Source organism: Photobacterium minamisatsumaniensis (assembly GCF_050336695.1).
Lineage (GTDB): Bacteria > Pseudomonadota > Gammaproteobacteria > Enterobacterales > Vibrionaceae > Photobacterium > Photobacterium minamisatsumaniensis.
This window is the reverse complement of record NZ_JAKJSI010000022.1, coordinates 57,672-115,342: the sequence shown is the minus strand read 5'-3', so window position 1 is coordinate 115,342 and position 57,671 is coordinate 57,672. Positions and strand designations below refer to the sequence as shown.

The window sequence follows — 57,671 nt, the reverse complement described above, 5'->3', positions numbered from 1 at the left end:
ACACTTGAGGAAACCATGCGGTAAATAACTCAGGAGATTGCTCTACCGATTGCATTAAGTCGCCACTCGGCCACCAGCGATATGACATCACTTCTTCTGGGTTAGGATCAATGACGAGCTCACTCACCTGATGCACTAAGATATGATCTAGCTCGTGCTCAACCAAGTGATTATCTAACTCAGCACGGTAGAGGAAGCTGGCTATATCATCAAGTTGGTTAATACCAACAACGCCCATTTCTTCCTGCAAACGACGAATACCAGCCTGCTCCATAGTTTCGCCCTTGCGCGGGTGAGAGCAGCAAGAATTGGTCCACAGGCCACCGCTATGGTACTTCCCCAACGCCCGTTGTTGCATCAAGTATTCTCGTTGACCCGCATTTTGCCGATAGATCAGTACAGAGAACGCTAAATGTAAATCACCATCCCGGTGCGCTTGCATTTTTTCTTTTTCGCCCAGCTCCTTGCCTTGCGGGTCGACTAAAATAACTTGTTCGTTAATCATTCTTTTATTTCTACACAAATAAAAAGGACACGCTAATGCATGTCCTTATACACTTTTCCAACCGTAATGCGAGCATCACATCACGGTCAATTTTATAATTCTAGCTCGCCGAACGCTGCGCTGCTTCTTCATTAAGCTCATGAAGCTTGTTTTCCATCACAGTACGAGACTGTTTTGAAAGCTCACGCACATCTTCTTTGGTCAATCCTTTCGTTGAAATAGGCGCTAAGATATCAACAATGACCACACCGTTATCCCATCGATTCAGGTTTACATGTTCAGTGGTACTGCACACAATCGGTACAATAGGCACTTCAGCACCAATGGCGGCATGAAATGCCCCTGTTTTAAAAGGTAACAAACCTCGCCCACGAGAGCGAGTGCCTTCAGGGAACATCCAAATCGAGACCTTGCGCTGTTTAATCTTTTCTACAACCTGACCAATTGTGCCAGCTGCTTTACTACGGTTTGCACGGTCAATCAAAATGTTACCGGTTAACCAGTAAAGCTGACCAAACAAAGGCATCCATAGAAGGCTTTTCTTACCAACGGTTACTGTTCGCGGCATTATCGCACCAGAGACCGTAAATAAATCATAATTATTTTGGTGATTCGCAATATATACACTCGGCCCATATTCTTCTGGGTTCTCAGGAAAGCGAATATCTAATTTTATGCCAAAGATCCGCGCCATCTTAGAAAAGTGACGGCCAACAGTATGAACATTTTTAGGGTTACGCGGGCTTAGTAAACAGTAACCACAACCAAAAATAAACATGACAACAGCAAACGCTGCTACAGCGATCATGCGTAGTACAAATAACATTAGATTTCCCTCAGCGTACAAGTGTTCGCTAGTATACTTAGGCTGGAAGAAAAAACACCTTTTATGTGTAGAAATTAGACTACCAACACCCCTTCGCTTCGCGCCTTTTTATGCACTGATTATCGCAATCTCTAAATGCTTGCCGCTCAAAAAAGCCCTCCTATTGGAGGGCTTCATTCGGTGAAAAACCGTTATTCACTCACGGCACTATCTGGAATATCAATTTCCATCCGTGTGACTCGCTGTAAGCCTCGAGGCAACATGCTCCCCCTACGCCCACGCTCGCCTCGGAAGTGCTCAAGATCTGAAGGTTTCAAACCCAGTTTCCGCTTACCAGCATGCAACGTTAACGTGCTGCCATGCGGTAACACCACTAACTGAGACAAGAACTCCTCACGCGCTTTAGAGCGAGCAGCAGGAATGTTGATGATCTTGTTCCCCTTACCTTTGCCTAACTGAGGCAAGTCTTTAATCGGGAACAGCAACATACGCCCTTCATTCGTAATCGCCAGGATATCATCATTATTGATATCCAAGATTGGTTGTGGCGGCATGACTTCAGAACTCTCAGGCACCGTCAGTAACGCTTTACCATTCTTGTTCTTAGAAACCATATCTGAGCCTTTACAGATAAAGCCATAACCGGCATCAGAACCCATCAACCAAAGTTGCTCGTCTTCAGACATCATGACCTGACGCATTTGAGTACCAGGAGTTAAGTTCAAGCGACCTGTAATCGGCTCTCCTTGGCTTCGAGCTGAAGGCAAGGTATGTGATTCAAGCGCATAACTACGCCCGTCACTGCCAAGGAAGATTGCAGGCTGATTACTCTTGCCTCGTGCATGAGCCAAGAAACTATCACCCGATTTGTAGTTTAGCGTACTAGGATCGACCTCATGCCCTTTAGCATGTCGGATCCAACCTTTCTCCGATAGCACAACGGTGATCGCTTCACTTGGGATCAAGTCACGCTCTGTTAATGCTTTCGCTTCTTCACGCTCAACCAATGGTGAACGACGATCATCACCATACTTCTCGGCATCAGCCAAAATTTCTTTCTTAATCAAGGTATTCAGACGACGCTCTGACCCTAATAATTTTGCAAGGTAATCACGTTCTTTCGATAGCTCATCTTGCTCACCACGGATCTTAAACTCTTCCAATTTAGCTAACTGGCGCAGCTTAATTTCAAGAATGGCATCGGCCTGAATAACACTTAAGTCAAAGCGTGACATTAACTCGGCTTTAGGATCATCCTCTGTACGAATGATTTCAATCACTTCATCAATATTGAGGTAAGCTGCTAACAAGCCTTCAAGAATATGAAGGCGTGCATCAACTTTATCTAAACGGTACTGAAGACGACGACGAACTGTCGTGCGGCGGAATTCAAGCCATTCAGAGATGATTTGAACCAAACCCTTCACTTGTGGACGATTATCAAGCCCCAACATGTTCAGGTTTACGCGGAAACTCTTTTCCAAATCCGTCGATGCGAACAAGTGATTCATCAACTGTTCGCAGTCAATGCGATTTGAACGCGGTACGATCACGATACGGGTTGGGTTTTCGTGATCAGACTCGTCACGTAAATCCTCGACCATCGGCAATTTTTTCGCACGCATCTGATTGGCGATTTGCTCAAGCAACTTCGAGCCAGACACCTGATGCGGCAATGCGGTGATCACGATATCACTGCTTTCTTTATGCCAAATTGCACGCATTCTAATGCTGCCACGGCCCGTTCGATATACCTTTTTCAGGTCATCTTTCGAAGTAATGATTTCCGCTTCTGTCGGATAATCAGGGCCTTTGACAAACCCCATCACATCATCGAGATCCGCTTTCGGGTTATCAATCATATGAACGGCTGCATGGGCGACTTCACGGGCATTATGCGGTGGAATGTCTGTTGCCATACCAACGGCAATACCCGTTATCCCATTCAATAGGATATGCGGCAAACGGGCTGGTAACATTTTCGGCTCTTTCATTGTGCCGTCAAAGTTATCCCCCCAATCCACGGTCCCTTGGCCAAGCTCATGCAGTAGCACCTCAGAAAAACGAGATAAGCGCGACTCGGTATAACGCATCGCTGCAAATGATTTCGGGTCATCGGGTGCACCCCAGTTTCCCTGACCATCAACCAGCGGATAGCGGTATGAAAAAGGCTGAGCCATTAAGACCATGGCTTCGTAACAAGCAGAATCACCATGCGGGTGGTATTTACCCAGCACATCACCCACAGTACGGGCTGATTTTTTGTATTTAGCTGTCGCCGACAAACCCAGCTCAGACATCGCATAAATAATACGTCGCTGTACCGGCTTAAGGCCATCACCAATAAACGGCAAGGCACGGTCCATGATTACGTACATGGAATAATTCAGATAAGCGTCTTCGGTAAACTTCCTAAGGGGAAGCTGCTCTACGCCATCTATTGAGACATCAGTCATCGTCGGGTATTCCGTTAAGTCTTTTCGCAACAGGCTGACACCTTGCCAACCTGCTCATTAAATCGTTATGGGTGCACCGCGAGGCGGTATTAAATGGCGTTATACTTCCGCCATATCACCTTTCTCTTGCAGCCAATGGCGACGATCTTCTGCGCGTTTTTTGCCCAGAAGCATATCCATCATTTCATTGGTCTGCTCATCGTCATCAATGGTTAACTGCACCAAGCGACGAGTGTTGGGATCCATGGTGGTTTCGCGCAACTGCAGTGGGTTCATTTCACCCAGACCTTTAAATCGCTGCACGTTAACCTTGCCACGTTTACCACTTAGACGATCCAAAATGCCATCTTTTTCCGCATCATCAAGTGCATAGAAAACTTCTTTTCCTAAATCGATACGGTATAGAGGCGGCATCGCAATATAAACATGCCCAGCGCGTACTAACGATTCGAAATGTTTAACGAAAAGCGCACAAAGCAAGGTCGCAATATGAAGACCATCGGAGTCAGCATCGGCAAGCACACAGATTTTACCGTAGCGTAGGCCACTTAAATCATCGCTATCAGGATCGATACCGAGAGCGACAGAAATATCGTGGACCTCTTGAGAAGCAAGCACTTGATCTGCCGACACTTCCCACGTATTCAAGATTTTACCTCGTAGCGGCATGATCGCTTGGAATACGCGATCACGAGCCTGCTTGGCAGAACCACCCGCCGAGTCACCTTCCACTAAGAACAGTTCGGTACGAGAAAGGTCTTGTTGCGAACAGTCAGCTAATTTACCCGGAAGTGCTGGGCCTGATGCGATTTTCTTACGTACCACTTTTTTACTGGCACGCATACGACGGTGCGCATTCGCAATACACACTTCAGCAAGTTGCTCAGCAAGTTGTGGACGCTCATTCAGCCACAAGCTGAAGGCATCTTTGACGACACCAGAGACAAATGCCGCACATTGACGTGATGACAGGCGTTCTTTGGTCTGACCCGCAAACTGAGGATCTTGCATTTTCACAGAGAGTACGTAGGCACAGCGCTCCCAAATATCATCAGCGGTTAGCTTTACACCACGCGGTAGTAAGTTACGGAACTCACAGAATTCACGCATGGCATCCAGTAAACCTTGGCGTAAACCATTAACGTGCGTACCACCCTGAGCCGTAGGGATCAGGTTAACATAGCTTTCAGTGACTAACTCACCGCCTTCTGGCAACCAGAGTAGCGCCCAGTCAGCCGCTTCTGTTTGACCACTAAAGACCCCTGTAAACGGTTCTTCCGGCAGTAGGGTATACCCCTTAACGCCTTCTGCTAGGTAGTCTTTTAAACCATCTTCATAGCACCAGCGTACTGTTTCATCTGTGCCTTTGTCAGTAAAAATGATTTCCAGACCAGGACACAGCACCGCTTTGGCTTTAAGGTTGCTTTTAAGCCGAGTAACAGAGAACTTAGGGCTATCGAAATACGAAACATCAGGCCAAAAGTGAACACTCGTTCCTTTAGCACGGCGTCCACACGTGCCAATCACTTCAAGCTCAGAGACCTTATCGCCATTCTCGAAGGCGATTTGATACACTTGGCCATCACGCTTAACCGTGACTTCAACACGCTTAGACAGGGCATTTACAACGGAAATACCCACCCCGTGCAAACCACCAGAAAACTGATAGTTTTTGCCCGAGAATTTACCACCGGCATGAAGCTTACAAAGGATCAGCTCGACACCAGACACCCCTTCTTCAGGGTGAATATCGACGGGCATGCCTCGACCATCATCGATAACTTCTAGCGATTGATCGGCATGGAGAATGACTTCAACTTTTCGGGCATGGCCAGCCAAAGCTTCATCGACACTGTTATCGATAACTTCCTGACCAAGGTGATTGGGCCTAGCCGTATCGGTATACATACCCGGACGGCGGCGGACTGGCTCAAGGCCATTTAGAACCTCAATGGCTCCAGCGTTATAGCTTTGCTCTGTCATAGTTACGGAAATTTACGGAAATTTTTGCCACAATAGTCAGTAACCCCAGCTCAGTTGTCAAGCAGGGGCCGATGATGAGACCCACAATTGTGAGTCGAGTTTGATCAATGTTAAGGCTTACAGCCCTAAGAATTTAATGATGTCAGCAGGGTAACGTTCAAATCCAACAAAACTGTGGTCGCCTTCTGGCTCAACGGTTTGTCGGCAGGCTGCATACTTATCGACGGCCTGTCGGTAATCGAGCACTTCGTCACCTTCTTGTTGCAGTAACCAAAATTGCTCTGGACGGGGAATAGATGCGACATCAATTTGTCGAAGCTCATCTATGTGCTTTGGCTCTAACCAATAGCGTTCACCAGTGTATGGATTTTGCTGTTCACCAAGGTAATCTTGCAACAACTCATACGGCTTTACTGCAGGATTGACCAATACCGCCGGAAGCTGAAACCGCTCATTGAGCCAAGTAGAAATATAGCCGCCTAGCGAACTTCCTACCAGCCCTATTTGATACTCCCCTACAAACTGCTGTACATACGCCTCTATAAAAGCGACCGCTTCTGCAGGATAATTTGGCATCTGGGGGATTTCAACCCGAATATCTGCTCGCTCATGGCGGCAATATTCAGCCATGAGCTGCGCTTTAAGTGAATTTGGCGAGCTATTGAAACCATGAATGTACAACAGTAAAGGTTTCATTTAATAACCTGATGAGTCGAATTTGGGAATAAAATCATTGCCGTCAATGCGATAAACCTGCGTATTCAGTTGGCCGTCTGCCGTTAGCTCCAGCATTCGCCACCCTGGGTTTTGGCGATCTAACGCAAAATCATGAGAGTCTGGCTGGAATTGAATGCACGTTGAAGGGGTTGCCAACACTCGTACACCATGAAACGTCCGATCAAGCTCTTGGTGGATATGTCCACATAACACCGCCTGAACTTGCGGGTATTTATCGACAATTTGCCAAAATGCTTCAGCATTGTGCAACTGATGCTGATCAAGCCAAGTGCTACCCGCAGGTAGAGGATGGTGATGCAATAGAATTAATGCGTGACGCTCAGGGTAAGCTGACAATGCCTGATCGAGCATCTCCAACTGCTGCATACTAAGTTCACCATGCGGCACCCCTTTAACCTGGCTATCTAGCAAAATAACTTGCCAATGCTCACCCGCCAATACTTGATGACAAGGTTTGATCTGCTGGGAAGGTAGTACGGCCTGCATGCTTGGTTGATAATCATGGTTGCCTGGCAACCAGAAGCAAGGCTGTGGCCAACGCGCAATACCATCACAAAAACGCTGATAAGAAGCTTCTGTATGATCTTGAGAGATATCACCCGTTGCCACAATGGCATCAAACGGGCGCACAGAAGCATCTACCGCATCTAATACGGCATTAAAGCTGTCTTTTGTCGCGACCCCCAACAAGCTACCGCATTCATCGGCAAATAAGTGGGTGTCGGTAATTTGAAGTAAAACCACGCTATCGGGGTTCGCCTGTGGCAGAGTGTAGTTCTGCAAAACGTCAAAAACCTTGTCTATCTATACTGTTAACAAACCGACTGTCTACTGATCCCATTTCTCAAGCAATATGCCAACCAGTCACCTAAAAAGCGATTTACTTGGTGCTTTTCGTCTTTCTGGTGCATTCGCAAATTCGGGTAATCATACCTTGGCTTAAGCCGTGAAATCTGCTGAGCTGAGCACACTTCTGCGACCCTAGCATCATGATAAAGCCTTACTTTTAAACGGGGTACCATATAATTTGGCAGTGCGTCATCCCCCATTAAACACAGCTCGATCACTGTGGTATAGCGGGTCGACTCAATCACAGTCAAATGGTATTCATAGTCAAAGACACAATAAACACACCTATCTCCCACCTGATCGTTTTTTGGCAGTAATGGGAGCAGCTTCGCATAGTTCGTCTCATAAAGACGCATGATACCAGCAAAATCAACGGAGTATCGTCTATTCAATCGGCATCCTTTATCAGTGGGCAATTTTATTCAGCTTCAGCCTGTAGCCGTATATAGTTTAGTTGCAACCATTGTAGCGCAATGATTGAAGCCGCATTTTCAATTTTACCAGATTCTACCCACTGATAAGCGACCATTCTTGGTACAACGTGTACACGGATATCTTCACCTTCTTCCGGCAAGCCATGAATGCCCTGGGCTAACGTACTATCAACACGGCCAATAAAGATATCCAATGTCTCCGAGCAACCGCCAGAGCTTGATAAGTAACTTGTGATTTTTTCAACTTGAGTAACCGTTACCCCAGCTTCCTCAACCACTTCTCGGCATACCACATCTTGAGAGCTTTCACCTTCTTCAATGATCCCAGCGACAATTTCTAACTGCCAAGGCGTGCAATCTGCAGCTAACGCACCAACACGAAACTGTTCGACAACAACAACACAATCAGTGACGGGATCATAAGGCAGCAAGGCCGCAGCATGACCGCGTTCAAATAGCTCACGTTCAATGGGCTGGCTCCACCCACCAGCAAATAAACGATGGCGAAAACGGTATTTCACCATGCTAAAATAACCTTGATAGAGCGGTTCGGTGGACAGCACTTCGATGTCATTGCGAGTAAATGACGTTAATTCACCGTCCTTCGAGGAGTGATTTTTCATTCCAACTTCCCTTTGAATTACTATTGCTTACCTAGTGACTGAAAACTCAATAAGCTACACATTGTATTTTTTCATTCATAATGCCCACCATCAATGATTTAATTCAACATTTATGACAAAAATTGTGATTTTATTTAAGTCCTTTTTTTAACTTGAATAGATTACAATCACATATAAAGCAGTAAACCGCGTAAAATAAAGTAAAACTGAAAAATGATCAGTTTCAGGCAAGTAAACATCAGGTACACTGATATCTTGCTCGTTTTTTGTCAGGACCAGGAAAGGCATTCATGAAAAAATTGCTTCCGCTTATTGTTAGCGTTGCGCTTGGCGGCTTCAGCCAGTTAGCACTGGCTGATGATTTAGCCGAAATATACCAACAAGCCAAACAAAATGACCCGCAGCTATTGCGCTCAGCTGCTGATAAAGATGCCGCTTTTGAATCGATTAACTCGACTCGAAGTGCATTGCTACCACAAATAAACCTAACCGCAGGTTACAACACGGCTTTCCTTGATGGAAAAGACAGTGATGATGGCTTTAACGGTGGCCTGACGCTGGACCAGTCGATTTATAATCGCTCAAGCTGGATTAGCCTAGATATCAGTGAAAAACAAGCTCGCCAAAGTGATGCAGCTTATGCGGCAACGCAGCAAGCACTGATTTTACGCGTGTCTGATGCCTACTTTGCCGTGCTACGTGCAATGGACAGTCTTGAATTCGTACGTGCAGAAAAAGCCGCAGTTGGCCGCCAGCTAGAGCAAACTAAGCAACGTTTCGAAGTGGGTCTATCCGCCATTACTGATGTGCATGATGCACAAGCTCAGTACGATAGCGTATTGGCCGATGAGATCCTTGCTGAGAACTCATTAATCAATAGCTACGAAGGCCTGCGTGAAATCACCGGTCAAGAGCATACTAACCTTCACATCCTTGACACGAACCGCTTTGCTGCCAGTGCACCAAGAGCCCGTGTACTGGATTTAGTGAAAGATGCCGAAAGTGAAAACTTAAGCTTGCTGACATCGCGTATTTCTCAAGATATTGCTCGTGATCAAATCACGCTGGCAGAATCTGGTCATTTACCAACGTTGTCATTCAACGCGGGTTATAACTATGACGAGAGAAACATTAATAGTCGTGATGACGGTACGCTAAACGCAGGCATAAACCTTGCGTTACCAGTTTATACCGGTGGCCGTACAACATCTGAAGTAAAACAAGCACAATTCTCGTATGTTTCTGCAAGTGAAGACTTGGAAGGCTCATACCGCAGTGTTGTAAAAGATGTACGTGCGTTCTACAACAACATTAACGCCTCTATTGGTGCACTACGCGCTTACCAACAATCGGTGGTTTCAGCGCAATCAGCACTTGAAGCTACTGAAGCTGGCTTCGATGTAGGTACGCGTACCATTGTTGATGTATTGGATGCAACACGCCGTCTGTATGATGCCAACCGTCAGCTAGCAAATGCGCGCTACGATTACATCATTAGCCAACTACAGCTTAAGCAAGCTGTCGGCTCGTTGAATGAACAAGATGTCATTGACGTAAATGCTGGTCTACGACAAGCGAAATAATCACATCGCTTTGCTATAAAAAAAACCCATAAAAAAAGCGCCATCGAGATGGCGCTTTTTTGTATCCGCTTTTCACGCTATGGCAAATTGGGAGACTACCCTCGGCCACCTCTGATCGCATCAATAATTTCAGTGGTGGAGCAACCGTCTTCAAAGTTGAGAACACGTACTTCACCACCAGCAGCAACGACTTCTTGACCACCAGCGATCTCTTCAGGCTTGTAATCACCACCTTTTACCAACAGCGTCGGTAATATTTCACTGATCAAGCGCTGTGGCGTTTCTTCCGTAAATGGCACAACCCAATCAACGGCACCCAAACCAGCTAAGACAGCCATTCGGCGATCTTCCGGGTTTACCGGACGACCAGGGCCCTTCAAGGCCTGCACCGAACTGTCAGAATTCACTGCGACAATCAAACGATCACCCAACTTGGCAGCTTCGTTCAAATACGCGACATGACCTGCATGCAAAATATCGAAGCAACCATTGGTCATAACCACTTTCTCGCCACGCGCACGCGCCGACTTTACCGCTTGCTTAAGCTGCGCTTCGCCAATCACCCCATAGCCACTGTCTTGGCTACCGTGAATTGCATCAGTCAACTCAATGGTGGAAAGCGTCGATGTACCCAGCTTACCGACGACAACACCCGCCGCTGCATTAGCTAACTTGCAAGCATCGGCCAATGATTTGCCTGCAGCAAAAGATGCCGCTAATACAGATATTACGGTGTCACCAGCACCGGTAACATCGTACACCTCTTTCGCTAATGTCGGCATGTGCAGAGGGGGCTGGCCTTTTTGCAGTAAGGTCATACCATGCTCACTTCGCGTCACCAACAAGGCTTCAAAATCACACCGTTCAATAAGGGCTAAGCCTTTCTCAACCAACTCTTCATCAGAGTTGCTCTTACCGACAACGGCTTCAAACTCTGACAGGTTTGGCGTTAATAACGTCGCACCACGGTAACGCTCAAAGTCTGTCCCTTTAGGGTCAACCATCACTGGCATGCCAGCTTTGCGAGCCAATTGGATCATTGCTTGAACATGCTCAAGTGCACCTTTACCATAATCAGATAAGATAACGGCTTTCGCTTGGCTAATAGACTGTTCAATGCGAGGCAGAATTAAATCGGCATCAACATCGTGAAAACCTTCTTCAAAATCCAAACGGATCAATTGCTGTCCACGGCTCATTACACGCAATTTAGTTATGGTTGGATAATTAGCTAAAGACACAAAATCACAGCGAACATCTAACGAGCTGAGTTTTTCGGTTAAGGCTTTGGCTGGCTCATCCATTCCAGTTAAACCAATCAAGCGCGCATGCCCACCTAATGCTGCAATGTTCATTGCAACGTTGGCAGCACCACCAGGGCGCTCTTCAATCTGATCGACCTTTACCACTGGTACCGGAGCTTCAGGTGAAATACGACCTGTAGGTCCATACCAATAGCGATCTAACATAACATCGCCAACCACCAGCACACCTGCTTGATCATAATCAGGAAGCGTCAGTTTCATTTTTTTCTCCGGGGTTGTGATAACTGCCAAATATTAACATAAAGCCAACTCACCATGCATTAATCGCAATGGAAATACTCACCCTATCAATCGGTCAATTTCGTTCGCTGGATGGATTGTTTGAAGCTTCAAATAAATGCTGCCAGATGGCCTTCACGGCTTCTCGCTCTTCAACAAACAGTGACTCAGCAACATACGCTGAGTGCCCTAGCAAATTCAAGCGATGGATTTCATTTCGCATGGCGCAATAAGATTGCTTCAGCATAGTCGCTTGTTGCTGCTCGAGGATGTGATATTCAGCCATGCAATCAAACAAACGCACATTATCAGACCAGCGGGTTAGCGCTGGTTCACCTGTGGCATGATGCAATACTAGATACTGAGCAAGAAATTCAATATCGGTAATTCCCCCTTTATCTTGCTTCAAACCAAACATACCTGTTTTTTTACTGCCTAGGTGCTCGCGCATTTTATGCCGCATCTCGACAACATCGACTTTCAGCTTTTCCGGATCCCTCGGTAGCATCAATATGTGTTGACGTATTTGGGAAAAAGCCTGCTGCAACGGTTGATCGCCATAGATCATCCGTGCCCTAACTAAAGCTTGATGCTCCCAAGTCCACGCTTCTTTTTGCTGATAATCTGCAAATGCTTCTACTGTACTGACTAATAAGCCAGAAGCACCAGAAGGACGAAGACGAATATCAACCTCATACAGTACACCTGATGCCGTCCGCGTTGAAAACAAGTGGACGATGCGCTGTGCTAGACGCAAATAAAACTGCCGCCCATCAATTTCTTTTCGACCATTGGTATTAATATTGTCAGGGCAGTCATGAAGAAAAACCAAGTCTAAATCTGAACCATACCCCAACTCCCAGCCCCCTACCTTGCCATAGCCAAGCACGCCAAAGCCTTTGCTTCCTCGTTCGAGTAAATGCGCTGGCTCGCCGAACTTCTCGACCATTTGCAGCCACGCCTGATTCACCACCGCCGCCACAATGGCTTCCGAGAGATAAGTCAGATGATCACTCACTGCCATTAATGGCAAAGCACCCGCAATATCAGCCGCTGCAATACGCAATAGCTGCGTTTGCTTAAACTGGCGAATAGCTTCCATTTGCTGTTCCATGTCTTCTTCTGGAATACGCGCGAGAAACTCTCTCAGTTCATCCCCATAGTTTTGTAAAGGAGTTGGGTTATAAAGGTGCTGAGGATCAAGTAGCTCATCAAGCAAAATGGGATACTGTGCAAGCTGCGCTGCAACCATTGGGCTTGCCGCACACAGGCGGATCAGCTGCTCTAGGGCGGCAGGGTGCTCGCTTAATAGTTCAAGGTAGGTCGTACGCGTTGCGATTTTAACAATTAACTTACTGACGCGTTCAAGCACTAGGGCTGCGTCTTCACGGGGAACAATCAACGCGAGTACTTCCGGCATCAGCTTGGCTAAGACTTCGCGTCCCCGAGGACCAAGCGTCCGTTTTAATAATTCAGCCTTCATGTTGCCCAGTAATTCAACTTGCCGCTCGGCATCTTCAGCCGCTAATTCTTGTAGCACTGCCAGCACGACATCTGGATCTTTTACCATTGCCCAAATTTCATGATACTGGGGAGCCACCTCGCTCGATTGCTCATCTTCCTCAACCCCAATAATGTCATCAAACACGGCATGAATTGCTGCCATTTGTTCAGTGGTTGCAGCCAGTAATCCCCCCCAGCTTCCATACCCCATAGCCGAGGCTAAGCGGCATTGATCTAATGGCTTATCAGGTAATGTTTGGGTTTGTTTATCATCAATAGCCTGAAGTAAGTTCTCCAGCCGACGCAAGAAGCAGTATCCTTGCTCTAATGCATCAACTTGATGACAAGGAAGTAGACTTTGCTCTCTAATAGCCTCTAGGGTCTCTAAAAGCCCTCGCCCTCTTAGATTCGGAGTACGCCCACCACGGATCAGCTGGAAAGACTGGGCAATAAACTCAACTTCACGGATCCCGCCAGGGCCTAACTTGATGTTATTCGTCAACCCTCGGCGTCGTACCTCACTGCTGATCATCGATTTCATTCGCCGCAATGCCTGAACCGCACTGAAATCAATATAACGACGAAAAACAAACGGTCGCAACATTTGGCGAAGCTCTTGGTACTGGGTGAAACTTTCGCGCCCCATAACCCGCGCTTTGATCATCGCGTAGCGTTCCCAGTCTCGCCCTTGCTCTTGGTAGTAATCCTCCAGCGCCGCATAGCTCATGACTAATGGTCCACTATCACCAAAGGGGCGCAACCGCATATCGACTCGATAGCAAAAACCATCGAAGGTCTGCTGATCCAGCGCTTTAATCAAGCGCTGCCCTAGCCGTGTGAAAAACTGCGCATTCGCCAAGCTGCGTCGCCCGCCTTGCGTTTCGCCGTTCTCGGGGTAAGTGAAGATAAGATCGATATCAGAAGAAAAATTCAGCTCGCCGCCGCCCAGTTTTCCCATACCAAGAATCAGCATCGGTTGTGGCACACCCTCAGCATTTGTGGGCGTCCCCCACTCTTTGCAGCTTTGGGCATACAACCAGTTATAGGTTTCCATAATCATGGCTTCAGCCAGCATTGATAGGTGCTCAAGGCTTTCAGCTAAAGGAAACTGTGCAGAAAAATCACGCCAAGCGATCCATACCATTTCACGGTGACGAAACCGCCGTAAGATCCGCATCAAGCTATTCTCATCGGTCGCTGCCGATAGTGATTCGGCCAATGACTCACGATAAGCTTCGCAACGAGACCCATCACTCAAATGTTCAGCCAACCAAGGAAGTAAAGATGCATCACGCACAATAGCGGTGGTGATAAAGTCGCTGTGGCCTAATGCTTGTTTGAGTGCTTCCTGCTGATGACTTGGCCACTCAGCACATGCCTCTGGGTGGGCTTGAACCACTTTTTCAAATGCTTTATCAGCGGCAGATTGCAGGATGTATTGCTGGGTCATAGTGCTTCCTTTTACAGTTTCCTATCAGGCTAAAGCCTGCCTATGAGTGCTCCCCAAGATACCACAACGCCCGCGAATTGCGGGCGTTGTGGATGGGTTTTGTTAGCTTGACGCGAATGCCGATCAGATAAATGTCAGATCGCCGTATTACACGCGAGCATTATCAAACGGTAGCATTTAAATTTATACGGTAAAGGCTTGGATTTTATCTTCCAGTTCCGTCGCATGCCCTTGCATAATATCTGACGTTTCAGATAACTCGGTTACCACAACAACGGAAGCTTCAACCAACTCACGTACATTTGTGAGGTTTTGATTCATTTCATCGGCTACCGCACTTTGCTGCTCTGCCGCCGACGCTATTTGGAAATTCATGTCATTGATCAACTTAACTTGATCAACAATCTTATCCAGCTCTCCGCCAGCGCTGGTCACCAACTCAACCCCTTCAGCCGCTTCAACGACACTCTGCTCCATCAAGCCAACAGCTTGATTGGCACTATTTTGCAGTTGAGAGATCATTTCTTGGATTTCAACCGTCGCAGTTTGTGTACGCTGGGCTAAATTTCGAACCTCATCGGCAACAACGGCAAAGCCTCGTCCAGCATCCCCAGCTCGTGCTGCTTCTATCGCGGCATTCAACGCCAATAAATTGGTTTGCTCTGAAATACTTTGAATCGTGACAATCACACTGCCGATCTGCTCAACACGTTCTTCAACCTGATTAACAGCATTGGCTGACTGGCTGATATCTTGTGATAGCTGGTTAATCGTACCAATCGTCCGCGAAACGAATTGCTGCCCTTGAACCGCTTGCTCTGATGTACCCTCTGTTGCGCTTGAGGCTTCGCGAGCATGACCCGCAACCGTTTGCACCGTCGAACTCATTTCGCTCATCGCCGAGGCAAGCTGATCGATTTCATTAAATTCTTCTTTTGCCGACTCTTTAGTCTCAACCATGCTAATTGACATCACTTCCGCCAAGCCTGAAAGCTCACCTGAAGCATCACGCTGGTTACAAATTACATCACGTAACTGAAGACGGGTTTTCTCTAACTCTCGCGCCAAATCACCATACTCATCGCGGCAATTCATTTCTATCGGTTGAGACAAGTCCCGTGCAGCAAGGCGTTGGATATTGTCAGCTAAGTAACGCGTTTGGCGTAACATGACACTGGATCCACCGAGCAAAATAACCACAAAGGCCACAATCATCAGCACGGTTTGCCAAGCAACCTGCATTAAATAATTTTGATAATACACCTCAGCTTCAGCCGCTGATTGGGAGGCCACGACGACCCAATTCCACTCAGCAAGCGTAACGGCGTATTCAAAACGGCTTTGATTATCGATAATGAGGCTATCGCTGCCAGAAAATTGCTGTAGGACTCGGCCAAGTTCTGCTTGTCCGTCAACACTGCCTGTTAGCATATTCAATGAAGAGGCCGTTGGGTGACCAAAGATGTTACCGCTGTCACGTTCAACCAAATAAATATACGACCCTGAGTTCATCGTCGCAGCCTGCGCTGTAATCACCGCTTCAGCCTCAGCCACTGATTCACGGCTCGACATCAACTCTGCCAACATAGCGGCATTTGATTGCGCTTGCTCTTGTGCTCTATCTTTCTGAATATCGACAACAGACAGGTAAAAAGTATTCGCATCCCATAATTGTTTACCAATTAGCAAGGCTGTACTGAACACCATCAATAATACCAATTTAGGTATCAGGCGAATGTTTGTTAGTCCTTGCTCCCATGGTTTAAAAACCATTTTGGTCATGTAGAATCTCCATATATTCTATGATGGCCAATTACCATCAACTTAAAGCAGATGAGATGGCAGTGGCAAAAGAGGGGGTCAGCACGCTATGTTTGACTCACTTACTTGAAACGCGATTTATTTTGCACCCCGAAACAACTTAATCCATTGTATATATCGGCAGGGAATTTCAAAGATTTAATGATGAAAAAGATCGACGTCGTCAAACATGAACTTAACCCAATGAGCTTAATGGCACTTGTTTTGTCGTTTCTATCACTGACAATTGTCACATGTATGATTTTCATACCTAAAAGCAATAACGCTTACACCCTACTTCTGGGTATTGATACCTTTATCTGCCTGATCTTTTGGTGCCAATTACTGACCGATTTTTTCCGAAGCAAAGAAAAAACACTCTATCTGAAACACCATTGGCCTGACTTTCTCGCCAGCCTCCCGGTTATTGAACAGTTACGTTTTGCTCGCTTAATTCAGGTGTTTCGAGTTGTTCGATTGATCCGTTCGAGCCACCACATCATTGATCAACTCCATCGCAACCGACGCGAGGCAACCGTAGCCTCCATTTTTTTGCTATTAACCGTATTAGTCTCCGTCGGCTCTGCCATGATGTTAATCATCGAAGGCAATGTACCTGAATCGAACATCAAAGACCCTGTTGATGCGCTGTGGTGGGTCTTCGTTACGATTTCGACCGTCGGCTATGGGGATCACTACCCAGTAACCTTGTTGGGGAAAGCGTTAGCTGCGGTGATCATCATTTGCGGTGTGGGTCTTTTTGGTATGGTGGCAGGCCTAGTAAGCAATATCATCTCCGACCCTGGACATGAGAAAGAAAAAGCTGATGAGCAACGCAACCAAGAGTGGAAAGTAATGCTTAACAATCAGCAGCGCTTGCTAGATAGGCTCGATAGCCTAGAAAGGCAACTGGCAAGACAGCATAGGAAAAGAGAGCCTTAGGGGAAATGCTCCGTTGATTTCTCACGCACAGAAATACAAAAATGCCCAGTCTGAGCTGGGCATTTGAATCATACTATATGAATGATTATGGCCAATAGGGAAGAAGTTCAATTCCCATTTGACGCGTCTGATCCATCGCATGGATCAACGACTCTTCTTTTCGAGATAACCACTTTTCTAGCTGACGGCGATCTTCTTCATCTTCTTGCTGCTCAACCAATGCATGAAGAGGCTCAAGCTGGCGTAGATCTTCAATACCTCGTAACAAATCAAGCCATGGCATTCTGAACGCTTGGCGTTTTTCAGCATCATACAGTGCTGCAAAATTCAGCCCGCTGATCAGGTTACGAATAAGCCGAGGTTGCTGATCAAGGTAATCAATACGATTCAATTGACGTTCGGCAGGAAAGACATCCACCAATTCTTGCCATGAACGGGAGAGCGTGCCATCAGAAAAGTCTTTAATGCCACTCTCAAGGCGACTACGAGACTTATCATCAAGGAATGGCTGCCAACCACGGCTTAAAATCCAGCGGCTCAAATCAAGCAATAAATTGCAGTATCGGGCTGATTCCAGCAATGCCAAAATCTCTTTTGTATCAGGCAGTTTCGCTTGACGAGCTTCAAGTTGTTTAACCAGTGTCTTTCGCGCATTCAATTTTTTCAGCACATGACCTTTTTCGGCCAATAATGCTTCAATACTTGCAGCTTCGCCTAACCATTCCAATTCACCCTCTAGCCACTGTAACTCTTGACGCAGTAATGCACTGGCACGGCGTGGGATCATGCCGCCGAAAATAACGAGCGTCTGACGAAGCAAGCTCAATGCTTGATAGATTTGCTCTAAAGCGGCAGGGTCTTGGCATTCGGTAAAGATTTGTTCGTGATAATGCCAATGGCCGAGCGCGTGCTCTAGGGTGTGGACAAATACCGCCTCAACGCTTTCATGTTCCGTCACCGGTACAAAAGCTAAAGGCTTAACTGCATCGCCTTGGTAATCTGCCGCAAGACGATAGCCACGGGCTGCCTTGCTTAAATTACCAAGCCGCATACCGCCATCAGCACAAAGCTCACGGGCAAGGGTAAACAATGCATCAGTTTGGCCAGATTTAAGCTCTAACTCCACTTCACAGATAGGGGTGGTTTTACCGTTAGCGCTTACCTCTCCCTGGTCAAAAGCAAGCTCGATTTGGCTACCATCAGGCATGGCGATTAACCATTGCTGACGTTCAAAATCAGTAGAAAATAATGGGGATAATTGTTGCTGCGCCATTTCGGCATCAAAGCCTTCCGGCCAAGCACCGACAGGGTGCAAAGCCAAGTTAGGCTCTGTACTGGTGGTCTCTGCATTATATTCAGGCCGTTGGTGCAATCCGGCAACCACGCGCCCGGCAGTTTTCAGTGTTTGAACAAACACATCATCAAAACGACGTATCCGCAGGCCGATATCATGCTGGCGAAGAATTTGGTCTGGGGTATCGAAGTAGACATTGCCTAGCTCACGACTACTTTGCTGCAGAACTTTCGCGTTTGCAATTTTGTGTAGCAAGTGACTCGAAAATTCTGGTGAGACGAAAAACTTCAGTTCTATCTCGGTTTCCATAGTTATACCTATAAACAGTGGCAAACCAAGGATATTGGCAATTGCCTCTAGGGGCAAGCACGAAATATCAACAAAACCTTGATCGAAAATAGTTCCCCTATACTTACTTATGCGTTAACATTCGCGCCTTAATGACCATCGCTCAAGAATTAGCCACTTAAGGCACTTTCTAGGTTATTCGGCTATGCCAGTAAATACTATAATGGGGCTCTTTGCTAAGTCCCCGATCAAACCACTGCAACGTCATGTTACTCGCGTAAATGAGTGTTGCGAACTGCTTGTTCCTTTCTTCGAAGCCTGTAAGGCGGGTGATTGGGATAAAGCATCCACCTTACGTGAGCAAATCTCGCAGCTTGAAAAAGATGCGGATGTGCTGAAGCGTGAGATCCGTCTAAAACTTCCTCGTGGTCTATTCATGCCTGTCGATCGTACTGACATGCTTAGCCTACTAACTCAACAGGATAAACTTGCCAACCTGTCTAAAGATATCGCTGGTCGAGTCTTCGGGCGCCAATTGCAAATTCCTTCCGAAATGTACCCTGACTTTGTTGCTTATGTTCAACGTTGTCTCGATGCTGCCAATCAGGCGAATCGAGTGATCAATGAGCTTGATGAGCTACTTGAGACAGGTTTCAAAGGCCGGGAAGTGACACTTGTTGCTGAGATGATCAACCAACTGGATGTTATCGAAGATGATACAGACAGTATGCAGATCCAACTTCGTCAACAATTAATGGCTATCGAAGACCAATACAGTCCGGTAGACGTCATGTTCCTGTACAAGATTCTCGAGTGGGTTGGCGAAATTGCTGACCAAGCGCAGCGCGTTGGCTCGCGACTTGAAATTATGTTATCGCGCTCTTAAGCGAACTATGTAACAAAACAAGGTTTTACAATGGAAATCCTGGCTAACTACGGCACCACGCTTATTTTGGTGGCGGCACTTTTTGGTTTTTTAATGGCTATTGGTATTGGTGCAAATGATGTTGCCAATGCTATGGGTACCTCTGTTGGCTCAAAAGCGCTAACAGTAAAACAAGCAATCATCATTGCGATGATTTTCGAGTTTGCAGGTGCTTATTTAGCTGGTGGTGAAGTAACTGATACTATCCGTCAGGGTGTTATCGATACTTCTCACTATGCTGCCAATCCAGAAGTTCTGGTGTACGGTATGATGTCAGCTCTGCTGGCTGCTGGTACTTGGTTATTGGTCGCCTCTTTCATGGGCTGGCCAGTTTCAACAACCCACTCTATTATCGGTGCGATCATCGGTTTCGCTTGTATTTCTGTCGGCCCTGAAGCGGTTGATTGGAATTCAGTGAAAGGTATCGTGGGCAGTTGGTTAATTACCCCGTTCATATCTGGCTTATTTGCTTATGCTATTTTTATCAGTGCTCAACGACTTATCTTTGATACTGATAATCCACTGGCGAATGCCAAGCGTTTCGTTCCTGTTTATATGTTTATCACGGCGATGGTCATTGCTTTAGTAACAATAACAAAGGGTTTGAAACACGTTGGCCTTCACCTGTCAGGTGGTCAAGCATGGGCTGCCTCTATTGCTGTGTCAGCTATCATAATGCTTTTTGGTTACATTTATATTAATCGTAAATATAACGATGATGGTACGTCAGTAAACAGCAATGGATACGCTGGTGTTGAACGAGTATTTAGCCTACTAATGGTTGTAACAGCATGTGCCATGGCATTTGCACACGGTTCTAACGATGTAGCTAACGCAATTGGCCCACTATCAGCTGTTGTTTCAACAGTACAGAACATGGGTGAGATTGCAGCGAAAACAAGCCTTGCATGGTGGATTTTACCACTGGGTGGTATTGGTATCGTTGTTGGTCTAGCGACTATGGGCCACAAGGTAATGGCAACGGTTGGTACAGGTATTACTGAACTAACACCGAGCCGTGGCTTTGCAGCGCAGCTAGCAACAGCATCAACAGTTGTGCTTGCTTCTGGTACAGGTCTTCCTATTTCAACCACGCAGACCCTGGTCGGTGGTGTCATTGGTGTTGCCTTTGCCCGTGGTATTGCAGCACTGAACCTTGGTGTGGTACGTAATATCGTTGCATCATGGGTTGTAACCCTGCCAGCAGGCGCACTACTTGCAGTCATTTTCTTCCATGTGATGCAAGCCGTGTTTGGTTAAACCTGACTCAGGTTCAAAAGAGGGAGGCATTGCCTCCCTCTTTTCTTGCACCATAGACACAAACTTTTTACTATCTGTGTTCTCATAGAAATATAGGCTCCCCCAAGGAATCAAATTGTGAAACACCTAATCAGCTTACTTATACTTGCCTTCGCGGTAGTCACATTGCCAGCGAAAGCAGAACAGACTCGGTATATCTCCGATAACTTGTTCACATACATGCATAACGGCCCAAGCACCCAATTCCGTATTATTGGCAGCGTTAATGCCGGCACAAAAGTTGCGTTACTAAACACAAACCGCGAAAGTGGGTTTAGTCAGGTAAAAGATAATCGTGGCCGTACCGGCTGGGTAAATAGCGATTTCATCTCAACTCAGGTTGGCTTGAAAGAACGTTTGCCAGCGCTAGAAAAAGAGCTGACGGAAGTCAAAGCATCGTTAGCGGATGCGTTGCAATCGGGTGACAAGAAAACAGCGAGCTTACAAAGCTCACTGCAAGTTCGTACTGAGCAAATTACTGAGTTAGAAACACAGAACAGCCAGTTGAACGAACAACTCATGTCATCCCAAGCAGAAATCCGTGAATTGCGTGCACAAATTGATACGCAAAAAGATGACCTACTCATGAAGTGGTTCACATACGGTGGTATGGTTGCTGGCGTAGGCTTACTATTAGGTCTAATTTTACCACACCTGATCCCTCGTCGCCGCAAACGCAATAACGGCTGGGCTTAATCCCTTCCTTTAACGGTGCCTAACGAATAAAAAAAAGCAGCCAATGGCTGCTTTTTTTTATTTTTCCTACTTAATTTTACCACTCTGATAACGCTGGCATCGCAATCAAATAAGCTTCAAAGTCTAACACCACCTGACGAGGCTCTATGCGCCTTAGCCTGACACCGGGTGCTATTTCGTCGCCTTCATACGCCTCACTTCCATTCACTTTTACCCAGCGGCTATCGGCCGATGAAGAGTAGATATGAGCCTGAAAGTCTAAGCTAGGCAGACGATCCTGCACAGAAGCAGGCAGCTCACCAAAGTCCATGGCTTCAATCTGGCTCGATACTGGCTGTTCAGCTTCGTCTTGCTGTTGTGGCAACGGCTCTCCCCCACCAGTCGCTTCGATTGCCGAGCGAAATTGGCGGGCTATCTGCGGGGAAAGCTCCGAGTAATCCAGTGTATTTAAGTCCCAGCTATCACTTTGACGGTTACTGTTCTGTGGGGGCGATTGCCGTGTCTCGTTGCTTAAACGGGTTGTCTCACCCGTTGTATGCCTGAGTGATTGCTGAAAGCGTGGCATAGGCTCGGTATAAAGCACAGGGTAATCCAACCGCTTGATCCCATCAGGGTAGTGCGGCAATGTATTCACCGTATCGGTCTGCCTCTGACTCGGAACAGGATCAGGCGCAGAGGTCACTGGAGCTGTGCTCATCACAGTAGTTGTGGTCGCTTGACGACTTTCGACAAACTTTTCGGCAAACCAGTGGTTATAGGACAGCAGGCCAATGACGGGGGCTGCAAATAACATCAGGGGTATACCCCATGGCTTGACGGCAGGCTTACTTTCTCGCTGGGAATAAGCAAAATTAGCAACCTTGCTCACCGCTTGCTGAGGCTCTGATTGCGCAAGAGCCGATAACAACTTCGACATTAGCTTTTCTCCGGTTGTAACGTTGGTCCCGGAAGGTTTAGCGCCGAGTCAATTACCATCAAGGTTCGAGGGCCTGCAATACCATCAATGGTCAAGTCTTGCGCTCGCTGGAAGCGCCTTAACTTATCCAGTAGTTCTTGCTCAAAAGTATCGTCAGCCCCTGCAGGTAGTCCAAGTAGAGCGCTCAACTGATTATCAAGCCAACGTACCCGTGGACCATACTGACCATAACGAATTGCTGATTTATCACCAAGCGGTGGGCGCCATAGCAAGGAGTACCCCCCGGACCAGCGCTTCTGTAACCACTGTCGGCTAACGGCAATTCGCTCCCCCGCGACTAATAGCTGTACCTCTTTGCTACCAATGGCATAAACAACAGCGTAATAGTCATTACCTTGTGGCTCTTTCAGGGTAATAACGGCAGGTCGGTTGATCAGCCCAAGCTGTTCAAGGCTGCCTTTTCCGTCAAAACAGCTTAATTGAATTAATACCCCGCTTTCGCAATTAGCCTGATTTAACTGGGTTTCATAGCCCCACAGTTGATAAAGCGCTTGCATCGCACGACGTTCAGAAGATGCTAGTTGCATACGTTCTTGCCAATTATGTTCAGCTTGCTGTGGATCTGCCCTCTCAGCCGTCATAGCGGGCTTTACTGTCTCAGCGTTGTGACTTACCGAGTTGATAACTTTGCTTGCCGTGACGAGCGATACAGGCTGCTCGGTAGGCGAAACCGGCTGCACCGAGGGTAAAAGACCGAGCCAATATCCAGCGCCAGCGGCAACCAGTACACCAGCAGCTAACGCACTCAATGGTCCGAGCTTTTTCTCAGCTCGAGTTGTAGTGGCATTGGGCTGCCCTGTTGGTAGCTGCCAGTTCATCACCTCTTGACATGCTTGAGCAACTAACTCTTTATTAAGCTGATGGACAGAGTGCTGATACCCCAATTGCATGGACTTATCACACACAAGGTTAATTAATCTTGGGATCCCCCCTGTTGCTTTCGCGATCTGTTGGGTCTGGGCTGGAGCAAAAACCGAATGTAAACAATCGACTGCCCGCAAACGATAGTTAATGTATTCATTCACTTCATCAACGGTTAATGGCAGCAGGTGATAACGCGAGGTGATCCTTTGGGCAAGCTGGCGTAAACGCTCTTGCTGAAGCAATTGCTGCAACTCTGGCTGACCAACTAACACGACTTTAAGCAATTTCACGCTTTCTGTTTCTAAATTGGTTAGCAGCCTCAATTGCTCCATTACATCAGGCATAAGATGCTGCGCTTCATCAATCAATAGCAGCGTTTGCTTGCCTTGGCTATGATTCGCGAGCAAATGTTGATAAATAGCATTGGTCAGTACTTTAAGGCTGGCATCTTGCGGGTATTCAATCGCAAACTCATCGCAAATACTCGCCAGCAACTCATGAGTCGAGAGAGATGGATTAAGAATAACGGCAACTTGTGTTTCTTGTGGCAATCGTGCGATCAGTGCCCGTAACACGGTGGTCTTTCCGGTGCCGACTTCACCAGTCAGGAGCCCAAAGCCGCCGCCGCCACTTAAGCTTGCCAACATGTGGGTCAACGCTTCGCGGTGACGTTCACTGAGATAGAGAAAACGCGCACTAGGCACGATTGAAAAAGGGGGTTCCGTTATCCCAAAAAAGTCCTTATACATGCCAACCTGTCTCACAATGCGCTAAAAGGGGGGGAAAGAGTAAACTACCTTCGTCTAAAGTAAATGTATAGGAAAAGCCTCTAGACTGAATCAACAGTCACGATTTACTCGACTCTTGTTAGATATCACGAATCTATTTGATATAATTCTTGCACAAAAGTAAGTATTACTGTCGAAAAAGGTGAAGACATTGCAGACATATTTAGTCGGCGGGGCTGTCCGCGATGCCCTACTTGGACTTGCAGTCAAAGATAAAGACTGGGTTGTCGTTGGGGCAACACCACAAGAAATGCTCACCAAAGGGTATACCCAGGTGGGCAGTGATTTTCCTGTCTTTCTTCACCCAAAAACCAAACAAGAGCATGCGCTTGCTCGAACTGAACGTAAATCAGGGAAAGGGTATACAGGGTTTATTTGTCACTCGGCGCCAGATGTTACCCTTGAGCAGGATTTATTACGTCGAGACCTCACCGTAAATGCTATCGCGCAAGATAGTGATGGCACATACATCGATCCCTATCAGGGGCTGAGTGATTTAGAAAACAGGATCCTACGCCATGTGTCTCCAGCCTTTGTAGAAGATCCACTGCGGGTGCTTCGAGTTGCACGTTTTGCCGCACGTTTTGCCCATCTCGGGTTTACTATCGCCCCGGAAACCATCGCATTAATGCAAGAAATGGTTGTTGCTGGTGAACTTTCAGCCCTAACGCCAGAACGCGTATGGATGGAATGGGAAAAGTCTTTACACACACAGAACCCCGAAATTTTCCTCAAAATACTGCGCCAATGCGGGGCATTAGCAGTGATCATGCCTGAAATTCACGATCTGTTTGGCGTGCCTCAACCCGCCAAGTGGCATCCTGAGATCGATTGCGGTATTCATACCCTATTAGTTGCCGAACAAGCGGCAAAACTCAGTAATGACTTATTGATTCGGTTTGCCGCTCAAGTTCACGATTTAGGTAAAGCACTCACCCCTCCCGAGGAGTGGCCGAGCCATAAGATGCACTGCCAAACAGGGCTTGCCGCCATCAAAGGGCTTTGCCAGCGACTGCGTATTCCTAATGACTATCGAGATACCGCTCTCATGGTGTGTGCGCAACATACCAAGCTCCACTTTGCCGCCGAACTTCGCCCTGCGACCTTTATTGATATATTCGATCAAATTGATGCATGGCGAAAGCCAGAGCGAGTGAAACAATTGGCATTGTGTTGCCGAGCCGATGTCAGAGGTCGAACGGGGTTTGAGAACGATCCCTACCTACAAGCCGATATTTTCCTTGGTGCTTTCTGTGCCGCAGAATCAGTTGCCGTGAAGCCAATTGTCGAGGCGGGCTATAAAGGGAAAGACATCAAAGAGCAATTAACAGCTCAGCGTATCGCTGCAGTAAACACGGCATTAAAAGCACTGCGCTAACAGGGTTACCAAACTTAAAGAAAAAGCCCGGCACATACATGCCGGGCTTTTTTCGCAATAAAATTGCTTAACGTTAGTATTTACTGACTCAGCAAAAAGACAATCAAGCCAGCACCAAGTAACAAGCGGTAGATCACAAACGGCAACATGCCTAAACGTGTCACTAGCTTTAGGAATACATGGATACAAGCATAAGCACTGACAAATGATACAGCCACACCAATCGCTAATGCATCAAGTTGAATTGGCGCACCACTGGTCACCATTTTTAAACTTAAGTAACCACCAGCCAGCAGAATGATAGGAATCGACATCAAAAATGAAAAACGAGCTGCCGCTTCGCGGGTGAAGCCAAGGTACAGTGCCGCTGTCATGGTTGCACCAGAGCGAGAAGTACCCGGGATCATAGCCGCCGCTTGCGCTAAACCAATAAACAATGAACGCTTCCAATCAGCCTGATATTCATCATCTTTTTTCGCTGAGCGCACATCTACCCACCACAATAACAAACCAAAGAAGATGGTCGTTGCAGCAATGACCCATGCCGAGCGTAAGTAGATCTCGATGATGTCTTTCATAAACAGACCGAAGATGCAGGCAGGGATCGTCGCTAACGCTATCATCCATGCTAGCTTTGATTCCGCAGAATGCTGCTTCTTGAAAATCGAAGCGACCCAAGCCGACAGCAAGCTAACAACTTCTTTTCGAAAATAGGCAATAACGGCAATCAACGTACCGACATGTACCGCAACATCAAATGCCAAGCCCTGATCATCCCAACCTAGAATGGCTGAAGGTAGAATCAAATGGGCAGAGCTTGAGATCGGTAAAAATTCCGTTAACCCTTGAATAAGGGCCAACACAAAGGCTTCAAAATAACTCATAGTATCCCTAACAAACAAATTGCTCTACAGGCCAAAGGGCTTGTGAGCGATCAAATGACTGCCATAACTCTGTCACAGTACGACCATCGCCAGGGATAGCTTGATCTGGACACAGTTCCATTAATGGCAGTAATACAAATGCAAATTTATAAATATCAATACGCGGTAGTACTGGATGAATATCCTGAACCTGCTCACCATACAACAAGATATCAAGGTCGAGTGTTCGACTCTGATTTTTCTGGGCTTGCGGTGAACGGCCGTAGTTCAATTCCAGCAGCTTTAGCGTCTTTTGTAGGGTATCGAGCGTTAGTGACGTTTTAAAGACAACCACACAGTTATAGAAATTCGGCCCTTCAAATCCAACAGGCTCTGCTTCATAAAGGGTTGAAGACTGAAACGACGTACCCAACAGTGCGAGCTCATTCATCGCAGCCTGAATATGGTAGTCACGCTCAATGTTTGACCCTACGCTGATATAAACCGTTGTCACTTGCTGCCTCGAACTATCACTACCCCCACACCACGAGCATTAGCTACCGCTCCTGGCTTGGTGACTTTTACTTTGATCCATGGCACAGAGAAGCGCTCCATGATCAAGCTAGCAATCTCTTCAGCCACACGTTCTACCAAAAGAAAGCGGCCATTTTGAATATGGCTAGTGACGGCATCGCTCACCGATGCATAATCAAGTGCAAAAGCAACGTCATCGCTATCGGCCGCAGGGCGATTATCGTGTGCCATTTCCAAATCAAGCACTAATTTCTGCTTGATCTCCTGCTCCCAGTCATATACCCCGATGGTGGCAATAACTTCAAGATGTTCGATAAATACTGAATCCATGTTCAATCGCTAATAATGTTAGAGGTCGGATACCTAATTTGAGCAAAAGCGCGTATTATCAGGTCGTAATCGTCGATATACTATGACGTTGATTTCCAAGCTCATCATGTTGCCTATGAGCTAAGGGCTAGCACTATACCATATGCCGGCCAAAGCGGAATCTCAGCCAACGGATTTTATCGACAAATATCGTCGTTCGCAGCGGGAACTTTGCATGACACCACTGGTACTTTTGATCATTATTGGCGCTTATCTCCTGGGTTCAATTTCGAGCGCAGTACTGATTTGCCGTCTCAATGGTTTACCTGACCCACGGGATGCCGGCTCTGGTAACCCAGGCGCTACCAATGTATTGCGGGTGGGTGGACGAAGTGCTGCCGGTGCCGTACTGCTGTGTGATATTTTGAAAGGTATGCTACCCGTTTGGCTAAGTTATTTAATGGGGATTAACCCTTTCATGCTCGGCTTCATCGGCATTGCTGCCTGTCTTGGGCATATCTATCCAATCTTTTTTCACTTCAGAGGCGGCAAGGGTGTTGCAACCGCACTGGGGGCATTAGCGCCAATAGGGTGGGATCTCAGTGGTATGTTGATCGGCACTTGGTTATTTGCCGTGCTGATTGGCGGCTACTCATCATTAGCGTCGCTCATTACCGCCTTAGCCGCACCACTCTTTACTTGGTGGGTTAAGCCCGAGTTTACGATGCCTGTGTCAATGCTTTCTTGCCTCATCGTGTTACGACATCATGATAATGTCAGACGCTTACTTGAAGGCAAAGAAACCAAGATTTGGAAAAGATTTAACCGCAATACAAAATCGGCCCCACCGCAAAAGTAAGGCCGATCCAGATTAGCGACAGAGCAAGTGCGCCGTCTTAATACGCTACAACTTAATCCTTAATTGGCTTAAGTTGATCAATCGGCCAACGAGGATAAGCTTTTACGCTAAGATCCATCGTTTCCTGGTTTTTCAAACGCTGCATCCCCGCATAAGCAATCATGGCACCATTATCCGTACAGAACTCGGTACGCGGATAAAATACTTCACCCTTCATACCGGCCATGAGCTTGGCTAATTCTTGACGTAAGTATTTGTTTGCACTTACACCACCAGCAATAACCAACCGCTTATAACCCGTTTGCTTTAGCGCACGCTTACATTTGATCGCCAAGGTATCCACTACCGCTTCTTGGAAAGCAAAGGCAATATCAGCACGCGTTTGATCATCGCTCTCATTTGCTCGAATCGTGTTCGCTGCAAATGTTTTTAAGCCTGAAAAGCTAAAGTCTAACCCCGGACGATCCGTCATTGGTCGTGGGAACTTAAATCGTCCCTGTGTGCCATTCTCAGCTAGTTTCGACAGTAATGGGCCTCCAGGGTAATCTAATCCCATAAGCTTCGCGGTCTTATCAAACGCTTCGCCTGCCGCATCATCAACCGACTCACCTAAGATTTGATATTCACCAATGCCTTTCACGTCAACCATCATCGTATGGCCACCTGAAACCAACAAGGCCACAAATGGGAACGCTGGCGGGTTATCTTCAAGCATTGGAGCCAATAAATGGCCTTCCATATGGTGAACCGCGACCGCAGGTAAGTCCCATGCGTAGGCAAGGCTGCGACCAATGGTAGCACCGACCAACAGCGCACCCACCAACCCTGGGCCAGCAGTATACGCAATGCCATCAAGATCTGTATGGGTTAAACCAGCATCAGCCAGCGCGGCTTTTATCAACGGAATGGTCTTTTTGACATGATCGCGTGATGCCAACTCAGGCACCACACCGCCATAATCGGCATGTAATTTTACCTGACTGTAAAGTTCATGTGCCAACAGGCCTTTTTCATCATCGTAAATGGCCACACCTGTTTCATCACAGGAGGTTTCGATGCCCAGTATACGCATAACAACCTCTATACTTATGGTAATTGAGGGCAATGTTACCGCCCTTGACAGAAATTAACCAGTTCAGGGTTGCAGAATGCTTTACAAATGCCCCCTAATCAGATTAGAATTTCGCACCATTTTTAATCAGCTGACACTCTTCGACTGTCAGCGTTAAACCGAATCACTCTGAGGTGAGTATTACATGCCAGTAATCAAAGTACGTGAAAACGAACCGTTTGACGTAGCACTACGTCGTTTCAAGCGCTCTTGCGAAAAAGCAGGTATCCTTTCTGAAGTACGTCGTCGCGAGCACTTCGAAAAGCCAACTACTGTACGTAAGCGTGCGAAAGCAGCGGCAGTTAAGCGTCACCTGAAGAAATTGGCTCGCGAAAACGCGCGTCGCGTTCGCCTGTACTAATCTGACGATTAACAGAAGGAACGTGCTATGACTCTGATTGAACGTCTTAAAGACGAACAAAAAGCGGCGATGAAGGCTAAGAACAAGCCTCGCCTAGGTGCTATCCGTTTAGTGATGGCTGCGATTAAACAACGTGAAGTCGACGAAAAGATCACTCTTTCTGAAGACGACGTGTTGGCAGTACTGACCAAAATGGTTAAGCAACGTCGTGACTCTGTCTCTCAATACGAAGCGGCAAACCGTCAAGACCTTGCAGATGTTGAACTTGCTGAAATTAGCGTACTGGAAGAGTTTATGCCTCAACCATTGAGCGACGACGAAGTTGCCGCTCTACTGGATGAAGCCATTGCAACAACCGGTGCTGCCAGCATGCAAGACATGGGCAAGCTAATGGGTGTACTGAAACCGCAAATTCAGGGTCGTGCCGATATGGGTAAAGTTAGCCAATTAGTGAAAGCTAAACTGGGCTAAAACTAACTCAATTCTGCAACAAGCCGTGCTATCCATTAGGAATGCGCGGCTTGTTTGTATTTTACTGTCAGACTTTTTACACTGACGTCAAACCAAACAGTTATTTCTCTAATAGCTTTTTGATTTGATAACCACTGCTATCGACTTCTCAGGTAATGCTGCTTTATGGCTGGAAAAATCCCTCGTACGTTTATCGATGATCTTATCTCACGACATGACATCGTCGATATCGTCGACGCACGGGTTAAGCTAAAAAAGCAGGGTAAGAACTTCGGTGCTTGCTGCCCATTCCATAACGAAAAAACACCTTCTTTTTCCGTCAGCCAAGAAAAACAGTTTTACCACTGCTTTGGCTGTGGCGCGCACGGTAATGTCCTTGACTTTGTCATGGAATTCGACCGCTTAGAGTTTGTTGAAGCCATTGATGAGCTCGCATCCCAGCTGGGTTTAGAAGTACCGCGCGAGCAAGGGAGTGGTGGCGGCCAACCTGTCGCCCGTACCCAAGAAAAGCTTGGCCTGTACGAAATGATGGGGCAAATATCCCAGCACTATCAATCTCAGCTTCGCACTCAAGACGGTAAAGTCGCCATCGATTACCTAAAAGATCGCGGCTTATCGGGTGAAGTCGTCCAAAAATTTGGCATCGGCTTTGTCCCAGACCAATGGGATCAAGTACGTAACCGCTTCGGCCGTGATTTAGACGCTCAAAAAGCACTAGTCACCGCAGGCATGCTGATTGAAAATGACAACGGCAGACGTTATGACCGCTTCCGTGGTCGAGTCATGTTCCCCATTCATGACCGCCGTGGCCGTGTCATTGGTTTTGGTGGCCGTGTTTTAGGCGATGGTACCCCAAAATATCTCAACTCACCGGAAACCCCTATATTCCACAAAGGGCGAGAGCTTTACGGGCTTTATGAAGTACTGCAAGCCCACCGCGAGCCAGAGAAGCTATTGGTCGTTGAAGGCTATATGGATGTTGTCGCACTAGCCCAATTCGGTGTTGATTACGCTGTTGCCTCGTTGGGTACAGCGACAACGGGTGATCACATCCAAATGATGTTTCGTCAGACAGGCATGGTGGTGTGTTGTTACGATGGCGACCGAGCTGGTCGTGATGCCGCATGGCGAGCCATGGAGCAAGCCCTGCCCTACCTAAATGATGGCCGTCAGCTAAAATTCATGTTTTTGCCTGACGGTGAAGATCCTGATACCTATATTCGTCAATACGGGCAAGAAGGCTTTGAAAAACAAGTCACAGAAGCCATGAACTTGTCAGATTTCATGTTCAGTACCCTATTGCAACAAGTCGACACGACCAGCAATGAAGGTAAAGCAAAGCTCAGTACTTTGGCTGTCCCACTAATCGATAAAGTCCCCGGTGGCACTTTACGTCTATATTTACGTGAGATGCTTGGCAAAAAATTGGGGTTACCTGACGAGGCTCAGTTACAGCAACTACTCTCAAAGCAAGGAAAAGAAACTCAAAAAAGGGCGGGACAACCAGAAATCAAGCGTACACCCATGCGTGAAGTGATTGCGCTGCTGGTTCAAAACCCCCATTTTGTTAACAGCCTAGAGTTTGATATGGCTGCATTTGAAGGAATAGACGTTGCTGGGCTAAGTTTATTGTTATCAATAGTTGAAAAGTGTAGAACTAACCCCAATATAAAAACTGGTCAGCTACTAGAGGGCTGGCGAGGAAGTAAAAGCGAAGGCATGATGGCCCGATTGGCCGCCTGGGAGCTTCCCCTCGTCAAAGACGAGGACAATACTCTGGATGTATTTCTCGACGCAATGGACAAAGTAATAGACCAGTGCGTCAAACAACAAATAGAAAAGTTGCAGGCTAAATCGAGAACCGTCGGCTTATCAGTCGAAGAGAAGCGGGAATTGCAGTTGCTCATACTCAACCGTCCCGGCTAGTAAGTAGTCATCAATTAAGAAATTTGTTATAATTATTGGTTTGCATATCTGCATACTACATTCTCAATCAGACCCTAAGTTGGATATCGTCTATGGAGCAAAATCCGCAGTCACAGCTAAAGTTACTTGTTGCGAAAGGCAAGGAACAAGGCTATCTGACCTACGCCGAAGTAAATGACCACCTACCGGAAGACATCGTTGACTCCGATCAGGTGGAAGACATCATTCAGATGATTAATGACATGGGTATCAAGGTGGTTGAAACAGCCCCTGATGCCGATGAACTGATGATGACAGAAGACAATGCGGACGAAGACGCGATTGAAGCTGCGGCACAAGCCCTTTCTAGTGTTGAAAGCGAAATTGGCCGCACAACCGACCCAGTTCGCATGTATATGCGTGAAATGGGTACTGTTGAATTGCTTACCCGTGAAGGCGAAATTGATATCGCAAAGCGCATTGAAGATGGTATTAACCAGGTTCAATGTTCAGTTGCCGAGTATCCAACATCTATTGCCTATCTTCTTGAGCAATTTGACAAGGTTGAAGCAGAAGAGCTTCGCCTAACTGACATTATTTCTGGTTTTGTTGATCCAAATGAAGAAGCGACAACAGCACCAACGGCAACGCACATTGGTTCTGAGCTAAGCGAAGCCGATCTTGAAGATGAAGATAAAGATCTTGAAGATGACGATGACGATGAGGAAGAAGAAGACACAGGTATTGACCCAGAGCTAGCTCGTGAGAAATTCAACGAATTACGTGAATCTTACGCTAAAATGGCACTGGCAATCGATACTCACGGTCGTAGAGATCCAAAAACCGAAATCGCCGTTGAAGAGCTTTCAGATATCTTCAAGCAATTCCGTCTGATCCCTAAGCAGTTCGATAAGCTGGTTAGCTCACTACGTCAATCAATGGATAAAGTGCGCACCAACGAACGCCTTATCATGCGTATGTGTGTTGATAACTCTAAAATGCCAAAGAAAACCTTTGTCGGCCACTTTGCAGGTAATGAGTCATCAAGCGACTGGATCGACGAAGCACTGAATTCTGGTAAGCCATACGCAGAGCGCATGAAGAACTACGAAGAAGATCTTCGTCGTGCCTCGCTTAAGCTACGCATATTGGAAGAAGAAAGCGGTCTGTCAATCGAACGTATTAAAGATATCAGCCGTCGTATGTCTATCGGTGAAGCGAAAGCTCGCCGTGCTAAGAAAGAAATGGTTGAAGCTAACCTGCGTTTGGTTATCTCGATTGCTAAAAAGTACACCAACCGTGGTCTACAGTTCTTGGATCTTATCCAGGAAGGTAACATCGGTCTAATGAAAGCGGTTGATAAATTTGAATACCGCCGTGGTTACAAGTTCTCGACATACGCAACGTGGTGGATCCGTCAGGCAATCACTCGTTCAATTGCGGATCAGGCGCGTACAATTCGTATCCCTGTTCACATGATTGAAACCATCAACAAGCTAAATCGTATCTCACGTCAGATGCTTCAGGAAATGGGCCGCGAACCATTACCAGAAGAATTGGCTGAACGTATGATGATGCCTGAAGATAAGATCCGTAAAGTACTGAAGATTGCTAAAGAACCAATTTCAATGGAAACTCCTATCGGTGATGATGAAGATTCGCACCTAGGTGACTTTATTGAAGATACGACACTTCAGCTACCAATGGATGCTGCTACGGCAACTAACCTGCGCATGGCAACCAACGATGTACTTGCTGGCCTTACGCCACGTGAAGCGAAAGTACTGCGTATGCGATTCGGTATTGATATGAACACTGACCACACCCTAGAGGAAGTAGGTAAGCAGTTCGACGTTACTCGTGAGCGTATCCGTCAAATCGAAGCAAAAGCACTACGTAAGCTACGTCACCCAAGCCGTTCAGACGTACTACGCAGCTTCCTAGACGAATAATCTCGCCTAGCGAAAAGCACAATAAAAACGGGTCATTTCATGATCCGTTTTTTTATACCTGTCATTCAATCGATAGCAGCCTCCCAATTTGCACTTATCTATATATTGAAATGGGTTAACTGCCTAAAAAGCAAACAAAACAACCACTTTCTTCGCTAGACAAGTTGGAAACCATCCCATATAATTTCCCACACACTGGCCCCTTAGCTCAGTGGTTAGAGCAGGCGACTCATAATCGCTTGGTCCCCAGTTCAAGTCTGGGAGGGGCCACCAAATATAGAAAGGCCGAAGCGGTTAATAACCACTTCGGCCTTTTGCATTTCTGAACGCTGTGTAGCAAATTCAAATTTTCCCTTACTGTGAAACCTTTCCAAAGACTTACCACAATCTCGATAATTATTCGTTTAACCTCTTCTGTACCTAGCATGGCTTTTAGCTAAGGCAGATAGATTGTCTTTGTTAACCATGTAATGACCCTCAATTAGTTCAATGAACTATATGAACGTTTACTGTTCAATCGTTGATATTAGCCAGAGATAACAGCATATTCAGACGCGGCAAGATTCGAATAGCAAAGTATATCCAGCAGAAATAACACACAAAGTACTCATATCACATAGTGATAATTAACCTAGCCACTATTGCTACAGCCCAACAAAAGAGCAACTGTGAGCATATCAAGTGTAACTAAAATACCGCCATTTTTTCCTTGTCATACAAAAGAGCGGTTAATATTTGCCCTTTTGATTTATTTCACTACTAAAAATTAATCAAGTATTGATAATAAACAAAAAAAATCTGTGAAATGTGTAGATAATCTCACCATCGCTTTAAGCAGTGCTAAAAAACTTGCACGTTATCACAAGGTGATAAAAGAGTTCGACTATGCTAGTATACGTTGCTTGTTTGTTAGCCCTGTTTATGTCTTGGCGACATATAACGTTAACATTACCAGCGTACCTTTCTACATAGCTGCTTGTTACATTGGATGTGAAAGATACTTTACGAAAGCAAATCAATGTTTTCGTAAAGCAATATTTTTGGAAAAAATTTGTCTTATCATCGGTGTTCTGCGAGTGAATGTTATAAATGCTTGAGCCAGTCCACATTTTGTAGGCGCCCTTCAACATTAATGAACCTTCATTTTCAGGTATAACACTATGATTCAAATTTCCCTTGGGTAAAAGTTCGTCTGGAGACAACTCTCAATGAAAAAGACCAAGATCGTATGTACGATTGGACCTAAAACAGAATCTGTAGAAATGCTTACTAAGCTAGTTGACGCTGGCATGAACGTAATGCGCCTTAACTTCTCTCACGGTAACTTTGAAGAGCATGCTGCACGCATCACTAACTACCGTGAAGTAATGGCCAGCACAGGTAAGCAACTTGCGATTCTTCTAGACACTAAAGGTCCAGAAATTCGTACTATCAAGCTTGAAGGCGGTCAAGACTTCTCTCTAGTAGCTGGTCAGGAGTTCACGTTCACAACTGATACTTCTGTAATCGGTAACCAAGATCGCGTAGCGGTAACTTACCCTGGCTTCGCTAAAGACCTGGCAAAAGGCAACACTATCCTTGTTGACGACGGCCTGATCGAAATGGAAGTACTAGAAACCACAGAAACTGACGTTAAGTGTAAAGTACTTAACAACGGTGACCTAGGTGAAAACAAAGGTGTTAACCTACCTGGCGTTTCAGTAAACCTTCCTGCACTATCTGAAAAAGATAAAGCTGACCTAGTATTCGGTTGTGAGCAAGGCGTTGACTTCGTTGCGGCTTCTTTCATTCGTAAAGCGTCTGACGTTAAGGAAATCCGTGAGATCCTTACTGCAAACGGCGGCGAAAGCATCCACATCATCTCTAAGATCGAGAACCAGGAAGGCGTTGACAACTTCGACGAAATCCTTGAGTTATCTGACGGTATCATGGTTGCTCGTGGTGACCTAGGTGTTGAGATCCCAGCTGAAGAAGTTATCTTCGCTCAGAAGATGATGATCGAGAAGTGTAACCGTGCTCGTAAGATGGTTATCACCGCAACTCAGATGCTTGATTCTATGATCAACAACCCACGTCCAACTCGTGCAGAAGCGGGTGACGTAGCGAACGCCGTAATGGATGGCACTGATGCAGTAATGCTATCTGGTGAAACGGCTAAGGGTAAATACCCTGTTGAGTCTGTTTCTATCATGGCTCAAATCTGTTCTCGTACTGACGGTGCGCTAAAAGCTGAACTAGGTTCTCGCCTTGACAGCCCACGCCTACGTATTACTGAAGCAGTATGTAAAGGTGCGGTAGACACAGCTGAGAAACTAGCTGCTCCACTAATCGTTGTTGCAACTGAAGCTGGTAAGTCTGCACGTTCAGTACGTAAGTACTTCCCAACGGCAAACATCATCGCCGTAACGACTAACACTAAGACAGCTGCACAGCTAGTTCTTACAAAAGGCGTTACTCCAGTTGTTGTTGAGTCTATCGACAACACTGACGCGTTCTACGCTCACGGCAAAGAAATTGCTCTAAAAACTGGCCTAGGCGTTAAAGGCGATATCGTTGTTATGGTATCTGGCGCTCTAGTTGCTTCAGGTACAACTAACACTGCTTCTGTACACGTACTGTAAGACAGACTGTTAGAGACAAATACTATAAACGGAAGCCTTTGGCTTCCGTTTTTTTATGCCCTTTTTCTACCAAACTTCGCCCTATTCCGTGGTAACTACTCACAAATCTGATACCTAGCATTCGCTGTTCATTTTCATCAACGGTATACTCAAAAACCGCGCATTCCTACAGGGAATATCGCTCGATCCATTTGAATACTTAAGAAGCACAGTGAGGAATGCAGTGTCTAGCCCAACCTTAACCAATAAAGTCATGGAAATGATCCGTCAAGACATCTTAAGTGGTGCGTTACTTCCTGGGCAAAAGTTAGTCGTCGCCGAGCTTAAAATGCAGTACAACGTTGGTGCTTCACCAATACGAGAAGCGCTTGTTCAACTGTCTTGGCGCAGGTATGTTAATTTCGCCCCTCAGAAAGGGTGTTGGGTGTCTCCGGTTTCAGTCGCTGAACTAGAAGATCTCTATGATACCAGCCAAGAGTTATCAAAAATCCTGTTGCAACGGGCGATTGCCAAGGGAGGTGAGGCGTGGGAATTAGAGATATTAACCAGCTGCCATAAACTCAACCGAATAAACCCAGCAGAGCCTGATACAAACTTTAACGAGTGGGAGCAACGCCATAGTGAATTTCACCTTGCGCTACTTTCAGGCAGCCAATCCCCAACACTATTAGGGCTATACCGAGACGTTTACGAACAGATTGAACGCTACCGTCATATTTGGGTTAGCCAGCACCGTACTTACGAAGAGCGCTATCACGATAACGGTGAGCATGACGCGATGATGAAGGCGGTACTTGAGAAAAACACTGACCGAGCACTCGAACTGTTTAGTAAGCACTCATTGCGGGCTATGGAAATGATCAAAGCTCACCTATGATTCAAGGCTTAAGTTCGGTTACCAAAATATTTCTTTATGATGAGTGTTTAACAGCAGTACTGCCAATAAAAAATACAGCGCATTCACATTGAACCCGAGTAAAAATAAACTTAATACCGTTAATCTCGCGACAAACTTTTCATTCATGGCTTTCCCCTATACGTCACTTTGAACGCAACAACATTGAACAGCACAAACCTTATTAGACTTTAGTCTAATAAGGTGCCATTTTCCGTTGGATTGCGTATTGAGTTCAGTACAAGCAATAAAAAAACCCCAGAGTCAGTAACACTGGGGTTTTATACAAGCCATTTGAAGTATAGTTTACGCTTTTAGCGCTCTTTCGCCGCGAGCAATACCGACCACACCACTTCTGGCAACTTCTAGAATATCTGTAGCCTCACTAACGGCAGAGATAAATGCATCGAGCTTGTCACTCGTACCGGCGAGCTGAATGGTATAAATCTGGCTGGTGACATCGACTATCTGACCACGGAAAATATCGGCAGTTCGTTTGACCTCAGCACGGGCAAAACCGTTGGCTTTCACTTTCACCAGCATCAGTTCACGTTCGACATGTTCACTTTCAGTGATATTACTCACCTTCAGTATATCGATCAGCTTATGCAGCTGCTTTTCGATTTGCTCTAATGCCGCATCATCTTCAACTTGGGTGGTAATATTCAAGCGTGATAATGTCGGATCATCCGTAGGCGCAACGGTTAATGATTCAATGTTATACCCTCGCTGAGAAAACAACCCAACCACTCGAGATAACGCGCCAGATTCGTTTTCTAAGAGTACTGATACAATTCTGCGCATTATGTTCTCTCCGTTTTACTTAACCACATTTCACTCATTGAACCACCGCGGATCAACATTGGGTATACATGCTCAGTTTCATCTATGCTGATATCGATAAATACCAATTTATCTTTCAGAGCCAATGCTTTCTCCAGCTCACCTTCAAGCTCTTTCGGATCCGAAATGCGTACTCCCACGTGGCCATAAGCTTCAGCGATTGCGGCAAAGTCAGGCACTGAATCCATATAAGAATGGGAATGGCGACCTTGATAAATCATGTCTTGCCATTGCTTTACCATGCCTAGGAAGCGGTTATTCAAGTTGATGATCTTCACTGGAATATCATATTGCAACGCAGTAGAAAGCTCCTGAATGTTCATTTGGATACTGCCATCACCCGTTACACACACAACTTCTGCATCTGGGAGTGCAAACTTCACTCCCATTGCCGCAGGTAAACCGAAACCCATGGTGCCTAAGCCGCCAGAATTAATCCAACGACGTGGCTTATCAAACGGGTAATACAGAGCGGCAAACATTTGATGCTGGCCAACATCAGACGCAACGTAAGCATCACCATTGGTCAATTTATGCAGCACTTCAATGACCTGTTGTGGCTTAATTCGCTCGTTATCAGTTGCATAATTTAAGCATTGACGAGAGCGCCAAGATTCCACTTCACTCCACCAGCTATCAATTGCCGCTTTATCGTTCTCGCTATTTTGCTCTTCAAGCATTTTTATCATGCCGTTAAGCACAGTATCAGCCGAGCCAACGATAGGAATATCAACTGCGATGGTTTTAGAAATAGACGATGGATCGACATCAATATGCATGATGGTTGCATTCGGACAGTACTTCTCGACGTTATTGGTTGTACGGTCGTCAAAACGCACCCCGATACCAAAGATCAGATCCGAATTATGCATCGCCATATTGGCTTCGTAGGTGCCGTGCATACCAAGCATGCCAAGACAATTCTTGTGGGTTCCCGGAAAAGCACCAAGCCCCATCAAGGTATTCACCACCGGTATGTTCAGCGTTTCAGCCAACTTCAGCAACTGTGGACCACATTCCGCCATGATGGCACCACCACCAACATACAATACTGGTTTTTTAGCACCTAGCAGTGCCTTCAAGCCACGTTTGATCTGCCCTTTATGACCATTGGTCGTCGGGTTGTACGATCGCATCGCGATGGCTTCAGGGTACTTATAAGGGTATGTCTCAGCAGGGTTCAGCATATCTTTGGGAATATCAATAACCACAGGGCCAGGGCGGCCACTTGCAGCGATATAGAATGCTTTTTTAATAATTTCAGGAATGTCTTCTGGCTTTTTCACCAAAAAGCTATGTTTCACAACGGGACGGGAGATCCCCACCATGTCACACTCTTGGAAGGCGTCATTACCAATCAGGTTGCTCATGACCTGACCAGAAAAGACAACCATAGGAATGGAGTCCATGTAGGCGGTCGCAATGCCAGTAATTGCATTGGTTGCCCCAGGGCCTGAGGTAACAAGTACAACACCTACATCGCCAGTAGCACGCGCATAGCCATCAGCCATGTGTACTGCTGCTTGTTCATGGCGAACGAGGACATGTTCGATATCGCTTTTCTCATGCAGCGCATCGTAAATATCCAATACCGAGCCACCAGGGTATCCGAAGATATGCTTTACGCCTTGATCGATCATTGAACGAACAATCATATCGGCGCCGGACAACATTTCCATATTTCTGCCTCCAGGTTGTGTATATCACCCTGTATAGCTAATTCATCCCGATACGCTTTTCTGAGGCCAGAGCTTCAACTCGATACTCCGGAGGAGAGCATCAGCTTTACCCTGCATGGATTGTACAGATTCAGCATTCAAGATAAACGACCAAGCAATATTACTCTTGTCGTCGTGATGGGTGTTCCCACTCACCAATTAGCTATACAGGTTGATATAACATAGTTAGGGCTTATTTTTAGCCTAATAATGAAATCGAATCGCGTTTTCATGCTATGTCATCAGTGGTTGGTAGTAACAAACCACAATAAACTGCAACAACTGTAACGCTTTTACATCAATCAAGTCTATCGCCTAGAAGCAGTTAAAAGTGATCATCTAAAATGGATAAATATTCATCAAGATCATGATGAACCAAAACGGCAGAACAGTAAGTTAATCTAAATAATGGGCAGTAATAAGCAGTATTAACTGGTCAGTCCTTCAAGGAAGGGCTGTTAAGAAGGGAAGTATGAAAATCTCGATGTGGATATTAAAAAGGGAGCCTCGAGGCTCCCTTTATGATTACTGCGCAATGGTGATTAACGCGACGCTTTTTTATGGCTCTCTTCGTACATGTGCTCAATTTCCTGATGGTAGCGATCTTGAATTACTTTACGACGTAGCTTTTGCGTTGGTGTTAACTCGCCTTTATCCATCGAAAAGGCACTTGGTAGCAAGGTGAACTTCTTCACCTGCTCAAAGCGAGCGAGATCTTTTTGTAGCTCAATCACACGCTTTTCAATCAGCTCAACGATCTGGCTATGCTTCACTAGCTCTAAACGATCTTTATATTTGATGTTCAGCTCACGTGCATGTTCTTCAAGCGTTTCAAAACAAGGAACAATCAACGCTGATACAAATTTACGGGTATCTGCAACAACGGCGATTTGTTCAATAAAGTGATCTTTACCAATGGCGCCTTCAATCACCTGCGGGGCAATGTACTTACCACCAGAGGTTTTCATCAACTCTTTAATGCGATCGGTAATAAACAAGTTACCATTTTCATCAATATGACCAGCATCACCTGTTTTCAAGAAACCGTCTTCCGTGAAGTTATTGGCAGTTTCTTCAGGCATATTGTAGTAGCCACGCATGACCATCGGGCCACGGACTAAAATCTCATTGTTCTCGCCAATTTTCACTTCAGCGCCAGGCATTGTCATACCAATCGAATCAGGGTTGAAGCATTTATCATCCCAGCATGAAACCGTTGCTGTGGTTTCTGTCATGCCGTAGCCTAACTTAACGTTAATACCAATGGCGTGGAAGAAACGGCCAATGCTCTCGTCAAGCTTAGCGCCACCACATGGCATAAATTTAATGCGACCACCAAGCAAGGCACGAAGCTTAGACAGCACCATTTTGTCTGCCAGTGCATGGCTTTTTTTCAGCATCCAAGACGGCTCGCGGCATTCTTGTTTTGCCAAAGCCATACGTGCGCCCATATTCACAGCCCATGTAAAAATGGCTTTGCGGTGAACCGGAGCACGGGACACCTTGTCATGTACACCAGAATAAATTTTTTCATAGACACGAGGCACTGCAGCCATCACATTCGGCTTGATTTCCGCCAGTGCTTCTTTCAATAAGTTCGTATCAGATAAATAGCAGTTTACCCCGCCTCGGTGTAGTACATAGAATGTCCAAGCCCGTTCGAATACATGAGATAGCGGAAGAAAACATAAGGAAACATCGCCTTCATCAAGGGCAAGATTCTGATCATGACCTTCAAGCTGTGAGCCGATGTTCGCATAATCCAACATCACCCCTTTCGGCGTGCCTGTTGTACCGGAGGTATAGATAAAGGTGAGTAGATCATCCATTGCCATATCATCAAGGCGCTGGCTTAACTCGGCTTCAAACTGCTCATTACCATTAGCAACAAATTCGTCATAGCTAACGACTAACGGATGCTCTGTTAATTGAGCATCGTTCGCCATTACCACGATACGTTCTAGCTGAGGACAATCTGCAGACACGGCTAAAGCCGCATCCAGCTGCTCTTGTTCACCCACGAATAGAATGCGGATATCTGCATCATTTATGATGTATGCAGCCTGTTGAGGCGTATTTGTTGGATAAATTGGGACAGTTACGGCGCGGTTATACAGTGAAGCAAAGTCTGTCACAGTCCAACGCGGCATGTTATTAGAGAAAATACCGACCTTGTCTTGAACTTTTAACCCATGCTCTAGCATTGCTAAAGCAAGTTGATGGATTTCACCACCAAACTCAGACCAGCTAATATCTTGCCACTGACCATCAACCTGATGACGTAATGCAACCCTATCGCCTAAGCGGGCAATTTGGGTACGAACTCTGTTAACAATATGAAATTCACGTTTAGCCATAACTACTCTGCCAATTTAGCTTACACCTGTAAGCTTATTCTGCAGCGAATATACCGTTGACGTGGAAAAAGGCAACTACGTAACCTCACAATTTCGTCATTTTTCTGGTATGACCTCCAGAACAATCCCTTTAATTACAAGGGATTTACGAGATGTAATATAAACACTACAAAATGTAAGGAAGTACGTAATACAGGGGTAAGTATTCGATTTAAAGAATCTAACACCCTTAATTATAGTATTTAATATTGTGCTACCAATATAAAAAAGCCAGCTTCCGCTGGCTTATTTCGCTGATTAATGTGAGCTATTACCGCATACTTCCAGTAACTGATCACGCATCCAGATATGTCCTTTATCCTTTTGTGAAGAGTCATGCCAGCTTAAGTAACCACTGATTTTAGCACCTGAGAATGGGAGAGCCATGATTTTAAGCTGTTGATTGCTAGCGGCTGATTCCGCTAACCAACGAGGAACGACAGCAATCAAGTCAGACTGGCCAGCGACGTAAATAATATTGCTTAAGCTAGCACCTTGGTATGCTTCTTGGTAAGTCACGTGCTGCTTATAGATATGGTCAGCAAACATTTTGACGCCCGGAATAGATTTCATGACCGCGTGTTTTTCTGTTGCAAACTCAGACTCTGAAATCGTATTACCAAGACGAGGGTGGTTACCTGCTGCTATCACGACAAGTTCATCGCTAAACAGTTCGGTACTGCAGAAACCCGGTTCATCGAAACGAACATAGTCGATAACAAAGTCAATTTCCTGATAGCGCATTTTTTGCGTTAGTTCAGCATCAAACTCAGCTTCTAATTGCATGCGTAAGTGCGGCGCTTGATCGGAAACATTACGCAATATGCGCGGAGCAAAGCGCATATCCGAAGGGCTACAAATGGCTAACTTAAAGGTCCGTGTCGATGTCTCTGGTGAGAAAATCGATGACGGTAACTCGTTTTTCACTAACTGAAGCGCTTGACGTAGCGGGCCAAACAGCTGTTTCGCACGCTGGGTAGGTTGAATACCACGACCATGGCGGATGAACAGTTCATCGTTAAACATGACCTTCAGGCGAGCAACGGCATTGCTCACTGCGGGTTGCGACATACCTAAGCTATGAGCTGCTCGAGTAATGTTCTGTTCTTGCATGACGGCATCAAAGACAGTCAATAAATTTAAGTCAACGCTACGCAAGTTTGATTCCAAACTATAACCATCAGCGGAGTGAATAGAAGAGCTTCTTCGAGCCATGTTTTTGCCTCTAATCTGAACGAATTGTTAGGGCAAAATCCATAATGCCACCAATAAATAATAGAGCTCATCCAAAGCCCTGAAGACTGTTTCCCATGATGGGAGAGGCAAGTATTGTCCAAATAGATTGATGAAATAAATAGGCGGGTACGAGTAAAAACTAACAGTGTCATATGAAAACGTGAATTCAGAATACAAACACTTAGATATCAAAGCATTAAGTCACATGTAAAACGTTCTAAAATATCTATAAATAAAATAAAGGTATAATTATAAGTGCTTTGTACGCGTTAAATCGCTCGCACCTTCAGCACTTAAGCCCCCCTTTTTCTTCTTAAAAAGAGATTTAATAACTCCCAGTGATTAATGTTCGATGTCGAATTTCACCTCTTACGGGAGGGATTTCCAGTACCGCATCTTCGACAGTTTCAGGGAATTCAACTTGTGACCAAAGCTGTTGCCATAATTCATCACAGTGATACCAGTCACCTGCCATTAACCATTTAGCCACCGCCGTTGCGACATTAGGAATATTAACGTGCCCGACCGGCTTACTATCCAGCCAATTTCGAACTGATGATGGCGATAAATATTGCATAGATTGTGCTAACCCCATCAATTCTAAAGTCATCACATTGCTCTGTTGCTCATACTGACCATGCAATGGCTTTAACAATAACTTTTTCCCAAGGCTTATTGCCTCTGAAGGCAACTCGAAGCCACCATTACCAATAACACCACTACAAGTATGTAAATGATGATGAAAATGCTCACGGTGCAGTTGGCGAACACTTACATTGTTATACTCTTCATCTTGTTTTGCTTCTGGGTGAAAGCAATAGAATTTAGTTTCATTAAATCGAGTGAGTAGATGAAGAACGGTATCGAGACGCTCAAAAGGTAAATAAACTAATATTGAGCCATCATTAATTATCGCATGCTCACTTGAAGGGACAATTGGCGGCAAAATCATGTGATTAAAGTGATACCAATGTACCCCTAGTTGCAATGACGATGGGGCAAAATAGCGGGTGATCAAACGGTCGCTCCAGCGCTCTTCAACCTTCGGCACATCGTGAAGAAAAGCATTTTGATGACTCAGACTAATACAGTGTACCTTCTGTCGACGAGCAGCCCATGCCGAAACAGGTTCAAAATCATTAAGCACTAAGTCATAACTCGATAAATCAAGCTTTTGTACGTCCCTAAATAATGACAATGGGCGATTCTGCGTTAGCGTCTTCCATTGATTCAATTGACCGTCTTCAGTCACGAACGTTAGCCCTCGTCGTGTTTGGTAATCTCCAAAGCAATCCATGTCGAAATACTGATCTTCCGCTCGGCCTGAAAACAGGAAATCAACCTCAGCGCCGACCTCACCCAATGCGCGAGCCATTTCTCGCGCCCGAGAGATATGTCCATTGCCCGTGCCTTGTACACCATATAGAATTTTCATCGTTGCCACCTATGCCAAACTAACCAATTCAAAGCACACAACACCAAGCAGTGCCCCAACAAAAATATCACTTAAGTAATGCACCCCAAGCAACACCCTCGAAAATCCAATCGCAACCGCCCAAGGCCAAATAAACCAAGCACACTCTGGATAAAATGAGGTGATCAAAGATGCCATTACAAATGCAGCAGCAGTATGCCCTGAGGGTAAGCTGTATTTATCTGACGGCTGTATGAAACTGGGAAACGTTTTAGGCCTAGAGCGCTTAAAACTGTTTTTCAGCAGTAAATACACCGGAAGCTCAAGAGCAAATGCCATTAGCCCCACTTTTAGGACTTGGTGCCCTTGCAGTGGATCAAGTACCCAGACCAATACCCCAAAGACAATATAAAGGTGGCCGTCTCCGGTATGGGATATCGCTCGACTGATCCGGGCGACTTGATGATTAAATCGGTGACAAAGGCATAATGCCGAGAATGCAAAATCTAAGCGCTGAATCGGAGCTAGTACGATCATGATCGGATCCTGTCTGATTGATTTATGCTCAGATTAGAAAAACGATATGACAGCGTAGTGAAGGTTTAGAGGAAGGATAATGACAATGGCTATCAGGGGATACCCTGATAGCCGCTAAAGACTTAAGTTAAATAAAACCGTTAAACAGCAGCTAACTTTTCATGCTTATGGATCAATTTAAAATCAGCCAAAATGACATAAGCCGCAGGGATCATAAACAAAACCAACAAGGTCGAGGTGAAGATGCCAAATACAATTGAAATCACCAAAGGTTTGATCACCTGCGCTTGTAAACTCGTTTCTAGCATCAACGGCAGTAACCCTGCTGCGGTGGTCAATGATGTCAAGAATACGGCTCGGAATCGCTCTCGGCTTGCCTGCACAACCGCGCGCTGTATATCGTCTCCCTCATCAAGGTGATGGCGGATATATTGCACCAATAAAATAGAGTCATTCACGACCACACCAGCCAGTGACACAAAACCCATCATACTCGGCATACTCAACGGATGGCCCAATAACCAGTGCCCCCAAAAAACCCCAATTAGAGCTAATGGAATGGCAAGTAAGACCACAAAAGGCTCAAGGTAGCTTCTAAATTGAAAGCTCAAGATCACAAACACCCCAAAGATCCCAAGCATAAAGCCCGTCGCCATTGATTGCCCTGTTTCAGCTGTATCTTTAGCCGCGCCTTCAAAATCGAATCGAAGCCCAGGATATTGTTGTTTCAACTTCGGCATCAGTTTTGTTTTAAATTGATTGAGTACTTCACCAGAGCTAATCACGCTCTCTTGTAAGTCACCATAAACACTGAGTGTACGCAGGCCGTTAATTCGTTGGATACGAACATAATTTCGTTGATGCTCTAAAATCGCAATCGAAGCAAGTGGGATCTGGCTACCATCTGACAATACAATGGGAAAACTCGTCAGCGTCTGTAAATTTCCCGCCTTTTCTTTATTGAACATCACTTCGATTTCAATATTTTCGGGTCCAATTTGAATTTCATCAGCAGTTTGACCGAAATACGCCGCCCGCAACTGTGAAGCGATCATTTGACCATCAACACCGAATGATTCTGCCCCCGGGCGCAGCCGAATTAACACTTCGGGTTTCCCCATCCGCATATCATCCAGTACCCCAGAAACCCCCTCGAATTCATTGAAGAACTGCTGAGTATCAATCGACGCCGATTTAAGCATCGCCAGATCGTCATGCTGCATGCGTACTTCGATTGCACGCCCCCCCGGCCCCATGGCTGGTTGCTTAAACACCAAGGCAACAGGTGCTGCTAATTCTCCAACATCTTCTCGCCATGCATCGATAAAATCATCAACCAGACTTTTTCGAGTTTCAGCGCTAAGCAAATCCAGCCTAATCGTCGCGACATGTGGACCATTTTCATCAGCGTCTGCATTGAAATTAAATTGCTCGGTAATATTTTTAACGAGCGCCGTACCGCCTTCATTACGCTCGCTCCACTCATCACCAACCCGTTTGGCCGAGTCCACAATTTCAGCCACCACCATTTCCGTTTGGCTTAAGGTCGACCCTGGCGGTAAAATGATCCTCGCCTCAGCAATATCGCCATCCAGTTCTGGAAAACCCACAAACTTCAGCCCGCCTCCCGCTAACAAAGCAAATGACGCAAACAATAAACCAATGACACCGCCCACAAACAAATAGCGCCACTGGACAACAGCCGTCACCATTCGAACCAGTTGTTCATTCCGAAAGCGATCAAATCGCGCAAGAAAACGCTGCTTCCATTTAGGGGGCTGGTTTTCTTGTGATTGGCGCTTCAGAGAGTGGCTTAAGTGGCTAGGTAAAATGAGGAAAGCTTCGACTAAACTGATCGATAACACCAGAATGAGCACCTGCGGTACGACTCTAAGCACCGCCCCCATCTCCCCATCAAGAAAGATCAAACTACCAAAAATACAAATGGTCGTAAGAAAAGATGACACGACGCCTGGTAATACCTTTTTCACGCCGTTATACACGGCATCTTGGATCTTTTGCCCTCGATCAATATGCGATGCAATTGACTCAGAGATCACTATCGCATCATCCATCATGATCCCGATGGCCATTAATAAGCCAACCAAAGACATAATATTGATCGATAAGGAAAACGTTGCCATCAAATACATGCTGCCAAGGAAAGCAACGGGCAGCCCTGCCGCAATCCAGAACGAATAGCGGAACGAGAAGAACAACCACATAACGGCAAAAACTAAAACAACCCCTTGCCAACCATTTTTGACCATCATGGTTAGACGATCCCACAATAGTGAAGACAGATCGTTGGTCAGCGTTAATGTTACCCCCGTCGGAGCATGTTGATTTTCTGCTTCAACAAACGCGGCGACCCGCTCTTTGATCCTCAGGGCATCGTCTGATTTATTTTTACTGATCCGCAACATTGCTGATGGCACCCCATCAAACAACACTTTTTGTTCATCAAGGGCGAAACGGTCAGTGATGGTTGCTACATCACCAAGACGGATCACGGCGCCGAGGGTATCGGCACCGATAACAGTACGCGCGATGGTATCAGGTGTGATTTTTTGCTCATCAAAACGGAGCAGTAAGTTACGGTCGGCAAGCTCGATATTACCACTTGGCAACTTGATATTTTGACGGCTGAGTCTATCCGCAATTTCACTAACACTGAGTCCCAGCTGGCGAATCGCGACCTCATCGAGTTCAACTCTCAGCTGATGATCAGAAAAACCACTAACCTCTACCAACGACACCCCATAATCGAGTTTTAGAGTGCGCTTTAACTGCTCTGCATAAGCTTTTAAGTGTGGCAGACTCGTGTCGGCTTTAATCGCCACATCAACAACAGGTTCATTCCAGTCTAACTCTCGAACCATCGGCGATTCAATTTCTGCCGGAAAGTCGTTGATTGCATTGATCTGGGTTTGTACATCTACCAACATTCGCGAAACCACATCACTGTTGGCCAGCTTAAGGATCAGCGATGCAGAACCTTCCACAGCCTCACAACGAGTTTCAACAATATTGGCTAATCCATCAACGGCATCTTCCATCCGCATACAGATGCTTTCTTCCACTTCTTGTGGCGAAGCGCCTGGATAGACAACCGAGGCAATAATATAAGGCGGTGCAAATTCAGGAAACGTTTCACGTTTAATCTCAGGTAATGAAACTAGGCCCAATAACAATAGAGCCAGCATCATTAAGTTAGCGGCTGTCGGATGACGAGAGAAATACCGAATCATGATTCCGGCTCCTGCTCTGTCGCCATTTCAATCGATTTTCCGTCAAGGGTAATGACCTTTAATGCCATGCCCGCAACTGCAGGCAAGAGATCATTGAGTACAAGCTGTACTCCTGAAGCTAGATCACCACTAATAGCCACTTGCCCGCCTCGACGAAAAAGCACGGTAACGGGTTGAATTTTCAGGCTACTATCACTTTCAACCAAGTAGACTTTATCACCATGCAACGCTCGTTCAGGGATCACCCAATGAGGGTTCTTTTGCCCCGACAGTTTTGCTTCAACAAACATACCGTTTACCAGGGGCGGCGCAGTCTCTGGGGATAACTGACTATAATCCTGAACGACCTCTAAAATCACCCCAACCGTCGCTTGATTGGCATTAACTGTGTCGCTGATCCTGGCAACTTTCGCAGGCCACTGCTGCACGAAGTCCCCACTAGACAATTGAATATTGGCACTTAAATCCAGTTGGTCGGCTCGAGGGCGACCGTCTGCGTGAGCCGTATATTGCGTTAAACTGGACGCTAATACTTGCATATCATGCAGTGCGATCTGCGCATCGATCTCTACCATATCGATACCATGCGCCATCACCATTGTTTGTTGGCTGTTTACGACTTGATCTTGTTCGATATCAACACTCGATATCCTTGCATCAATGGGCAAGGTGATCACCGTTTTCTCCAGCGATCTTTCCGCTTCAGTCACTCTAGATTGATTCACTTCAAACTGGGCGACTGTTACCTTTCTTTCATTCGGTAAGATAATGAGCTGATTTTCAATGTCTTGTACAGCCTTTTGATTTGATAAAGTATTCTGCTGTTCTAAATCAACTGCTGATTGTGATGTCAGCCCTTTTACGCGTAGCTCTTGTTTACGGGCTAACTCTTTTCGGCTGATCGCTAAACGGTTTTTTTCAATTTTAAGCGTCGTTTTAAGGTTCTGCTCTTCTTGGGCTAATTTAGCGAGTTGAGCCTGACTCGCACTGACATCAGCCTTTGCTTGTGCCAACAGTAATTCGTAGTCCAGCGGATCAATTTTTAGCAGTACTGTGCCTGCATCTAATACACGGCCTTTATTTAAATCAGGGTGTCGATAGACGACTTTCCCCGAGACCTCGGCAATTGCCAACCATTCAACTTTCGGGGCGACACGGCCAAAGCCAGCCGCTTCTGGCGCAATTGATTGCTGCTGTAAGCTGATAACATCAACCACGCGAGCCCGCTCGAGTGCAGGCTTAACTTCCGGGGAAGGACGTAACTTAATGGCCAGCACCAATATCAGTACACCAAGCAGAACCGCTGGTACTATCAGAAGCTTTCGGTTTTTCAACATGGTTAACTCTCTTCCTTTTCCTTTGGCATCAACAGTCCATGTATCAACAAATTAACATTGTGCTCAGCTAACTCAGATAGATAGGTTTCATTCATATCAACCCCTTGAAGCTCAAGCATTGACGGGGGAGATAGAAATGGGAATATCATCAGGCTAATGAAACTCATTCTGGCCTTTTCAGGGCACACATCAGGGTGCAATCTTCCCTGCTCTTGAAGCTGTCGAAACATAAGATCAGCGGCTGGACGGGCAACATCTTTGAATATTTTTTCCATCGTTTGACGCTGGAGATCGGTGGGCTCCATCATCATCGAACGAGCAATCAATTTTGGCATATCAGGATTAGGTGCCATGATCCGATAATAAGTACGCATCAAATCACCCAAAGAGTCAAAATCCCCTTTATTTTGTACCACTTCTAGTTGCGCCCGTATTGGCGCGATCGTTTCACGCAACATGGTTTCGTACAAACCGGCTTTATTGGCAAAATAGTATCGGATCAACGCCACGTTCACTTCTGCTCTTGCGGCGATCATCCGCGTCGACACCTTACTGTAAGGTAAAACGACGAACAGCTTTCTCGCCTCATCAATCAACCGCTCACGAGCATCAGACTCACCAACAGGGCGTCCCGCTTTTCCAGCCATCACTCCACCTTTTTAAACTTGTTGCCAAGTCAATATTAATTAATCAACCGATGAATTTTAGCTCATCACGCAAGCAAGAGAATCAGAATAATTAGCTGCTATTTAAACAAGTGATTAATTAACTATACGCTACTCTCTGAAGTCAAAAGTGACGGAATTAACAAATAAAAAACAATTCACGTAGCCTTCTTGTTATGAATAGCGGCGCCAGACATTCACTGGAGCTATACCCTCTCATTGAATACAACTGGTCTGATATCTGCCCATAGTGTTAATAATCAACTTAATAACCACAAAAACAAAATAAACATGCAATTAGTGGTTGACGTTGGCACTGTCTATTTGGTATTCATTTGTTAATCAACTTTGTGGATATATTTCAATTATGAAAAAACGTTTCTCAATGCTCCTAGGCCTCCTCCTTATCGTGAATAATTTGCGCGGGTAGCTTATGGGTGGGAAACACCACTAAGAATTCAAAAAACCCGCGCAGTCAGCGCGGGTTTTTTCATATTACGAAGCCAGCGCAAGCGGATGCAGACTAAGCCAATACAGGCAGGCGAACGAAAGGAAGTTGCAATGAAAGATCAAGTCATTATTTTCGATACCACTTTGCGTGATGGTGAGCAGGCGTTATCAGCCAGCTTGACGGTAAAAGAAAAACTACAAATTGCCTATGCCCTTGAGCGCCTAGGCGTTGATGTGATTGAAGCCGGTTTTCCAATTTCGTCACCGGGTGACTTTGAGTCAGTTCAAACCATTGCTAAGCACATTAAAAATAGCCGAATTTGTGCACTTTCTCGTGCGGTTGCCAAAGACATTGATGTGGCAGCCGAATCGCTAAAGGTCGCTGAAGCTTTCCGTATTCATACTTTCATCTCAACCTCAACCGTCCACGTTCAAGACAAACTGCGCCGTAGCTATGACGATGTGATTGAAATGGGTGTCGCAGCAGTAAAACGGGCGCGTAACTACACCGACGATGTTGAGTTTTCTTGTGAAGATGCTGGTCGTACACCAATTGATAACCTATGCCGTATGGTAGAGGCCGCAATCAATGCGGGTGCGAACACCATCAATATTCCTGATACCGTTGGCTACACCTTACCCAATGAGTTTGGTGGTATCGTTAGCCAGTTATTCGAACGTGTTCCGAACATAGACAAAGCCATTATCTCTGTGCACTGTCATGACGACTTGGGGATGTCGGTAGCGAACTCGATGGCTGCCGTTCAAGCGGGTGCCCGTCAAGTCGAAGGGACTATCAATGGATTAGGTGAGCGGGCAGGTAACTGTTCACTGGAAGAAATCGCGATGATCATCAAAACACGCGCAGACTTCCTAGGTGTTCACACCAACCTTAAGCATGATGAAATTCACCGCACCAGCAAGATGGTTAGCCAGCTTTGTAATATGCCTATCCAGGCGAATAAAGCCATTGTTGGAGCCAACGCCTTTAGCCACTCATCAGGTATTCACCAAGATGGCATGCTGAAGAACAAGAACACCTACGAGATCATGACCCCAGAGACAATTGGTCTTAAGAACCAAGCCTTGAACCTAACGTCACGCTCTGGCCGTGCCGCAGTGAAAAGCCATATGGATACATTGGGTTATACCGAAAACGAGTACAACCTAGACGAGCTATATGCCGACTTCCTAAAACTTGCCGACCGCAAAGGCCAAGTGTTCGACTATGACCTAGAAGCCCTAATGCATTTTGCTAACCTGCGCGATGAAGATGACTACTTCAAACTGAATTACCTAAGCGTACAATCAGGTAGCGTAATGGCCACCACCAGCATCAAACTGCTATGTGGTGATGAAGAGAAATGTGAAGCTGCTGTCGGTAATGGTCCTGTTGATGCGCTATACCAGTGCATTTACCGCTTAACCGGCTACGACATTGTATTGGATAAATTCGACCTAACCGCGAAAGGTGAAGGTGAAGACGGCCTAGGCCAGGCTGACATTATTGCCAACTACAAAGGCCGTAAATACCACGGTACTGGTCTAGCAACAGATATCGTTGAAGCATCAGGCCAAGCCCTACTACACGTGATCAACAGTATTCATCGCGCTGATCAAATTGAAGAAATTAAACAGAAATCCCAAATGGAGACAGTATAACCATGGCAGGTACATATAAAATTGCCGTTTTACCGGGTGACGGTATTGGTCCAGAAGTAATGCAACAAGCACACAAGGTGCTGGATGCCGTTCAAGAAAAGTTTGGTTTCACCCTGACCTGCAACGAATATGATGTTGGTGGCATTGCTATCGATAACCATGGTTGTCCGCTTCCAGATGCAACATTGAAAGGTTGTGAAGACTCAGACGCGGTGCTATTTGGCTCGGTAGGTGGTCCAAAATGGGAGCACCTTGCACCCAACGATCAACCTGAGCGTGGGGCACTGCTACCATTGCGTAAGCATTTCCAACTGTTCTGTAACCTACGTCCAGCACAAATCCACAGTGGACTAGAGGCATTCTCACCACTACGTGCCGATATTTCAGGACGCGGCTTCGACATTGTCGTTGTACGTGAACTAACAGGTGGCATCTACTTCGGTCAGCCAAAAGGGCGTGAAGGCGAAGGTCCACAAGAAAAAGCGTACGATACCGAGGTGTATCACCGCTACGAAATTGAACGCATTGCCCGTATCGCGTTTGAATCTGCAATGTTACGTAAAAAAAATGTGTATTCAATTGATAAAGCGAATGTACTACAAAGCTCTATCTTATGGCGTGAAGTGGTTGAAGAAGTCGCGAAAGACTATCCAGAAGTCACGCTAAACCACATGTACATTGATAATGCGACCATGCAGTTGATCAAAGATCCGTCACAGTTCGATGTGATGCTGTGTTCTAACATCTTTGGCGACATCATCTCTGATGAGTGTGCAATGATCACCGGCTCTATGGGCATGCTTCCTTCAGCCAGCCTAAACCAAGAAAAATTCGGCATGTATGAACCAGCAGGTGGTTCTGCGCCTGATATCGCAGGTAAAAACATCGCCAACCCTGTTGCTCAAATCCTATCTGCGGCACTAATGCTGCGCTATAGCTTAGGTGAAGACGATGCAGCTCGCGCTATCGAGCAAGCGGTATCACAAGCACTGGAAGCGGGTGAGTTAACCGCTGACTTAGCAGGGAATACCCCAGCTCTAAGCACCAGTGAAATGGGCGATAAGATTGCCCAGTACATTCGTCAAGCCTAAGACTGCAATAAGGAGCAAGAGCAATGTCAAATAACAAAGCGCCCAAGACGCTATATGAAAAAGTCTACGATGCCCACGTTGCGGTCGCCGCTGAAGGCGAAAACCCGATTTTATATATCGACCGCCACCTAGTACATGAAGTGACCTCACCACAGGCATTCGACGGGCTACGAGAAAAAGGCCGTAAGGTACGCCAAGTGGGCAAAACATTTGCCACAATGGATCACAATGTATCGACGCAGACCAAAGACATTAATGCGTCTGGTGAAATGGCGCGTATTCAGATGGAAACACTGGCCAAAAACTGTGAAGAATTTGGCGTCACTCTGTATGACCTTAACCACAAGTACCAAGGTATCGTCCATGTCATGGGGCCTGAGCTTGGCATTACCCTACCGGGTATGACCATTGTTTGTGGTGATTCGCATACCGCAACTCACGGTGCATTCGGTTCATTAGCATTTGGTATTGGTACGTCTGAAGTTGAGCATGTTCTAGCCACCCAAACCCTGAAGCAAGCACGCGCCAAAACCATGAAAATCGAGGTTAAAGGCAAAGTTGCGGAAGGCATTACCGCAAAAGATATCGTACTGGCGATCATTGGCAAAACGACCGCAGCAGGTGGTACCGGCTATGTAGTTGAATTCTGTGGTGAAGCAATTACCGATCTAACGATGGAAGGTCGAATGACGGTATGCAACATGGCCATTGAGTTAGGTGCTAAAGCAGGCCTAATCGCACCAGACCAAACCACGTTTGATTACATTAAAGATCGTAAGTTTTCACCAACAGGCGGCAATCTTGATGCCGCTATCGAATACTGGAAGACTCTGGAAACGGATGCCAACGCACAATTTGATGCTGTCGTGACCCTAGAAGCGAAAGACATTAAACCTCAGGTAACTTGGGGTACAAACCCAGGGCAAGTGATTGCCGTTGACCAGCCAATTCCAACCCCGACAGACTTTTCTGATCCAGTAGAGCAAGCATCTGCCGAAAAAGCACTGGCTTACATGGGCTTAGAAGCAGGTAAAAAACTGTCTGATTTCAGTATCGATAAAGTTTTCATTGGTTCTTGCACCAACTCACGCATAGAAGATATGCGCGCAGCAGCTGCAATCGCTAAAGGCCGTAAAGTGGCAGCAAATGTTCAAGCGCTTGTTGTCCCAGGCTCTGAGCAAGTAAAAGCACAAGCCGAAAAAGAAGGTTTAGACAAGGTATTCATCGAAGCAGGCTTCGAATGGCGTTTACCTGGCTGTTCAATGTGCCTAGCAATGAACAATGACCGCCTTGGTCCTCGCGAGCGCTGTGCGTCAACCAGTAACCGTAACTTCGAAGGTCGCCAAGGCCGTGATGGCCGAACGCACCTAGTCAGCCCTGCCATGGCTGCAGCAGCGGCATGTGCTGGTCACTTTGTCGATATCCGTGAACTAGATAACGTTGCAGTAACTGCTTGAGAAAAGGAACGAAACAATGACAGGATTTAAACAACATACTGGCTTGGTTGTTCCATTGGATGCCGCCAACGTCGACACCGATGCCATCATTCCAAAGCAGTTTTTACAGAAAGTAACTCGCACCGGTTTTGGTCAGCACCTATTCAATGATTGGCGTTTCCTTGATGATGCAGGCAAACAGCCAAACCCTGAGTTTGTGATGAATGCCCCACGCTATCAAGGTGCAAGCATCTTGCTAGCTCGCGAAAACTTTGGTTGCGGTTCATCTCGCGAACACGCACCTTGGGCATTAGCTGATTACGGTATCCAAGTGATGATCGCACCGAGCTTTGCTGACATCTTCTATGGCAACTCAATCAATAACCAAATGGTACCTGTTCGCCTAACCGATCAAGAAGTTGATGAGATCTTCCAATTTGTTGAAGCTAATGAAGGCGCGGAAGTGACGGTTGATCTAGAAGCAATGCAAGTGACGGCCAACGGCAAACAGTACAGCTTTGAAATTGATGAATTCCGTCGCCACTGTCTGTTAAACGGCTTGGATAACATCGGCCTGACCTTACAGCATGAAGGTAAAATTTCAGCTTATGAAGAGAACATCCCTGCTTTTCTTGCATAATTGCCTGAACTAATAAACTATCAACACCTCGGCTAATGCTGGGGTGTTTTTTTATCTAATGATGAAATAAATATTGATAAACCAAGGTCATATATAATTAACACCAATCTGGGTTAGTAACAAAAAAGCCAGCAAGCTAACACTAAGGATTTCTCATGCGCCTATTCGTCGCCTGTTTACTGCTACTCACTTCCACATTCTCACTGGCGGCTCCCAAGGCCGAGCTCTGGGCTTATTGGCAAACAAACAATGCATCCAGTCAGCAAATTGTTGACCACCAGCGTTGGCAAACACTGCTTGATAAATACCTCAAGGTTCAGCCAAACCAAACTCTCTTTCGCTACCAAGCAGTGAGTCAAAATGATAGGTATGAATTAAGTCGTTATATCCGCGATCTGGCTGATAAAGATCCCCGACAATTGAATCGTAATGAACAGTTTGCCTACTGGGTAAATCTCTACAATGCGATGACCGTCCAACTGATCCTCGACAATTACCCCGTAAAATCCATCACCAAATTAGGCGGTTTTTTTAGTTTTGGGCCATGGAATGAAAAACTGATCACCATCAGTGGACAGAAGCTTTCCCTGAATGATATTGAACACCGGATCTTACGCCCGATCTGGCAAGATCCTCGCATTCACTATGCCGTGAATTGTGCCAGCCTCGGCTGCCCTGATCTGCTACCGACAGCCTTTACCTCTAAAAACAACGGATCATTGCTAGAGCAAGCCGCACATCGCTTTATCAACAGCAGTAAAGGCGTGAGTACCACAGGAACAAGTACTCGCTTGTCATCGATCTACGATTGGTATAGCAGTGATTTTGGTGACACATCTCAGCTACAAGACCACATCAATCAATATCATCAAGGCGCAACGATTCAGCTCAATAAGGTGCGTTATGACTACAATTGGTCATTAAATGAAGTGCGTTAAGCATCTTGCCGTGTAGTAAGTAATCGCCGTTTTGCGCTGGCAACAAAATAGTAGGCACATTACAATAGCGCTCGTCTTCGTTGGGGTTTCCCCAACCCACCTTCCTCTTGCAGGATGCGAGAGTATCAGGAGCGCACCGTGAAACAGCTATTACCCATCATTACCCTTTCTATCGCAGCAAGTTCCGCTTGGGCTTCAGACAATACCCTTACCGTGTATACCTACAGCTCATTTGCTTCTGACTGGGGGCCTGGTCCAGCAATCAAGCAAGCATTTGAAGCTGAGTGTGATTGTAACCTTGAGATGATTGCGTTAGATGATGGGGTATCAATCCTGAACCGTGTCCGCCTAGAGGGCAAGAACACCAAGGCCGATGTACTGTTGGGACTCGATAACAATCTTATCAGCGAAGCAAAGAAAACGGGGCTTCTG

General features: G+C 46.1%; 47 protein-coding genes and 1 tRNA gene (2 of these 48 cut by a window edge). 20 read left to right on the top strand and 28 right to left on the bottom strand.

Going from position 1 to position 57,671, the window contains the following annotated elements:
- From idi to nudF, 8 genes are all read right to left on the bottom strand, one after another.
- A protein-coding gene (gene idi / locus L4D78_RS12580) for an isopentenyl-diphosphate Delta-isomerase (RefSeq protein ID WP_428467242.1) crosses the window boundary here: on the bottom strand, positions 1-505 show its 5' portion. The gene continues 26 nt to the left of window position 1, outside the view; the window shows 505 of its 531 coding nt (coding positions 1-505); it begins with the start codon at positions 503-505; its stop codon lies off the left edge, out of view.
- A gap of 100 nt (positions 506-605) precedes the next feature.
- Complete coding sequence (locus L4D78_RS12575; RefSeq protein ID WP_428467241.1) at positions 606-1,331, bottom strand: 1-acylglycerol-3-phosphate O-acyltransferase; 726 nt, start codon at positions 1,329-1,331, stop codon at positions 606-608.
- A 191-nt stretch (positions 1,332-1,522) separates the two neighbouring features.
- Positions 1,523-3,787: a DNA topoisomerase IV subunit A gene (gene parC / locus L4D78_RS12570; RefSeq protein ID WP_428467264.1), complete on the bottom strand. Its 2,265-nt coding sequence runs from the start codon at positions 3,785-3,787 to the stop codon at positions 1,523-1,525.
- Positions 3,788-3,886: 99 nt separating this feature from the next.
- Positions 3,887-5,770, bottom strand: a complete 1,884-nt coding sequence (gene parE, locus L4D78_RS12565) for a DNA topoisomerase IV subunit B (protein ID WP_428467240.1) — start codon at positions 5,768-5,770, stop codon at positions 3,887-3,889.
- A 117-nt stretch (positions 5,771-5,887) separates the two neighbouring features.
- Positions 5,888-6,466, bottom strand: a complete 579-nt coding sequence (gene yqiA, locus L4D78_RS12560) for an esterase YqiA (protein ID WP_428467239.1) — start codon at positions 6,464-6,466, stop codon at positions 5,888-5,890.
- A complete protein-coding gene (gene cpdA, locus L4D78_RS12555; RefSeq protein ID WP_428467238.1) occupies positions 6,467-7,291 on the bottom strand; it encodes a 3',5'-cyclic-AMP phosphodiesterase in 825 nt (274 codons plus the stop codon).
- A gap of 29 nt (positions 7,292-7,320) precedes the next feature.
- A complete protein-coding gene (locus tag L4D78_RS12550; protein ID WP_428467237.1) occupies positions 7,321-7,749 on the bottom strand; it encodes a DUF1249 family protein in 429 nt (142 codons plus the stop codon).
- A gap of 26 nt (positions 7,750-7,775) precedes the next feature.
- Complete coding sequence (gene nudF, locus L4D78_RS12545; protein WP_428467236.1) at positions 7,776-8,414, bottom strand: ADP-ribose diphosphatase; 639 nt, start codon at positions 8,412-8,414, stop codon at positions 7,776-7,778.
- A 290-nt stretch (positions 8,415-8,704) separates the two neighbouring features.
- Between nudF and tolC the strand changes: the two genes are divergently transcribed.
- A complete protein-coding gene (gene tolC, locus L4D78_RS12540) occupies positions 8,705-9,997 on the top strand; it encodes an outer membrane channel protein TolC (protein ID WP_428467235.1) in 1,293 nt (430 codons plus the stop codon).
- A 95-nt stretch (positions 9,998-10,092) separates the two neighbouring features.
- Here the strand turns inward: tolC and hldE are convergent, their stop codons facing one another.
- The 3 genes from hldE to L4D78_RS12525 form a co-directional block, all read right to left on the bottom strand.
- Positions 10,093-11,523 (bottom strand): bifunctional D-glycero-beta-D-manno-heptose-7-phosphate kinase/D-glycero-beta-D-manno-heptose 1-phosphate adenylyltransferase HldE, encoded by a 1,431-nt coding sequence (gene hldE / locus L4D78_RS12535; protein WP_428467234.1) that lies wholly within the window; start codon positions 11,521-11,523, stop codon positions 10,093-10,095.
- A 94-nt stretch (positions 11,524-11,617) separates the two neighbouring features.
- Complete coding sequence (gene glnE / locus L4D78_RS12530) at positions 11,618-14,494, bottom strand: bifunctional [glutamate--ammonia ligase]-adenylyl-L-tyrosine phosphorylase/[glutamate--ammonia-ligase] adenylyltransferase (RefSeq protein WP_428467233.1); 2,877 nt, start codon at positions 14,492-14,494, stop codon at positions 11,618-11,620.
- 183 nt (positions 14,495-14,677) lie between these two features.
- The gene (locus L4D78_RS12525) at positions 14,678-16,276 is read right to left on the bottom strand and encodes a methyl-accepting chemotaxis protein (protein WP_428467232.1); all 1,599 of its coding nucleotides are present in this window, start codon (positions 16,274-16,276) and stop codon (positions 14,678-14,680) included.
- A 183-nt stretch (positions 16,277-16,459) separates the two neighbouring features.
- Here L4D78_RS12525 and L4D78_RS12520 point away from each other — a divergent pair, with 183 nt between their 5' ends.
- Positions 16,460-17,236 carry a potassium channel family protein gene (locus L4D78_RS12520; RefSeq protein WP_428467231.1) on the top strand — a complete coding sequence of 259 codons (777 nt, stop codon included), beginning with the start codon at positions 16,460-16,462 and terminating at the stop codon, positions 17,234-17,236.
- 85 nt (positions 17,237-17,321) lie between these two features.
- On the opposite strand, the gene L4D78_RS12515 is transcribed toward L4D78_RS12520, so the two are convergent.
- Positions 17,322-18,839, bottom strand: coding sequence for a CYTH and CHAD domain-containing protein (locus tag L4D78_RS12515; RefSeq protein WP_428467230.1), 1,518 nt, complete (start codon positions 18,837-18,839; stop codon positions 17,322-17,324).
- Positions 18,840-19,023: 184 nt separating this feature from the next.
- On the opposite strand from L4D78_RS12515, the gene L4D78_RS12510 reads away from it, so the two are divergent.
- The 3 genes from L4D78_RS12510 to L4D78_RS12500 all read left to right on the top strand — a co-directional run bounded on the left by L4D78_RS12510 (position 19,024) and on the right by L4D78_RS12500 (position 21,738).
- Positions 19,024-19,704 (top strand): TIGR00153 family protein, encoded by a 681-nt coding sequence (locus tag L4D78_RS12510; RefSeq protein WP_428467229.1) that lies wholly within the window; start codon positions 19,024-19,026, stop codon positions 19,702-19,704.
- A 30-nt stretch (positions 19,705-19,734) separates the two neighbouring features.
- Positions 19,735-21,003, top strand: coding sequence for an inorganic phosphate transporter (locus L4D78_RS12505; RefSeq protein WP_428467228.1), 1,269 nt, complete (start codon positions 19,735-19,737; stop codon positions 21,001-21,003).
- 117 nt (positions 21,004-21,120) lie between these two features.
- Positions 21,121-21,738 carry a TIGR04211 family SH3 domain-containing protein gene (locus L4D78_RS12500; protein WP_428467227.1) on the top strand — a complete coding sequence of 206 codons (618 nt, stop codon included), beginning with the start codon at positions 21,121-21,123 and terminating at the stop codon, positions 21,736-21,738.
- A gap of 76 nt (positions 21,739-21,814) precedes the next feature.
- Here the strand turns inward: L4D78_RS12500 and L4D78_RS12495 are convergent, their stop codons facing one another.
- Together L4D78_RS12495 and L4D78_RS12490 are read right to left on the bottom strand one after the other, a co-directional pair.
- On the bottom strand, positions 21,815-22,654 hold the full coding sequence (locus tag L4D78_RS12495; RefSeq protein ID WP_428467226.1) for a general secretion pathway protein GspB: 840 nt from the start codon (positions 22,652-22,654) through the stop codon (positions 21,815-21,817).
- Positions 22,654-24,327 carry an ExeA family protein gene (locus tag L4D78_RS12490; protein ID WP_428467225.1) on the bottom strand — a complete coding sequence of 558 codons (1,674 nt, stop codon included), beginning with the start codon at positions 24,325-24,327 and terminating at the stop codon, positions 22,654-22,656. Before L4D78_RS12490 ends, L4D78_RS12495 begins: the two co-directional genes overlap by 1 nt.
- Positions 24,328-24,517: 190 nt before the next feature.
- Here L4D78_RS12490 and L4D78_RS12485 point away from each other — a divergent pair, with 190 nt between their 5' ends.
- On the top strand, positions 24,518-25,744 hold the full coding sequence (locus tag L4D78_RS12485) for a multifunctional CCA addition/repair protein (RefSeq protein WP_428467224.1): 1,227 nt from the start codon (positions 24,518-24,520) through the stop codon (positions 25,742-25,744).
- An 80-nt stretch (positions 25,745-25,824) separates the two neighbouring features.
- Here L4D78_RS12485 and L4D78_RS12480 read toward each other — a convergent pair whose 3' ends face one another.
- From L4D78_RS12480 to folB, 3 genes are read right to left on the bottom strand one after another with little or no spacing between them, the layout of a single operon-like run.
- Complete coding sequence (locus L4D78_RS12480; RefSeq protein WP_428467223.1) at positions 25,825-26,628, bottom strand: undecaprenyl-diphosphate phosphatase; 804 nt, start codon at positions 26,626-26,628, stop codon at positions 25,825-25,827.
- Between the two features lie 7 nt (positions 26,629-26,635).
- A complete protein-coding gene (folK, locus tag L4D78_RS12475; RefSeq protein ID WP_428467222.1) occupies positions 26,636-27,121 on the bottom strand; it encodes a 2-amino-4-hydroxy-6-hydroxymethyldihydropteridine diphosphokinase in 486 nt (161 codons plus the stop codon).
- Positions 27,118-27,471 carry a dihydroneopterin aldolase gene (gene folB / locus L4D78_RS12470; RefSeq protein WP_428457378.1) on the bottom strand — a complete coding sequence of 118 codons (354 nt, stop codon included), beginning with the start codon at positions 27,469-27,471 and terminating at the stop codon, positions 27,118-27,120. The genes folK and folB overlap by 4 nt, the downstream gene beginning before the upstream one ends.
- Before the next feature lie 214 nt (positions 27,472-27,685).
- Between folB and plsY the strand changes: the two genes are divergently transcribed.
- Positions 27,686-28,309, top strand: coding sequence for a glycerol-3-phosphate 1-O-acyltransferase PlsY (gene plsY, locus L4D78_RS12465; protein ID WP_428467221.1), 624 nt, complete (start codon positions 27,686-27,688; stop codon positions 28,307-28,309).
- Between the two features lie 52 nt (positions 28,310-28,361).
- Here plsY and tsaD read toward each other — a convergent pair whose 3' ends face one another.
- Complete coding sequence (gene tsaD, locus L4D78_RS12460; RefSeq protein WP_428467220.1) at positions 28,362-29,381, bottom strand: tRNA (adenosine(37)-N6)-threonylcarbamoyltransferase complex transferase subunit TsaD; 1,020 nt, start codon at positions 29,379-29,381, stop codon at positions 28,362-28,364.
- Positions 29,382-29,565: 184 nt separating this feature from the next.
- Between tsaD and rpsU the strand changes: the two genes are divergently transcribed.
- The 7 genes from rpsU to L4D78_RS12425 all read left to right on the top strand — a co-directional run bounded on the left by rpsU (position 29,566) and on the right by L4D78_RS12425 (position 37,607).
- Complete coding sequence (gene rpsU, locus L4D78_RS12455) at positions 29,566-29,781, top strand: 30S ribosomal protein S21 (protein ID WP_005301411.1); 216 nt, start codon at positions 29,566-29,568, stop codon at positions 29,779-29,781.
- Positions 29,782-29,808: 27 nt separating this feature from the next.
- Positions 29,809-30,252, top strand: coding sequence for a GatB/YqeY domain-containing protein (locus tag L4D78_RS12450; protein ID WP_428467219.1), 444 nt, complete (start codon positions 29,809-29,811; stop codon positions 30,250-30,252).
- 165 nt (positions 30,253-30,417) lie between these two features.
- The gene (gene dnaG, locus L4D78_RS12445) at positions 30,418-32,178 is read left to right on the top strand and encodes a DNA primase (RefSeq protein ID WP_428467218.1); all 1,761 of its coding nucleotides are present in this window, start codon (positions 30,418-30,420) and stop codon (positions 32,176-32,178) included.
- A 92-nt stretch (positions 32,179-32,270) separates the two neighbouring features.
- Positions 32,271-34,109: an RNA polymerase sigma factor RpoD gene (gene rpoD, locus L4D78_RS12440; protein ID WP_428467217.1), complete on the top strand. Its 1,839-nt coding sequence runs from the start codon at positions 32,271-32,273 to the stop codon at positions 34,107-34,109.
- Between the two features lie 197 nt (positions 34,110-34,306).
- Positions 34,307-34,382, top strand: a tRNA-Ile gene (locus L4D78_RS12435).
- Positions 34,383-35,317: 935 nt separating this feature from the next.
- On the top strand, positions 35,318-36,730 hold the full coding sequence (gene pykF, locus L4D78_RS12430; RefSeq protein WP_428457384.1) for a pyruvate kinase PykF: 1,413 nt from the start codon (positions 35,318-35,320) through the stop codon (positions 36,728-36,730).
- Positions 36,731-36,983: 253 nt separating this feature from the next.
- A complete protein-coding gene (locus L4D78_RS12425; RefSeq protein ID WP_428467263.1) occupies positions 36,984-37,607 on the top strand; it encodes a GntR family transcriptional regulator in 624 nt (207 codons plus the stop codon).
- Between the two features lie 18 nt (positions 37,608-37,625).
- Here L4D78_RS12425 and L4D78_RS12420 read toward each other — a convergent pair whose 3' ends face one another.
- From L4D78_RS12420 to L4D78_RS12375, 10 genes are all read right to left on the bottom strand, one after another.
- The gene (locus tag L4D78_RS12420; RefSeq protein WP_428467216.1) at positions 37,626-37,754 is read right to left on the bottom strand and encodes a hypothetical protein; all 129 of its coding nucleotides are present in this window, start codon (positions 37,752-37,754) and stop codon (positions 37,626-37,628) included.
- A gap of 177 nt (positions 37,755-37,931) precedes the next feature.
- Entirely contained in the window at positions 37,932-38,429 is a 498-nt protein-coding gene (gene ilvN, locus L4D78_RS12415; RefSeq protein WP_428457386.1) for an acetolactate synthase small subunit, read from the bottom strand.
- Entirely contained in the window at positions 38,429-40,147 is a 1,719-nt protein-coding gene (locus L4D78_RS12410; protein WP_428467215.1) for an acetolactate synthase 3 large subunit, read from the bottom strand. Before L4D78_RS12410 ends, ilvN begins: the two co-directional genes overlap by 1 nt.
- A gap of 581 nt (positions 40,148-40,728) precedes the next feature.
- The gene (locus L4D78_RS12405) at positions 40,729-42,543 is read right to left on the bottom strand and encodes an AMP-dependent synthetase/ligase (protein WP_428467214.1); all 1,815 of its coding nucleotides are present in this window, start codon (positions 42,541-42,543) and stop codon (positions 40,729-40,731) included.
- 297 nt (positions 42,544-42,840) lie between these two features.
- Positions 42,841-43,797: a transcriptional regulator LeuO gene (gene leuO / locus L4D78_RS12400; RefSeq protein ID WP_428467213.1), complete on the bottom strand. Its 957-nt coding sequence runs from the start codon at positions 43,795-43,797 to the stop codon at positions 42,841-42,843.
- Positions 43,798-44,143: 346 nt separating this feature from the next.
- Complete coding sequence (locus L4D78_RS12395) at positions 44,144-45,253, bottom strand: MJ1255/VC2487 family glycosyltransferase (protein WP_428467212.1); 1,110 nt, start codon at positions 45,251-45,253, stop codon at positions 44,144-44,146.
- Positions 45,254-45,262: 9 nt separating this feature from the next.
- Positions 45,263-45,769: a phosphatase PAP2 family protein gene (locus L4D78_RS12390; protein WP_428467211.1), complete on the bottom strand. Its 507-nt coding sequence runs from the start codon at positions 45,767-45,769 to the stop codon at positions 45,263-45,265.
- 140 nt (positions 45,770-45,909) lie between these two features.
- Positions 45,910-49,020 carry an efflux RND transporter permease subunit gene (locus tag L4D78_RS12385; RefSeq protein ID WP_428467210.1) on the bottom strand — a complete coding sequence of 1,037 codons (3,111 nt, stop codon included), beginning with the start codon at positions 49,018-49,020 and terminating at the stop codon, positions 45,910-45,912.
- Positions 49,017-50,357: an efflux RND transporter periplasmic adaptor subunit gene (locus tag L4D78_RS12380; RefSeq protein ID WP_428467209.1), complete on the bottom strand. Its 1,341-nt coding sequence runs from the start codon at positions 50,355-50,357 to the stop codon at positions 49,017-49,019. Before L4D78_RS12380 ends, L4D78_RS12385 begins: the two co-directional genes overlap by 4 nt.
- 2 nt (positions 50,358-50,359) lie before the next feature.
- Positions 50,360-51,004, bottom strand: a complete 645-nt coding sequence (locus L4D78_RS12375; RefSeq protein WP_428467208.1) for a TetR/AcrR family transcriptional regulator — start codon at positions 51,002-51,004, stop codon at positions 50,360-50,362.
- Between the two features lie 579 nt (positions 51,005-51,583).
- On the opposite strand from L4D78_RS12375, the gene leuA reads away from it, so the two are divergent.
- From leuA to thiB, 6 genes are all read left to right on the top strand, one after another.
- A complete protein-coding gene (gene leuA / locus L4D78_RS12370; protein WP_428467207.1) occupies positions 51,584-53,134 on the top strand; it encodes a 2-isopropylmalate synthase in 1,551 nt (516 codons plus the stop codon).
- 2 nt (positions 53,135-53,136) lie between these two features.
- On the top strand, positions 53,137-54,225 hold the full coding sequence (gene leuB, locus L4D78_RS12365) for a 3-isopropylmalate dehydrogenase (RefSeq protein ID WP_428467206.1): 1,089 nt from the start codon (positions 53,137-53,139) through the stop codon (positions 54,223-54,225).
- Between the two features lie 23 nt (positions 54,226-54,248).
- A complete protein-coding gene (leuC, locus tag L4D78_RS12360) occupies positions 54,249-55,682 on the top strand; it encodes a 3-isopropylmalate dehydratase large subunit (RefSeq protein WP_428467205.1) in 1,434 nt (477 codons plus the stop codon).
- A gap of 16 nt (positions 55,683-55,698) precedes the next feature.
- Positions 55,699-56,301: a 3-isopropylmalate dehydratase small subunit gene (gene leuD, locus L4D78_RS12355; RefSeq protein WP_428467204.1), complete on the top strand. Its 603-nt coding sequence runs from the start codon at positions 55,699-55,701 to the stop codon at positions 56,299-56,301.
- 155 nt (positions 56,302-56,456) lie between these two features.
- Positions 56,457-57,239, top strand: a complete 783-nt coding sequence (locus L4D78_RS12350; RefSeq protein WP_428467203.1) for a DUF547 domain-containing protein — start codon at positions 56,457-56,459, stop codon at positions 57,237-57,239.
- Positions 57,240-57,377: 138 nt separating this feature from the next.
- A protein-coding gene (thiB, locus tag L4D78_RS12345; RefSeq protein ID WP_428467202.1) for a thiamine ABC transporter substrate binding subunit crosses the window boundary here: on the top strand, positions 57,378-57,671 show its start. 693 nt of this gene lie beyond the right edge of the window; 294 of the gene's 987 nt are visible here — the first part of the coding sequence; its start codon is at positions 57,378-57,380; the stop codon falls past the right edge of the window.

Excerpts from the sequence above, each read along its gene's own strand:
- pykF (WP_428457384.1), top strand. The coding sequence starts at position 35,318 with ATGAAAAAGACCAAGATCGTATGTACGATTGGACCTAAAACAGAATCT.
- L4D78_RS12520 (WP_428467231.1), top strand. The coding sequence starts at position 16,460 with ATGAAAAAGATCGACGTCGTCAAACATGAACTTAACCCAATGAGCTTA.
- L4D78_RS12505 (WP_428467228.1), top strand. The coding sequence starts at position 19,735 with ATGGAAATCCTGGCTAACTACGGCACCACGCTTATTTTGGTGGCGGCA.
- parE (WP_428467240.1), bottom strand. The coding sequence starts at position 5,770 with ATGACAGAGCAAAGCTATAACGCTGGAGCCATTGAGGTTCTAAATGGC.
- L4D78_RS12450 (WP_428467219.1), top strand. The coding sequence starts at position 29,809 with ATGACTCTGATTGAACGTCTTAAAGACGAACAAAAAGCGGCGATGAAG.
- L4D78_RS12420 (WP_428467216.1), bottom strand. The coding sequence starts at position 37,754 with ATGAATGAAAAGTTTGTCGCGAGATTAACGGTATTAAGTTTATTTTTA.
- L4D78_RS12350 (WP_428467203.1), top strand. The coding sequence starts at position 56,457 with ATGCGCCTATTCGTCGCCTGTTTACTGCTACTCACTTCCACATTCTCA.
- glnE (WP_428467233.1), bottom strand. The coding sequence starts at position 14,494 with ATGACCCAGCAATACATCCTGCAATCTGCCGCTGATAAAGCATTTGAA.
- L4D78_RS12395 (WP_428467212.1), bottom strand. The coding sequence starts at position 45,253 with ATGAAAATTCTATATGGTGTACAAGGCACGGGCAATGGACATATCTCT.
- leuB (WP_428467206.1), top strand. The coding sequence starts at position 53,137 with ATGGCAGGTACATATAAAATTGCCGTTTTACCGGGTGACGGTATTGGT.
- leuA (WP_428467207.1), top strand. The coding sequence starts at position 51,584 with ATGAAAGATCAAGTCATTATTTTCGATACCACTTTGCGTGATGGTGAG.
- L4D78_RS12480 (WP_428467223.1), bottom strand. The coding sequence starts at position 26,628 with ATGAGTTATTTTGAAGCCTTTGTGTTGGCCCTTATTCAAGGGTTAACG.
- L4D78_RS12385 (WP_428467210.1), bottom strand. The coding sequence starts at position 49,020 with ATGATTCGGTATTTCTCTCGTCATCCGACAGCCGCTAACTTAATGATG.
- L4D78_RS12425 (WP_428467263.1), top strand. The coding sequence starts at position 36,984 with ATGGAAATGATCCGTCAAGACATCTTAAGTGGTGCGTTACTTCCTGGG.
- rpoD (WP_428467217.1), top strand. The coding sequence starts at position 32,271 with ATGGAGCAAAATCCGCAGTCACAGCTAAAGTTACTTGTTGCGAAAGGC.
- tolC (WP_428467235.1), top strand. The coding sequence starts at position 8,705 with ATGAAAAAATTGCTTCCGCTTATTGTTAGCGTTGCGCTTGGCGGCTTC.
- L4D78_RS12390 (WP_428467211.1), bottom strand. The coding sequence starts at position 45,769 with ATGATCGTACTAGCTCCGATTCAGCGCTTAGATTTTGCATTCTCGGCA.
- parC (WP_428467264.1), bottom strand. The coding sequence starts at position 3,787 with ATGACTGATGTCTCAATAGATGGCGTAGAGCAGCTTCCCCTTAGGAAG.
- L4D78_RS12495 (WP_428467226.1), bottom strand. The coding sequence starts at position 22,654 with ATGTCGAAGTTGTTATCGGCTCTTGCGCAATCAGAGCCTCAGCAAGCG.
- L4D78_RS12510 (WP_428467229.1), top strand. The coding sequence starts at position 19,024 with ATGCCAGTAAATACTATAATGGGGCTCTTTGCTAAGTCCCCGATCAAA.
- L4D78_RS12515 (WP_428467230.1), bottom strand. The coding sequence starts at position 18,839 with ATGGAAACCGAGATAGAACTGAAGTTTTTCGTCTCACCAGAATTTTCG.
- rpsU (WP_005301411.1), top strand. The coding sequence starts at position 29,566 with ATGCCAGTAATCAAAGTACGTGAAAACGAACCGTTTGACGTAGCACTA.
- L4D78_RS12375 (WP_428467208.1), bottom strand. The coding sequence starts at position 51,004 with ATGGCTGGAAAAGCGGGACGCCCTGTTGGTGAGTCTGATGCTCGTGAG.
- leuO (WP_428467213.1), bottom strand. The coding sequence starts at position 43,797 with ATGGCTCGAAGAAGCTCTTCTATTCACTCCGCTGATGGTTATAGTTTG.
- yqiA (WP_428467239.1), bottom strand. The coding sequence starts at position 6,466 with ATGAAACCTTTACTGTTGTACATTCATGGTTTCAATAGCTCGCCAAAT.
- plsY (WP_428467221.1), top strand. The coding sequence starts at position 27,686 with ATGACACCACTGGTACTTTTGATCATTATTGGCGCTTATCTCCTGGGT.
- L4D78_RS12575 (WP_428467241.1), bottom strand. The coding sequence starts at position 1,331 with ATGTTATTTGTACTACGCATGATCGCTGTAGCAGCGTTTGCTGTTGTC.
- ilvN (WP_428457386.1), bottom strand. The coding sequence starts at position 38,429 with ATGCGCAGAATTGTATCAGTACTCTTAGAAAACGAATCTGGCGCGTTA.
- hldE (WP_428467234.1), bottom strand. The coding sequence starts at position 11,523 with ATGAAACTGACGCTTCCTGATTATGATCAAGCAGGTGTGCTGGTGGTT.
- L4D78_RS12410 (WP_428467215.1), bottom strand. The coding sequence starts at position 40,147 with ATGGAAATGTTGTCCGGCGCCGATATGATTGTTCGTTCAATGATCGAT.
- L4D78_RS12490 (WP_428467225.1), bottom strand. The coding sequence starts at position 24,327 with ATGTATAAGGACTTTTTTGGGATAACGGAACCCCCTTTTTCAATCGTG.
- tsaD (WP_428467220.1), bottom strand. The coding sequence starts at position 29,381 with ATGCGTATACTGGGCATCGAAACCTCCTGTGATGAAACAGGTGTGGCC.
- leuD (WP_428467204.1), top strand. The coding sequence starts at position 55,699 with ATGACAGGATTTAAACAACATACTGGCTTGGTTGTTCCATTGGATGCC.
- L4D78_RS12380 (WP_428467209.1), bottom strand. The coding sequence starts at position 50,357 with ATGTTGAAAAACCGAAAGCTTCTGATAGTACCAGCGGTTCTGCTTGGT.
- leuC (WP_428467205.1), top strand. The coding sequence starts at position 54,249 with ATGTCAAATAACAAAGCGCCCAAGACGCTATATGAAAAAGTCTACGAT.
- L4D78_RS12525 (WP_428467232.1), bottom strand. The coding sequence starts at position 16,276 with ATGACCAAAATGGTTTTTAAACCATGGGAGCAAGGACTAACAAACATT.
- nudF (WP_428467236.1), bottom strand. The coding sequence starts at position 8,414 with ATGAAAAATCACTCCTCGAAGGACGGTGAATTAACGTCATTTACTCGC.
- dnaG (WP_428467218.1), top strand. The coding sequence starts at position 30,418 with ATGGCTGGAAAAATCCCTCGTACGTTTATCGATGATCTTATCTCACGA.
- folB (WP_428457378.1), bottom strand. The coding sequence starts at position 27,471 with ATGGATTCAGTATTTATCGAACATCTTGAAGTTATTGCCACCATCGGG.
- L4D78_RS12405 (WP_428467214.1), bottom strand. The coding sequence starts at position 42,543 with ATGGCTAAACGTGAATTTCATATTGTTAACAGAGTTCGTACCCAAATT.